The organism is uncultured Clostridium sp. (assembly GCF_963515715.1).
In the GTDB taxonomy this organism is placed as follows: Bacteria; Bacillota; Clostridia; order Clostridiales; family Clostridiaceae; genus Clostridium_AW.
Genome location: NZ_CAUPZS010000003.1, coordinates 115,343 through 173,013, shown reverse-complemented (window position 1 = coordinate 173,013; position 57,671 = coordinate 115,343). Strand labels below are relative to the sequence as shown.

51 protein-coding genes, 1 tRNA gene, 2 riboswitches and 1 other annotated feature (2 of these 55 running past the window's edge) are annotated in these 57,671 nt (G+C 30.2%); of the genes, 43 read left to right on the top strand and 9 right to left on the bottom strand.

The genetic code is table 11. The features are described from left to right. The 6 genes from RYO54_RS04385 to thiW all read left to right on the top strand — a co-directional run. A protein-coding gene (locus RYO54_RS04385; protein ID WP_315116129.1) for a hypothetical protein crosses the window boundary here: on the top strand, positions 1-230 show its 3' end. Its footprint begins 988 nt before the window's first position; only the last 230 of its 1,218 coding nucleotides appear in the window; its start codon lies beyond the left edge, outside the window; it ends in the stop codon at positions 228-230. Positions 231-261: 31 nt separating this feature from the next. Further along, positions 262-4,104 (top strand): DUF4430 domain-containing protein, encoded by a 3,843-nt coding sequence (locus tag RYO54_RS04380; protein WP_315116128.1) that lies wholly within the window; start codon positions 262-264, stop codon positions 4,102-4,104. A gap of 148 nt (positions 4,105-4,252) precedes the next feature. Continuing rightward, the gene (locus RYO54_RS04375; RefSeq protein ID WP_315116126.1) at positions 4,253-8,611 is read left to right on the top strand and encodes a hypothetical protein; all 4,359 of its coding nucleotides are present in this window, start codon (positions 4,253-4,255) and stop codon (positions 8,609-8,611) included. Positions 8,612-8,789: 178 nt separating this feature from the next. Further along, a complete protein-coding gene (locus RYO54_RS04370; RefSeq protein ID WP_315116124.1) occupies positions 8,790-9,098 on the top strand; it encodes a hypothetical protein in 309 nt (102 codons plus the stop codon). Between the two features lie 172 nt (positions 9,099-9,270). After that, positions 9,271-10,995, top strand: a complete 1,725-nt coding sequence (locus RYO54_RS04365) for a phospho-sugar mutase (RefSeq protein ID WP_315116122.1) — start codon at positions 9,271-9,273, stop codon at positions 10,993-10,995. A gap of 45 nt (positions 10,996-11,040) precedes the next feature. Then, positions 11,041-11,146: riboswitch (TPP riboswitch) on the top strand. 516 nt (positions 11,147-11,662) lie between these two features. Then, positions 11,663-12,226 carry an energy coupling factor transporter S component ThiW gene (thiW, locus tag RYO54_RS04360; protein WP_315116120.1) on the top strand — a complete coding sequence of 188 codons (564 nt, stop codon included), beginning with the start codon at positions 11,663-11,665 and terminating at the stop codon, positions 12,224-12,226. A 157-nt stretch (positions 12,227-12,383) separates the two neighbouring features. Here the strand turns inward: thiW and RYO54_RS04355 are convergent, their stop codons facing one another. Beyond that, a complete protein-coding gene (locus RYO54_RS04355) occupies positions 12,384-13,079 on the bottom strand; it encodes a stage II sporulation protein P (RefSeq protein ID WP_315116118.1) in 696 nt (231 codons plus the stop codon). Between the two features lie 290 nt (positions 13,080-13,369). Between RYO54_RS04355 and RYO54_RS04350 the strand changes: the two genes are divergently transcribed. The 3 genes from RYO54_RS04350 to RYO54_RS04340 all read left to right on the top strand — a co-directional run bounded on the left by RYO54_RS04350 (position 13,370) and on the right by RYO54_RS04340 (position 16,428). Beyond that, positions 13,370-14,218 carry a patatin family protein gene (locus RYO54_RS04350; protein ID WP_315116117.1) on the top strand — a complete coding sequence of 283 codons (849 nt, stop codon included), beginning with the start codon at positions 13,370-13,372 and terminating at the stop codon, positions 14,216-14,218. A gap of 75 nt (positions 14,219-14,293) precedes the next feature. Then, positions 14,294-14,543: a binding site (T-box leader), on the top strand. A 78-nt stretch (positions 14,544-14,621) separates the two neighbouring features. Beyond that, positions 14,622-15,644 (top strand): aspartate--ammonia ligase, encoded by a 1,023-nt coding sequence (asnA, locus tag RYO54_RS04345; protein WP_315116115.1) that lies wholly within the window; start codon positions 14,622-14,624, stop codon positions 15,642-15,644. 187 nt (positions 15,645-15,831) lie between these two features. Next, complete coding sequence (locus RYO54_RS04340) at positions 15,832-16,428, top strand: DUF3793 family protein (protein ID WP_315116114.1); 597 nt, start codon at positions 15,832-15,834, stop codon at positions 16,426-16,428. Between the two features lie 23 nt (positions 16,429-16,451). Here RYO54_RS04340 and RYO54_RS04335 read toward each other — a convergent pair whose 3' ends face one another. Genes RYO54_RS04335 through RYO54_RS04325 form a run of 3 tightly spaced genes read right to left on the bottom strand, consistent with a single transcriptional unit; the run spans position 16,452 to position 19,319 of the window. Beyond that, positions 16,452-17,276, bottom strand: coding sequence for an ABC transporter ATP-binding protein (locus RYO54_RS04335; RefSeq protein WP_315116112.1), 825 nt, complete (start codon positions 17,274-17,276; stop codon positions 16,452-16,454). Continuing rightward, positions 17,276-18,328 carry an iron chelate uptake ABC transporter family permease subunit gene (locus RYO54_RS04330; protein ID WP_315116110.1) on the bottom strand — a complete coding sequence of 351 codons (1,053 nt, stop codon included), beginning with the start codon at positions 18,326-18,328 and terminating at the stop codon, positions 17,276-17,278. The genes RYO54_RS04335 and RYO54_RS04330 overlap by 1 nt, the downstream gene beginning before the upstream one ends. A 49-nt stretch (positions 18,329-18,377) precedes the next feature. After that, positions 18,378-19,319: an ABC transporter substrate-binding protein gene (locus RYO54_RS04325; RefSeq protein WP_315116109.1), complete on the bottom strand. Its 942-nt coding sequence runs from the start codon at positions 19,317-19,319 to the stop codon at positions 18,378-18,380. 91 nt (positions 19,320-19,410) lie between these two features. Further along, positions 19,411-19,586: riboswitch (cobalamin riboswitch) on the bottom strand. 140 nt (positions 19,587-19,726) lie between these two features. On the opposite strand from RYO54_RS04325, the gene RYO54_RS04320 reads away from it, so the two are divergent. From RYO54_RS04320 to RYO54_RS04235, 18 genes are all read left to right on the top strand, one after another. Beyond that, on the top strand, positions 19,727-20,557 hold the full coding sequence (locus RYO54_RS04320) for a kinase (RefSeq protein WP_315116108.1): 831 nt from the start codon (positions 19,727-19,729) through the stop codon (positions 20,555-20,557). A gap of 13 nt (positions 20,558-20,570) precedes the next feature. Next, positions 20,571-21,293 carry a gamma-glutamyl-gamma-aminobutyrate hydrolase family protein gene (locus RYO54_RS04315; protein WP_315116107.1) on the top strand — a complete coding sequence of 241 codons (723 nt, stop codon included), beginning with the start codon at positions 20,571-20,573 and terminating at the stop codon, positions 21,291-21,293. 232 nt (positions 21,294-21,525) lie between these two features. Then, a complete protein-coding gene (gene brnQ, locus RYO54_RS04310; protein ID WP_315116106.1) occupies positions 21,526-22,809 on the top strand; it encodes a branched-chain amino acid transport system II carrier protein in 1,284 nt (427 codons plus the stop codon). A gap of 201 nt (positions 22,810-23,010) precedes the next feature. Further along, a tRNA-Glu gene (locus tag RYO54_RS04305) sits at positions 23,011-23,085 on the top strand. A 111-nt stretch (positions 23,086-23,196) separates the two neighbouring features. Then, entirely contained in the window at positions 23,197-24,573 is a 1,377-nt protein-coding gene (locus RYO54_RS04300) for a PhoH family protein (protein WP_315116104.1), read from the top strand. Between the two features lie 221 nt (positions 24,574-24,794). Continuing rightward, positions 24,795-25,799, top strand: a complete 1,005-nt coding sequence (locus tag RYO54_RS04295; RefSeq protein WP_315116103.1) for a phosphodiester glycosidase family protein — start codon at positions 24,795-24,797, stop codon at positions 25,797-25,799. A gap of 14 nt (positions 25,800-25,813) precedes the next feature. Beyond that, on the top strand, positions 25,814-26,842 hold the full coding sequence (locus tag RYO54_RS04290; protein ID WP_315116101.1) for a hypothetical protein: 1,029 nt from the start codon (positions 25,814-25,816) through the stop codon (positions 26,840-26,842). Between the two features lie 116 nt (positions 26,843-26,958). Then, positions 26,959-27,588 carry a site-2 protease family protein gene (locus RYO54_RS04285; protein WP_315116204.1) on the top strand — a complete coding sequence of 210 codons (630 nt, stop codon included), beginning with the start codon at positions 26,959-26,961 and terminating at the stop codon, positions 27,586-27,588. Positions 27,589-27,608: 20 nt separating this feature from the next. Next, positions 27,609-28,715, top strand: a complete 1,107-nt coding sequence (locus RYO54_RS04280) for a histidine kinase (protein WP_315116100.1) — start codon at positions 27,609-27,611, stop codon at positions 28,713-28,715. Between the two features lie 23 nt (positions 28,716-28,738). Next, on the top strand, positions 28,739-29,368 hold the full coding sequence (locus tag RYO54_RS04275; protein WP_315116099.1) for a response regulator transcription factor: 630 nt from the start codon (positions 28,739-28,741) through the stop codon (positions 29,366-29,368). Positions 29,369-29,473: 105 nt separating this feature from the next. Further along, positions 29,474-30,409: an ABC transporter ATP-binding protein gene (locus RYO54_RS04270; RefSeq protein ID WP_315116097.1), complete on the top strand. Its 936-nt coding sequence runs from the start codon at positions 29,474-29,476 to the stop codon at positions 30,407-30,409. An 11-nt stretch (positions 30,410-30,420) separates the two neighbouring features. Continuing rightward, positions 30,421-31,536 (top strand): SagG family ABC transporter permease subunit, encoded by a 1,116-nt coding sequence (locus RYO54_RS04265; RefSeq protein ID WP_315116094.1) that lies wholly within the window; start codon positions 30,421-30,423, stop codon positions 31,534-31,536. A gap of 15 nt (positions 31,537-31,551) precedes the next feature. After that, on the top strand, positions 31,552-32,688 hold the full coding sequence (locus RYO54_RS04260; protein ID WP_315116203.1) for an ABC transporter permease: 1,137 nt from the start codon (positions 31,552-31,554) through the stop codon (positions 32,686-32,688). 69 nt (positions 32,689-32,757) lie between these two features. Further along, positions 32,758-33,393 carry a tRNA (guanosine(46)-N7)-methyltransferase TrmB gene (gene trmB, locus RYO54_RS04255; RefSeq protein WP_315116093.1) on the top strand — a complete coding sequence of 212 codons (636 nt, stop codon included), beginning with the start codon at positions 32,758-32,760 and terminating at the stop codon, positions 33,391-33,393. A 56-nt stretch (positions 33,394-33,449) separates the two neighbouring features. After that, entirely contained in the window at positions 33,450-33,698 is a 249-nt protein-coding gene (locus tag RYO54_RS04250; RefSeq protein ID WP_315116092.1) for a DUF3892 domain-containing protein, read from the top strand. Positions 33,699-33,803: 105 nt separating this feature from the next. Beyond that, complete coding sequence (gene hutG / locus RYO54_RS04245; protein WP_315116090.1) at positions 33,804-34,820, top strand: formimidoylglutamase; 1,017 nt, start codon at positions 33,804-33,806, stop codon at positions 34,818-34,820. A 14-nt stretch (positions 34,821-34,834) separates the two neighbouring features. Further along, a complete protein-coding gene (ymfI, locus tag RYO54_RS04240; RefSeq protein WP_315116088.1) occupies positions 34,835-35,566 on the top strand; it encodes an elongation factor P 5-aminopentanone reductase in 732 nt (243 codons plus the stop codon). Between the two features lie 63 nt (positions 35,567-35,629). Further along, complete coding sequence (locus RYO54_RS04235) at positions 35,630-36,289, top strand: SIMPL domain-containing protein (RefSeq protein ID WP_315116087.1); 660 nt, start codon at positions 35,630-35,632, stop codon at positions 36,287-36,289. Positions 36,290-36,387: 98 nt separating this feature from the next. Here the strand turns inward: RYO54_RS04235 and RYO54_RS04230 are convergent, their stop codons facing one another. Genes RYO54_RS04230 through RYO54_RS04215 form a run of 4 tightly spaced genes read right to left on the bottom strand, consistent with a single transcriptional unit; the run spans position 36,388 to position 38,979 of the window. Continuing rightward, positions 36,388-37,050 (bottom strand): ABC-2 transporter permease, encoded by a 663-nt coding sequence (locus tag RYO54_RS04230; protein WP_315116085.1) that lies wholly within the window; start codon positions 37,048-37,050, stop codon positions 36,388-36,390. A 23-nt stretch (positions 37,051-37,073) separates the two neighbouring features. After that, positions 37,074-37,721 carry an ABC-2 transporter permease gene (locus RYO54_RS04225; protein ID WP_315116083.1) on the bottom strand — a complete coding sequence of 216 codons (648 nt, stop codon included), beginning with the start codon at positions 37,719-37,721 and terminating at the stop codon, positions 37,074-37,076. A 14-nt stretch (positions 37,722-37,735) separates the two neighbouring features. Next, positions 37,736-38,593 (bottom strand): ABC transporter ATP-binding protein, encoded by an 858-nt coding sequence (locus RYO54_RS04220; RefSeq protein WP_315116081.1) that lies wholly within the window; start codon positions 38,591-38,593, stop codon positions 37,736-37,738. Positions 38,594-38,610: 17 nt separating this feature from the next. Then, a complete protein-coding gene (locus RYO54_RS04215; protein WP_315116080.1) occupies positions 38,611-38,979 on the bottom strand; it encodes a GntR family transcriptional regulator in 369 nt (122 codons plus the stop codon). Positions 38,980-39,148: 169 nt separating this feature from the next. On the opposite strand from RYO54_RS04215, the gene RYO54_RS04210 reads away from it, so the two are divergent. The 4 genes from RYO54_RS04210 (at position 39,149) to RYO54_RS04195 (ending at position 44,662) form a co-directional block, all read left to right on the top strand. Beyond that, positions 39,149-39,568 (top strand): MaoC family dehydratase, encoded by a 420-nt coding sequence (locus RYO54_RS04210; protein ID WP_315116078.1) that lies wholly within the window; start codon positions 39,149-39,151, stop codon positions 39,566-39,568. A 127-nt stretch (positions 39,569-39,695) separates the two neighbouring features. Beyond that, positions 39,696-41,399 (top strand): sigma 54-interacting transcriptional regulator, encoded by a 1,704-nt coding sequence (locus RYO54_RS04205; RefSeq protein WP_315116076.1) that lies wholly within the window; start codon positions 39,696-39,698, stop codon positions 41,397-41,399. Positions 41,400-41,675: 276 nt separating this feature from the next. Continuing rightward, positions 41,676-43,223 carry an acyl CoA:acetate/3-ketoacid CoA transferase gene (locus tag RYO54_RS04200; protein WP_315116074.1) on the top strand — a complete coding sequence of 516 codons (1,548 nt, stop codon included), beginning with the start codon at positions 41,676-41,678 and terminating at the stop codon, positions 43,221-43,223. Positions 43,224-43,264: 41 nt separating this feature from the next. Further along, a complete protein-coding gene (locus tag RYO54_RS04195; RefSeq protein WP_315116072.1) occupies positions 43,265-44,662 on the top strand; it encodes a GntP family permease in 1,398 nt (465 codons plus the stop codon). A gap of 171 nt (positions 44,663-44,833) precedes the next feature. On the opposite strand, the gene RYO54_RS04190 is transcribed toward RYO54_RS04195, so the two are convergent. Then, complete coding sequence (locus RYO54_RS04190) at positions 44,834-46,399, bottom strand: MutS-related protein (protein WP_315116069.1); 1,566 nt, start codon at positions 46,397-46,399, stop codon at positions 44,834-44,836. 162 nt (positions 46,400-46,561) lie between these two features. Here RYO54_RS04190 and RYO54_RS04185 point away from each other — a divergent pair, with 162 nt between their 5' ends. The 12 genes from RYO54_RS04185 to ortB all read left to right on the top strand — a co-directional run. Then, positions 46,562-47,026, top strand: coding sequence for a cytochrome b5 domain-containing protein (locus tag RYO54_RS04185; protein ID WP_315116068.1), 465 nt, complete (start codon positions 46,562-46,564; stop codon positions 47,024-47,026). A gap of 16 nt (positions 47,027-47,042) precedes the next feature. Continuing rightward, positions 47,043-47,903, top strand: coding sequence for a hydrogenase small subunit (locus RYO54_RS04180; RefSeq protein ID WP_399549024.1), 861 nt, complete (start codon positions 47,043-47,045; stop codon positions 47,901-47,903). Positions 47,904-47,918: 15 nt separating this feature from the next. Beyond that, positions 47,919-49,325: a nickel-dependent hydrogenase large subunit gene (locus RYO54_RS04175; RefSeq protein WP_315116065.1), complete on the top strand. Its 1,407-nt coding sequence runs from the start codon at positions 47,919-47,921 to the stop codon at positions 49,323-49,325. A 2-nt stretch (positions 49,326-49,327) separates the two neighbouring features. Continuing rightward, positions 49,328-49,786 carry a hydrogenase maturation protease gene (locus RYO54_RS04170; protein WP_315116062.1) on the top strand — a complete coding sequence of 153 codons (459 nt, stop codon included), beginning with the start codon at positions 49,328-49,330 and terminating at the stop codon, positions 49,784-49,786. A 31-nt stretch (positions 49,787-49,817) separates the two neighbouring features. Then, positions 49,818-50,075 carry a hypothetical protein gene (locus RYO54_RS04165; protein WP_315116060.1) on the top strand — a complete coding sequence of 86 codons (258 nt, stop codon included), beginning with the start codon at positions 49,818-49,820 and terminating at the stop codon, positions 50,073-50,075. Further along, entirely contained in the window at positions 50,068-52,422 is a 2,355-nt protein-coding gene (gene hypF / locus RYO54_RS04160) for a carbamoyltransferase HypF (protein WP_315116058.1), read from the top strand. The genes RYO54_RS04165 and hypF overlap by 8 nt, the downstream gene beginning before the upstream one ends. Before the next feature lies 1 nt (position 52,423). Then, positions 52,424-52,648, top strand: a complete 225-nt coding sequence (locus RYO54_RS04155; protein ID WP_315116057.1) for a HypC/HybG/HupF family hydrogenase formation chaperone — start codon at positions 52,424-52,426, stop codon at positions 52,646-52,648. Next, complete coding sequence (hypD, locus tag RYO54_RS04150) at positions 52,641-53,756, top strand: hydrogenase formation protein HypD (RefSeq protein ID WP_315116055.1); 1,116 nt, start codon at positions 52,641-52,643, stop codon at positions 53,754-53,756. Before RYO54_RS04155 ends, hypD begins: the two co-directional genes overlap by 8 nt. A gap of 2 nt (positions 53,757-53,758) precedes the next feature. Beyond that, entirely contained in the window at positions 53,759-54,754 is a 996-nt protein-coding gene (gene hypE / locus RYO54_RS04145) for a hydrogenase expression/formation protein HypE (protein ID WP_315116053.1), read from the top strand. 444 nt (positions 54,755-55,198) lie between these two features. After that, entirely contained in the window at positions 55,199-56,593 is a 1,395-nt protein-coding gene (locus tag RYO54_RS04140; protein ID WP_315116051.1) for a sigma 54-interacting transcriptional regulator, read from the top strand. Positions 56,594-56,888: 295 nt separating this feature from the next. Continuing rightward, the gene (gene ortA, locus RYO54_RS04135; protein WP_315116050.1) at positions 56,889-57,179 is read left to right on the top strand and encodes a 2-amino-4-oxopentanoate thiolase subunit OrtA; all 291 of its coding nucleotides are present in this window, start codon (positions 56,889-56,891) and stop codon (positions 57,177-57,179) included. 40 nt (positions 57,180-57,219) lie between these two features. Continuing rightward, positions 57,220-57,671: the start of a 2-amino-4-oxopentanoate thiolase subunit OrtB gene (ortB, locus tag RYO54_RS04130; RefSeq protein ID WP_315116049.1), read on the top strand. Its footprint extends 961 nt past the window's final position; 452 of the gene's 1,413 nt are visible here — the first part of the coding sequence; the start codon lies at positions 57,220-57,222; its stop codon lies beyond the right edge, outside the window.

Sequence of the window (57,671 nt, the reverse complement as noted above, 5' to 3'; positions counted from 1 at the left end):
TAAGTCAAGTAATAATGGGACTATGCGCTAATGGTATAGATCCAACTGATAGTAGATTCATGAAAAACGATAAAACTATGATAGATGCTTTAATGACATTTAAAACAGCGGATGGAGGTTTTTCACATATAAAAAATGGCAAAAATAACTCAAAAGCTACAGAGCAAGCATTATTAGCACTACAAGCTTATAAAAATTTAAAAGAAAGAAATGATGTTTTAATATATTAAAAACTAACAAATTTATGAGGAGGAAATTTTTATGAATAACAAAAGGAAAAGAATAATATCTTTTATCATGGCATTTGCTATGATTTTGTCCACATTTAATTTTAATTTGTTTATGCCTAATAAAGTTTATGCTGAGGAGATAAATAATGTACAGACAACTGCAACAGTAAAGGATGCTATCGAAGCGGTAATCGCATGCATGAACAAAGATTACTATGATAATAAAGGCGGTTCACTTGAAGGAGAAGCCTATGCTGCTATGTTTAAAGCGGGGGCAGACATAGAAAAAAGAGGTTGGGGAGTAAATAAAGATACATCTAGCTATGGATTAGCAGCTTTTGGTTCTAAAGTAACTCAAGCATTAGCACTTATGGATTTTAATGAAGATCCAACAACTTATAAAGAAATAAATTTAATTAGCGATATAGCACAGGAGATAAGCAAGGTAAGTTCACCTAAAAATATTGGTATAAATGAAATTAGATCTTTAGTACTTTTAGATAGGTATAATGAAAAGTTTAGTGATAAAAAAGTAGATTATAATATAGAAAATGCAATTAAAAACGTAATAGGAGTTCAAAAAGAAGATGGTTCAATAAATGGTGCACCACAGCATACTGCAGCGGCATTAATTGTTTTAAATAAGCACAAAGATATTGAGGGAGCTAATGAGTGCATAACTAAAGCTTTGGACTATTTATATGTAAAGTATACACAGAATGGAGCTTTGGTAAATTCAAAATTCTTTACTGGTCCTAATGCTGAAGCTGTAATGTGGTTTGCACAAATAGGAGAAGATTTAATATCAGACAAATGGATTAAAGATGACAAAGGAATAATAGAAACATTATTTAATTCATGGGATGGTAAGAAATTTGTAAGCTCTACTGGAGGAAGTGACTATACTCCAATACCAAAAGTACTTTCTGCATTAGTTGCCCTCAAAGAAGCAGGATATGAGGATTATCAAATAAAGGGTGTAAAATTTGATAATATTAACAAAGAAGAACCTGAAAAAACTTGTAAAGCAAATATAACTATAGTTTATCCAAATGGAGATAAAAAGTATGATGTAAAATTTAAACCTAGTGAAGTTACTATAAGTAATAAGAAACAATCAGGACTTACAGTTTTAGGAGCATTACAATCAGCAACTAATGAGTATGAAGCTAAGGGTAGTATGGTTACATCTATCTTTGGAATAAAAAATGAAGGCATGAATGGATGGATGTATTCATTAAATGGAGAAGTACCAGAAACTTATGCAAATGAAACAGAAGTTAAAGATGGAGATAAAATTGTTTGGTATTACAGCAAAGATGCCATGAGTGGAAATGGACCTTCTTATAAAGAAATAATTAATATTGTTAATGATTCAGACACTGAGGAGCCAGAAAAGGATGGCAGCAGTATAGCTTCAATAATAAACGGGATAGTAAATTACTATAATGAAGATCATTTTATAACTAACCAAGGACAATTACAAGGTTTTGAATACTCTGCTATGTACAATGCAGGGGCAGATTTAGGTAAAAAACAGTGGTATTTAAATGAAAAATATGAGAGTTTCGACAAAGACTTAGCCTATGTAGGAAGTAAGGCAAATCAAAGCTTAATCCTTATTGATTTAAATAAGGATGCTAATGATTATAATGGAAGAAGATTAATAGATGAAATAGTAGAAGAAATAAATAGTACTAATAGTTATTTTGCACAAAGAGAAATAACTGCTGTTATAGCATTAGATAAATATAATGAAAAATTCAAAGATAAAAAGGTTGATTATAATATAGAACATGCTATTAGTAAAATCATAGAAGCACAATGCGAAGATGGAGGATTTAAAGAGAGAGGAAATTCCTCTGTTCCCATAAATACAGGATATGCATTAATGGCCTTAAGCAAGCACAAAGATGTAAAAGGTGTAGAAGAAGCTATATCAAAGGCTTTAACATATTTACAAGGGATACAAAAAGATGATGGTGGGCTATATGATACAGCTTTTATAACAGGATATCATTCAGAAGTCCTTCGTGGAATAATTGCAGTGGGAGAAAATCCTACATCAAAAGAGTGGACAAAACCTTCAGGTAAAAATCCAGTAGATGCCTTATTCACACTATGGAAAGATAACAATTCTTTTGACGGTAAAAAAGGTGAAAGTGTGAACAATAGAGGCTGGGTAGAAGCTACATGGAAAGCATTATATGCATTGATAGACTTAAGGGATGCTGGATATGATAAATATGTAGTAGATGGAATAAAGGTTAAAGGCATAGATGATGGAGATAATGAGCAGGAAGAAAAAACTTTTAAGGTTAATGTAGCTATTGCTATACCAGAAGGTAGCAAGTATGAATGTTATTTCAAACCACAAGAAGTTACAATAAGTGATAAAAAGCATGATAAAGGATTTACAGCTCTTGGTGTGTTACAAGCTTCCACCGAACTTTATCAAATGACAGGAGACATGGTTACTTCTATATATGGAATCGAAAATGCAGGATTAAATGGGTGGATGTATACTGTAAATGGAGTTGTACCAGAGGTAATGGCAGGCAAAGTTTCAGTTAAGGCTGGTGACAAAATTATATGGTATTACTCCATGAGCTCCATGGAAGGTAAAGCACCAACTTGGGAAGAGTTAACAGGAGAAGATCCAGAAGAAAAGCCAGAAGATTATACAAAAGAAGTAGAAAAAGCAATAAAATCATCATCAAATATTTTATCAAAAGAGAATATTAGTGATTGGAACGCAATTGCTTTAAAAGTAGCAGGAGTAGATATACCAGATACTTACTTAAAGTCTATAGAAGAAAAGATAAAAAATAGAGATGAAAGCTTATTTAAAGAAGGCAAATTTAAGGAAACTACAGATTGTGAAAGAACAATTATAGGAATAGTGGCAGCAGGTGGAGATCCAAGAAACATAGGAAATTACAATTTAATTGAAGATTTATGTAGCAGAGATTTATTAAATGAAAATAACATATATGCATTAGCATATGGCCTTATTGCATTAGATTCAGGTAAATTTACTTTACCTAAGAATTGTAAATTTACAAAAGAAGATATAGCAAATGAAATAGTTGATATGCAGTCAAATGGAGGCTGGGGATTCGGATCTGTAGATGCAGATACCACAGCCATGTGTTTAATAGCTCTTTCAAACTATAAAAATGATAAAAATGCGAAAAAAGCAATAGATGATGCAGTAAAAGTTTTAAATGATATAAGAAATGATAAAGGAGAATATACTTCAGAATGGAATAAAAATGGTTCAAGCGAAAGTATTTCTCAAGCAATAGTAGCTCTTACTTCATTAGGAATTGATCCAACTGGCAAAGAATTTACTAAGGGTGAAAAAAATCTAATGGATTGCTTATTAGCATATAAAACTAAGGACGGAGGATTTGCTCATACAAAAGATAAATTAGACACTGCAAATCTAAGATCAACAGAACAAGGGTTACAAGCTTTAGCAGCATACAAAAACTTTAAATCTGGAAAAATAGGTTCTATATATAATATTAAAGAATTTAAAGATGATGTAAAAGTAGAAGAAATAGAAATTGAAAATTTAACAGAAGTAAAAGAATTTAAATTAGGTACTGATGCAAAAGTAACTGTACAAGCTATAAATAATACTAAAGAAGCTAAAAATACAGCTTTAATAGTAGGTTTATTTGATAAAGATGGAAAGCTTGTAAACTATGCAGCAGCAGAACAGAGTATAAATGGAGGGAAAACTGTTAAGTTAAAAGTTAATTTAAAACTACCAAAGGAAAGTGGATATACAGTAAAAGCTTTTGTATGGAATGGATTAGAAGATATGACACCACTTTCAAATATAATAGAAATACCAGTGAAGTAATCAAGTGATTATTGGCTTCAGATGAAGAGGTGAATTTTATCTGAAGCCAATAATTAATTATATGAGGTGGTAGCTACACTACATAGGGGAGAAACAACTATAACTGTCCCTAAATTTAGATGAAATATTAATATAGGAGAAAAACTTTATGAAGAAAAAAAACAAAAAAATAATATCCTTTATAATGACTTTTTTAATGTGCTTTTCAATATTGGATTTTTCAATATTAGGATTAAAAGCATCTGCAGAGGGAAATGGGGAAAATGAAACTAACTCCAATATAAGTATAAGAGTAGAAGGAATAAGAGATAATTTATTTGATAAAGAAGTAAGTATAAAAGATGAGGTGTATGTAAAAGATTTACTTTCAAATGCGGTAGGGGAAAACAATATAGAAGGACTAGATTCTAATAATGTAACTAAAATTTTGGGAGAAGAGAGAACAGGAAATATAGGATGGATGTATTATCTTGTTGATAACAATGGCGATATATTACAAGGTAATGTAATAAGTGAGCAACTAATTAAAGATATTAAAGGCAATTATTACAAAGAAATGGTTTGGCATATGGCAAAATGGGTTGGAGGAATTTCATGTATACCTAAAATCCATATGGAAAACACAGGAAATTCATACAAATTAAAAATCACTGAAGAAAATGTTATGATGGGAATTGATCCAAGACCTGCAAAAGAAGTCAATGTAAAAGTCGAAGGTGTAGGGGAATACAAGACAGATGAGAATGGGGAAGTATCTTTCAAAGTAACTGAAGGAGAACATAAAGTTTATATTTATAAAAATGATAAGGATTTAAAGGGTGAAGAATATCCAGCTATAGTAAGACAATGTTTTTCTATAGTAGGTGAGACCTCAGAATCTGAAACTAAACTTGAAAATATAATAAAAGATATAAGAAAATATTATGAGAATAATCAACAAGATAATTATTTAAATATACTTTCATTTAATCATATAAATTCTGGAGAAAAGAAGAATTTTAAATTAGAAGAATCAAATAATGTAGCTGCTATAGCAGATAACATAATGGGAATAATAGCAATTGGCAAAAATCCTTATAGCTATGAAGGAGTAAATTATGTAGAAAAGCTTATAAAAGCTCAAAGTGAAAGCGGAAAATTTATTCTAGGAGATAGTGACGAAGAATCAGTTACTGCACAGTCAGAAGCTATTATTGCATTGGATATGGCTTCGGCTAAATATGATGTAGACAAAGCTTCAGCATCACTAATTGGTTTAGCTAAGGATGGAAAGTATGAAGATATAGATAGTACTATAAAGGCTTTAATAGCACTGTCAAAACATAAAGATGTAAATGGAGTTAATGAATTAATAGAAGCTTGTCTTAATGATTTAAAAGATCAGCAATTAGAAGGTGGAGGCTTTGATTATTATGGAATGGGAAATAGTCCTTACTCTACAGCACCTGTTATACAAGCTTTGATTACAGTAGGAGAGAACCCACTAGAAGATAAATGGACTAAAGGTGGAAGAAACTTATTAGATGCACTATTAGCTTGTAAAGTATCTGACAATGGATTTGAATTTATTGAAGGTATGGGAGGAGGATTTTCAGACCCTACAGCAACAAATTTAGCTTTTGCAGCTATTGCAGATATTTATAAAGGACAATCTATGTACCAAAATTTCAAATTCAAATTGGAAGAAAAATCAGATTTAAATAAAATAATAAAGGAAGAGCTAGAGGATATTAAAGAGTACTATAATAACACTTCAAATTATGATTTTAATACTATAGTTGGTCTAAAAGCTTTAGGCATAGAAGATAGTGTGCTCCAAAGTAAAGCAAAATTAAATAATAAAGAATCTATATTATTTGCCGCTGGAGATGTTATTTCGATAATTGGAATGGGAAAAAATCCAAGAAACTATAATGGCAAAAATTATGTAGACATTCTTGTGGATTACATAAAAAATCCTAAGGAAAAATATATACAAACTAAGGCATATTTATATAGCTTAATAGCTTTAGATATGGCTTCTGGTGATAAAGAGGATATTAAAATAGTTTTAGAAAAAGTAAAAAGTGAGTGCAAAAGTGGGAAATTTAACGATATTGTAGATACAGCCTTGGTAATCACAGCACTTTCAAATCATAAAAATGAAGAGGGCATAGCTGATATAATAAATTCAGCTATAACATACTTAAAAGATGAGCAGCTAGAAAATGGAGCTTTTACTATTGGTAAAGATATATGTCCAGAAGGTGATAGTCAAGATACTGCATTTGTTATAGAAGCATTAATTACCGCTGGAGAAGACCCGTTATCAAAGGAATGGACTAAAGATGATAAAACACTATTAGATGCATTATTATCTTTTAAAATGGGTAAGGGATATATATATTCAAGTATGTTTGGTGCCTATGAACAAGATATGTATACATCCTTTGTGTTAAGAGTATTTATAGCACTAAGGGATAAAGAAACTGTATTTAATAAATTTAAAGTTTCTTATGATGCAGACAAAGATAAGACAGAAGATATAAAAAATACTTTAAAAGATTTGAAAACTTATTATAGTGGTAAAGAAAATTATGAATTTAGGGAAACATTAGCATTGAATCATTCTAGTAATAATATTTCAGAGGATATAAAAAATCTACAGGGAAAATATAAAGTAAGAGAAAATGCTGACAGTGCAGCTAGTGTTGCTGCTAATATTATGGGAATAATAGCTAGTGGTAAAGACCCTAAAAAATATAATGGAGTAAATTATGTAGAAAAGCTTACAAACTCTCAGGTGAAAAATGGAGAGGATAAGGGGAAATTTATAATTGAAGAAGAAGATGGAATGTATCCAACAACACAGGCATATGCAATTATTGCATTAGATATGGCTGATTCAGACTACAATAAAGAAGCAGCTATAAAGACATTGTGTAATATGAGCATAAATGGAGTATATAGTGATATAGATACTACAGCTATGGTAATTACTGCATTAGCGACTCATAAAGATATAAAGGAAGCGGAAAACATAGTAAAGTCTTCTATAAAATATTTAAAGGAAAAACAAAATAATGAAGGGGGATATGATACTTATGGGCAAGTTAATAATCCATGTACTATATCCACTGTAATACAAGCACTTGTTGCAAATAACATAGATCCACTAAGTGATGAATGGGCAAAAGAAAACAGTACTATGGTAGACGCTCTTTTAAAGAATAAAGTTAATGGTAACTTTGGAAATGATTTTGCAAATAATCAAGCATTTATGGCTTTAGCTGATTTGTATAAGGGAGAATCTATGTTTAAAAGTATTAGACTTTTAGATGCTTCTGGTGTTAAAAAAGTTATAAATGAATTAAAAGACTATTACAGTAACAAGGATAATACATATAACTATATTCAAGCTCTAACATTAAGTAAAGTTGGATTTTCCAAGGATTTAATAATGCCTAAGTTACAATTAAGAGAAAAAGAGCCTGATTTTTTAAATTATGATAATAAAACTACAAATCATGCTAAAAATATAATAGCTATAGTATCAGCAGGATTAGATCCAAGAAATTATGAAGGTGAAAATTATGTAGATATTTTGGTCAAGTCTCAAAATGATGAGGGACAATTTAAATTACCTGAAGATGATAAATCATCTATTATATCTCAGGCTTATTCTATAATAGCTTTAGATATGTGTAAAGAAAATTATGATATAGATGGAGCTATAAAAATATTAAAAGATGTAGCTGATAATATTAAAAATCCCAATTTATCAATTATATCATCAATAACCATTGCATTATCTAATCATAGGGATATAGAAGGGGTTAATAATTCAATAAATAATTGTGTACAAAAACTTAAGGAATTACAAATTGAAGATGGGGGATTTAGTTTAAGTATAAAATACCAAGATGAGAAATGTTCAGAATATACCTCAGAGGGGATACAAGCTTTAATATCAGCAGGAGAAGATGTATTGTCACCAGCATGGAGTAAAAATGGAAAAACACCATTAGATGCGTTAATGACATATAAAAAAGGAGACCATTTTATTTATGATGAAGTAAAAGCTAGTTATAATGATTTTACAGATCAAGCAAATGGAATGGCTTTTGCAGCTCTAGTAAGTATATATAACGGAGAATCTGTGTTTAAAGCATTAAATCCACAAAAACCAGATGGTGAAAAACCAAGTGAGGATAAGGAGTTTCAAATTAAAAATTTAACAGAAGTAAAAGAATTTAAACCAGGTAATGATGCAAAAATAACTGTACAAGCAATAAATAATACTGAAAAAGCTAAAAATGCAGCTTTAATAGTAGGTCTGTTTGATGAAAATGGAAAACTTGTAAACTACGTTGGAGCGGAACAAAGTATAGAAAACGGTAAGAGTGTAGAGATAAGTGGAATAATTAAACTTCCAAAAGAAGGGGAGTATACAGTAAAAGCTTTTGTTTGGGATGACTTAGAAGAAATGAACTCTCTTTCTAATGTAATAGAAAAACCAGTTAAGTAAATAATAAAAATAGGGATTTTTGTCTTTCAAAAATCCCTATTATAAATGTAAAAAGGAGTAGAGATAGATTATTATCTTAAAAAGCTCTTCGTATTTTGCATATATTGTGGTAAAATTTATAATAAGATTTGCTTAACAATTTTAAATTACTACAAAGTATTAAGGAAGGAAACAAAATATGAAAAATAAACAAAATAAAAAAGATACACAAAATATAAAAGAGACAGAAAATATAAAAAATAAACAGTCAATTTTGAATATTTTATTTGGCCTTATAACATTTATAACTATAATAGCAAAAAGCTATCCTGCGGAATCTAGTGTAAGATTGATTTTAACTGTAGTAAGTATAATAATTGCAATACCTTTTTTATTTATATTAGTAAAAAACAAGATGTATACTAATAGACTTAACATGTTTATAGGAATATTAGTAGTGTTTCAAATAATAAACATTTTTTATTATACTTATGTACTACAAAGTTAAAAGTAAAATTGGAGTTATTGAAATAAAAAGCAGCCTACCTTTTAGACGGTATGGTTGCTTTTATTTTTAAAATGATAAAATATAAAAGTTTACAAATAGTACTAATATATTTATGTAAAATTTGATACAATAAATATATTATATAGTAGCCTAGAAGGGAGATAATGATATTATGCATTATATGAAAGTTTATGAAGAGTGGTTAAATAACAAATATTTTGATGAAGAAACTAGAGCAGAATTAGAGAGTATAAAGAATGATCCTAAGGAGATAGAAGATAGATTTTATAGAAATTTAGAGTTTGGAACAGCAGGTTTAAGAGGAAAAATTGCTGCTGGTACAAATAGAATGAATAAGTACATAATAGCTAAAGTAACGCAAGGGCTTGCTGATTTTATAGTGGAAAATGGAAAAGAAGCTATGGATAGGGGAGTAGCTATAGCTTATGACTGTAGACACTATTCAGATGTATTTGCTAAAACAGCAGCATTAGTATTAGCTGGTAATGGAATAAAAGCTTATCTTTTCGAAGGATTAAGACCTACTCCAGAGCTTTCTTATACTGTAAGAAGATTAAATACCATATCAGGTATAGTTGTGACAGCAAGTCATAACCCAAAGGATTATAATGGATATAAGGTTTATTGGGAAGATGGAGCTCAAATATTATCTAGCATTGCAGATCCTATCACAGAAAAAATAAATAATATAGATGATTTCAATAAAATAAAAATGGCAAGTGAAGAAGAGGCAAAAGAAAAAGGGCTTTTAGTGATGTTAGGAAAAGAAATTGATGATGAATACATAGAAAAAGTAAAGAATTTAAGCCTAAGAGATGAAATAGATAAAGATATAAATATAGTTTATACACCTTTAAATGGGACAGGAAATGTACCTGTAAGAAGGGTTTTAAAAGAAAGAGGGTTTAATAATATATTTGTAGTTCCTGAACAGGAAAATCCAGATCCAGATTTCACCACCGTAGGGTACCCAAACCCTGAAGATGTAAAGGCATTTAAATACGCTGAAGAATTAGGAAAAAAAGTAGGAGCAGAACTTTTAATAGCAACAGACCCAGACTGTGACAGATTGGCTATAATGGTAAAGGATAAAAACGGAGAGTATGTAGCTTTTAATGGAAATCAAACTGGAGTCATATTGATAAAGTACATAGTTGAGGGGATGAAGGATAAAGGAAAACTACCTGAAAATGCCTTTATAGTAAAATCCGTTGTTACTGGAGATTTAGGAAAGGCTATAGCACTAAAATATGGAGTGGAAACCTTTGAGGCATTAACAGGATTTAAGAATATATGCGGAAAGGCCAATGAGTTAGAAAAAGAAGGTAATCATAAATTTATATTTGGATATGAAGAAAGCATAGGTTATGTAGCAGGAGACTTTGTAAAGGATAAAGATGGAGTAATATCTTCAATGCTACTTTGTGAAGCTACCGCATATTATAAGACTTTAGGAGAAACTTTAATAGATGTATTAAATGAAGTTTATGAAGAACATGGTTATTACAGAGAAAAACTAATATCTCTAGTTTTAGAAGGGGTAGAAGGACAGAAAAGAATATCTAGAATGATGAAGGTTTATAGAGAAGAATTCCCAAAAGTTTTAGGGGATGTTAAACTAGTGAAATACATTGATTTAGAAAGAGGTATAGAATACGATTTGAAAAATGAAGAAGAAAGCAAGAGTGAGATACCTGAATCCAATGTATTAAAATTCATATTGGAAGATGGTTCTTGGTATGCTGTAAGACCTTCAGGTACTGAACCAAAGATAAAAATTTATATGTATTCTATAGGCAAGACTCTAGAGGAAAGTGAGAATAAGTTGAAGTCTATGGAAGAAGTTATAATGAGGAAATTACATTCAGTTGAATAGACAAGAATAAAAGTTTGGTTGTATTTAGTAAAACTATATGATAGAATTTAAAAAAAGGGGAGCTTGTATTGCAGGCTGAGAGGAAGTTAAGCTTCGACCCATAACCTGATTCGGATAATGCCGACGTAGGTAAACACTTAGTTTATACTATTTGTTTATGAATTTTTATGAGTATAAATAGGATATACCTTATTTGGTGTATCCTATTTTTTATTACTGATTTGAGGAATTAATATTCTCCATAGGCGAAGGGGGAGCGCCCTGGCCCATATGTTAAAAAGACAACTAAATAGCGAGGGAGCTTGTGTTTCAAGATGAGAGGAAGCTTTTAAGCTTCGACCGACTAGTATGGCTTATGCTATATAGGGAATTGCTATTTTGTTGTGTTAAAAAATATACTTCTGTAATGGTATTTATTTCCCACATTGCATATTCTGTAAGCTAAAAGCCATACAAGCATTAATATGCATAAAATCAAGTGATTCTTAGCTTCAGATGGAGTTTGCTTAAAAGGAATACTTACTCCAACTGAAGCTTAGAAGAACTTATCCAGGGACGTAGCATCCGTTATGCACAGCATAAGAACTCTAAATCGCTTTCACAGAGTGCGATGGGAGTATTACGGATGGTAGTCATCGGATAAATATTATTAGAGAGGTAGTTTGTTATGGAAAAAAGATCTAAGTTATTAAAAAAACTTATGCTAGCAATGATGGTTGCAATGGGAGTTGTAATTTCACCAATTCTTCGAATTGAAGGAATGTGTCCTATGGCTCACTTTATTAACATTGTATGTTCTGTTCTTCTTGGACCATGGTATTCCCTGCTTTGTGCTACATTGATTGGTGTTATAAGAATGTTTTTTATGGGAATTCCACCTTTGGCTCTGACGGGAGCAGTTTTCGGCGCCACTTTATCGGGAATTTTCTACAGAGTCTCTAAGGGTAAATTAATCTGTGCTGTTGTAGGTGAGGTTATAGGGACTGGTATCATTGGAGCTATCCTTTCCTATCCTATAATGACATTTATCTGGGGTAGAACATGGCTTACATGGATATTCTATGTCCCCTCATTCATCAGCGCAACACTTATTGGTGGCACAATTGCATTTGCTTTTCTCATAGCATTACGTAAGACAGGTATGCTTGCAAAAATCCAGAGAAGCTTGGGAGGAAAAGTTTATGATAAACCAGAAGCTGACAACAAACAGCCTATTGCAAATAAGGCATAGGGTTAAGTTGAAAAAGCTGTAGCTGAATTAAAGTCAAAGATTCTTTATATGAAGTGTAATAGTTAAAGTTAAATAATTAAAGTAGCATGAGAACTAGAAAGTTCAAAAGGTGGGTAAGGAGACTTTAAGTTGTAAATATCTCCTTACTTTATTTCATTTAAGAAGATTTAATATTAAGGTTTTTGAAGGCTGAAACAAGTGCATTAATACAAGCATCCACCTCTTCAACAGTTGAAGTGTTATAACCAATGTCAATAACAAGGGCGGTTTTAGATAGGTCCTGATTAAAATAATTAACTCCATTATTGTATAAATATATATTTGCCTTTACTTCTTCTGTTCTATTTATTTCCTCTACAATTAAATCAGCAAATTTTCTATTGGTTTCATAATAGGGGTTATTTTTAGAAAGAACAATGGTAATATCATTTTCAGCTGTTTTTGGAGAGTCGGTGATATCCCTATGTATATCTAATAATATAGACTTATCGTAATTTTCAACATTGTTTTTTATGGACTCACGAGAATTAGAGTATGACTTTGTATAGGATTCTGCGGCTTTTAATTCTATAAAGCTACTATTTAAGCCTTCTTTTATAAGATTATCATTAATAATTGCTCCAATATCAGTAACTTTTTTTCCGAAAGCATATTCTTCATCTGCATGGCTATTATATATAACTATAGGGGAAAGGTTTGATGCCGTAGTAGTTTTATTAACTTCCATTGATAAATCAGTAGAGTCATTTATCATACTTTTTCTTTTTCGTACTTCTGAATATGAAAAACCTATTACTACAACTAATGTAAAAAGTGATATTGCAATAATTATGTTTCGCTGAAATTTTTTCATTGTTATCAACTCCCTTTTATAATTCATATCCATATTGTAAATATATAGATAATTTTTAATTTAATTCATATACTTCTATAATTTATGGTTATATTTATATTATGAGCATGTTAGAGTAGTTTTATAACCATTGAAAAAAGATAAATATGGAATTATGAATAAATTATTAAAGACATGTAAATTTATAAAAGAAATATTTAAATTTATAAAAAAATGGGGGTATAATAATATTGTAATTTTCAAGAGGGGAGAGTAAAAAGTAGAGATAAGGATAAAGAGGAGAGAGTAATATGGGAAAAATAGGATTAGTACTAGAAGGCGGAGGAATGAGAGGATTATACACAGCAGGAGTGCTAGATTTTTTTATGGAAAAGAATCTGTATTTTCCATATGTTATAGGTGTGTCTATGGGGGCTTGTAATGCTACATCTTACATATCAAGGCAAATAGGAAGAAACAAAGATGTGACTATTGGATATATAAAGGATCCTAGATATATAGGATATAGAAACTTTTTAAAGTGTAAAAGTATATTTGGACTAGATTTTATGTATAATGAAATACCCAATAAGTTAAATCCATTTGATTTTCCTACTTTTTTTAAGGCTGAAGAAAATTTTGTAGTTGTAGCTACAGATTGTAACACAGGAAAACCAATATATTTCCATAAGGATGATAATGAAGATATTTTAACCGTAGTAAAGGCTTCAGCTAGCCTTCCTTTTATATCGCCTATAGTAAAGTATAAAGATAGATTACTGTTAGATGGTGGAATTGCAGATTCTATTCCTGTGAAGAAGGCTATGGAAGATGGATTCAAAAAAAATATAATAATACTTACTAGACCTAGAGGATATAGAAAGGAACCTTTTAAACATAAGAGATTATTAAAAAGGGTTTATTCAGGTTATGATAATTTAACCGAAGCTATATTAAACAGATATAAGCATTACAATGAAACTCTAGATTATATAGAAAACTTAGAAAAAGAGGGAAAAGTCTTTATAATAAGACCAGAAACAGGATTAAAAGTAGGAAGAATAGAAAGAAATAAATCAAAGTTAGAAAGCTTATATAAAATAGGTTATGAAGATATAGAGAAAAAATATGAAACATTATTAAATTGGACAAATAAATAAGTAAAGTTTGGGAAAGCTATTGACAATATAGATTATAACGTATATAATCGAATTTAATTAATTAACTTGTCCCAAATAAAGACTGTGAAGAGAAGAGTAAGTATAAAAGGTAGTCATAGCGAATGGGGGATGGTGAAAGCCCTATACGAAAATTATACTGAAGAACATCTCTGAGTCTCTAACCCAAATCTTTAAGGAGAGTAGGCTTAGACGGAACCCAACCGTTAATGAGGGAGAGTATTGATAGATACTCTTTAGTGTGAGAAGAGCTTTTTGTAAAGCTAATCAGGGTGGTACCGCGGAAGATATACCTTTCGTCCCTTTGTGGGATGAAGGGTTTTTTGTTTTTAAAAATAGTGCACTATCAAAACATTATATAGAATATAGGAGGTAGCAAAAGACTATGGGTAAATATGATGAGAGACTTATAATTCCAGAGGATTATAAAACTGATTTAAGTTTAAAAGAGACTGCAATAGCGCTAAAATGTGTTAAAGATACTTTTGAAAGAGCATTGGCTCATAAATTAAATTTAATAAGAGTATCAGCACCTTTATTTGTTAGGTGTGATAAAGGATTAAATGATAACCTAAGTGGTGTGGAAAGACCTGTATCTTTTACTATAAAAGATGATAATGAAGCTTCAGCTGAGATTGTACACTCCTTAGCTAAGTGGAAAAGAATGGCTCTGTATAGATATGGATTTGATGCAGATGAAGGACTTTATACAGATATGAATGCAATAAGAAGAGATGAAGATTTAGATAATATACATTCCATATATGTAGACCAATGGGATTGGGAAAAGGTATTAACAAAAGAGGATAGAAATATAGAGTATTTAAAAGATGCAGTAAGAAAAATATATGAAGCTTTTAAAGAAACTGAAAAAAAAGTAACTGAAAGTTATCCTTTTTTACAAGAAAATCTTCCAGAAGAAATAACTTTTATAACTTCTCAAGAGATTGAGGATTTATTTCCAGGACTAACTCCAAAGGAAAGAGAAGATGCTATAACTAAAGAAAAAGGGGCAGTATTTCTAATGCAAATTGGAAAAACTTTAACCTCTGGTGAGAAACATGATGGCAGAGCTCCAGACTATGATGATTGGGAATTAAATGGGGATATACTTTTCTGGAATCCAGTGTTAGGAAGAGCTTTAGAGCTATCTTCCATGGGAATAAGAGTAGATGAAGAGGCATTATTAAGACAATTAAAGTTAGCTAATTGTGAAGAAAGAAAGAGCTTAGAATTCCATAAATTATTATTGGAAAAGAAGTTACCTTATACAATTGGTGGAGGAATAGGGCAGTCAAGAATGTGTATGTTCTTTTTACAGAAGGCACATATTGGAGAAGTTCAATCATCCATATGGCCTGAAGATATGATTAGATTTTGTGAAGAAAAGGGAATAAATATTTTATAACAAAAAAGGTTAAGGGTCTTAGAAGATTCTTAACCGTTTTATTTTCTAAGACATATTAAAAAAGTTAAAATAAGTGTATCAATAATATTTTTAATGCAAATAATATAATAAAAGATATTTTAAAAGTTGAATTTATATAGTATAATTGATATTGATATTCGTTATCAATAAGGAAAGGGTGGTTACTATGAGTCAACTTGAAATTATATCAACATTAAAAATGATAAATGAATTAGAAGAAAAAGACTATATGTTTTATATGACAGCATATAATATAGCGCCTGTTATCAATGGAAATAAACCCTCTTGTATATTAACTTTTTCTCGAAATAATAAAAATTTATATGATGCGTGGAAAAAACATAATGAAGAATTTTTAGAGACCTATAAAATTGATGCATTTACTATTAAAGATACAGGAGATGTGTATACGGTTATTTTCTATAGAAAAGATAGATTAGAAGAACACATATTTAATTATAGAAACATCCTTTTTCTAAATAAATTTGGATATGATAAAGAGATGTCCTTGGAAGAATGCTTAGAATTGATGAAGAGAAGATATGAGGACTTTTGCCCTCATGAAATGGGAATATTTTTGGGCATACCTTTAGAAGACGTAGAAGCCTTTATGGATTATCCAGAAAAAGATTTTATAACCTTTGGGTATTGGAAGGTATATTATAACCTGGAAGAGGCTTTAGAGACCTTTAGATCTTATGATGAAGCTAAGATTAAAGTGTTAAGAGATGTTAGAGAAAAAATACAACCTTGGAGCAATTAATCCTACCAAGGTTGTATTTTTATTTAAAGAACATTTATCAATAGTTCTTCTCTCATGTAATTTTTACTTATAGGAATGATATGTGGTTTCCCTGTAACAGGATTTTTTATTATACAAGTTTTTATATTATATGCATTCTGTATATTATTCTCCGTTAATACCTCTTCTGGTGTTCCATGAGAGGATATATTACCTTCTTTCAATAAAATTAAATAATCACTATACTGTGCAGCCAAATTTAAATCGTGGAGTACAGCTATAATAGTAACCTCTCTATTTAAATATTTAACCGTATCTAGGATGTCGATTTGGTGTTGAATATCTAGATTAGAAATAGGCTCATCTAATAGTATTATATCGCTTTTTTGAGATAAGGCTCTAGCTATAATCACTCTTTGGCGTTCTCCACCGCTCAGTTGATTTATGAATTTATCTTTAAGGTGCCAGGTATTCGTCATCTCCATGGCCTCTTTAACTATAGATAAATCCTTTTCCCCTTCATTTTCAAATCTCTTTAAATAAGGAGCCCTGCCCATAAGGACAATATCTAAAACAGAGAAATCAAAGTCTATATTGGTATTTTGAGGTACTGAGGATAGCTTTTTAGCTAAATTTTTGGTTTTATAATCATTTATTTCCTTACCGTCGATGTAAATACAGCTTTGATTTACAGGTAATGCTCTACCTATATTTTTTAGAAGAGTGGTTTTCCCAGAACCATTAGGCCCTATAATGCTGTAAAATTTATTTTTTTCAAATTTTATATTTATATCATTCAGTATTTGCTTGTCATCATAGGAATAATTTAAATTATTTATATCAACTGAATGTGAGCTATCTCCAGCCATTACATCACCTTCTTTTTATTCTTTATTAAAAGATATATAAAATAGGGAGCACCAAAAATTGAAGTTATTGCACCTACAGGAATTTCTGCAGGTTGGGCCAAAGTTCTTGCTAAGGTATCTGAAATTATCATAAATATTCCTCCACCTAAGGCCGTAAAAGGAAGTAATATTCTATGGTCAGGACCAACTATAATTCTTATCATATGAGGAATTATTAATCCTACAAATCCAATTATTCCACTCACAGATACACAAGCAGCTATGATTACTGATGAAATTACAAGTAATAGTTTCTTTACCTTATCTACCTCTACACCTAGAGAAGAGGCTGTGTCATCTCCTGTTAGCATTACATTTAAATCCTTTGAAAATACAAATATTAGAAATCCCCCAATAAAAATAAAAGGTAATAGGGAAATAACAGCTTTCCAATTTGCTGAATTTAAACTCCCCATTGTCCAAAATATTATCTGCTCAACCTGTTCTCTATTAAAAATCATGATAAGAGAGATTATTGAAGATAATAGAAAGCTCACGGAAACTCCAGCTAAGAGCAGTGTGTTAGTTGGAAGTTTAGTACCAGTTCTCGCTATGCTATACACTAATAATGTGGTAAGTATAGCTCCAGTAAAAGCAAGTATAGTAACTCCACTTAGGCCTAAAAATGCAACGTTTAAACCTAGTACAATTGCAATGGAAGCTCCAAGGGCAGAGCCGGAGGAGATTCCTAATACATATGGATCCGCCATGGGATTTTTAAAAATGGCTTGAAAAACACATCCAACTAATGATAAACCAACTCCTATTAATGCAGCTAATATAATTCTTGGTAATCTTAAGTTTAAAATAATTAATTTATGAGTGGAAGATATACCTTCTAAGTTTATATATTTTCCGAGGAGAGGTATCTTTGAAGAAAGAATTTTCATGCTTTGATAAAAATTTATATTTGCCACTCCTAAGGTACTGGATATTACTGTAATAACTAGCAATATAACTACTAATATAATTAATAAAAATTTATAGTGTTTTCTTTTGTTAATATAAGACATGAAAATTCTCCTTTTCTTAATCCTAAATATTATTAAATATAATTAATCATTATTTAAAAGCCTCAGGGTGAATTATTTTAGCTAAAGCTTCTAAGCCGTCAGCTAGTCGTGGTCCTTGTCTATCTAACATATTATTATCAATCTCAAATAAATTACCTTTTTTAATCGCTTCTAAATCCTTATATCCGTTTGCAACTTTAATTCCCTCTTTAGTATCAAAATATTTTGATACTATAACCATATCAGGATTTTTATCCAATACTTTTTCAACTGAATATCTCCAACCTTCTGCATCATCTGCTATGTTTTTACCTCCTGCCATAACTATCGCATTTCGTACGAAGGTCTCTTTAGTAGCAGTAAAATCTCCAGATTGGCCGTAACTTATTACATAATATATTGAAGGTGTTTCTTTTCCCTTAACTTTTGATGTAACATATTCTACTTTTTCTTTCATGTTATCTACAACTTCTTTTGCCTTATCATTAGCATTCAATACTTGACCCATTTTTTCTAAAGTATTATAAGCTCCATCAAAACTATCTTCTCCATATAGTCCAACAACTTTAACACCTAAATCTTCTAATTTTTTTAGTACCTCCTTTGGAAAATGAGTAGAGGCTATTACAACGTCAGGCTTTAAATCAACTATTTTTTCAATGCTAGGTTTTTGTAAGCTGCCGATGGATTCAACAGACTTTACCTCTGCTGGATAGTCACAAAAATCTGTTCTTCCAACTAATTTATCTCCTTTACCTAAAGCGTAAACAGCTTCAGTAATATTTGGTCCTAAAGATATTATTCTCTCTGGTTCTTTGTCTATAGTAACTTCTCTTTCATAGGAATCTTTTATTTTTAAAGGATATGTTGTAGTTACTGGCTGTTTAGTAATGTTTTCACTTTCATTTTTTGCATTTTTTCCACAGGCTGTTAGTGAAACTATAATAATTAGTGATAAAATTCCTATAATAATTTTTTTAAGTTTAGTCATTTTACTTCCTCCTTAAATTTTTAGAAAACAAAAAACCCTTATCATAAGATAACGGCTTAAAAGTTTAAACCATTAGCTTATCCACGTAAGCTAAGCGTTTAGACATATAGGCAGATTTCCTGGCTTAGATTCATCGTCTATTTAGCTCCTTCCCCAAAATATTGAGTGGATAATGCTAATGACTCATCATCACAGTGGCGGGACCGCAGAAGATTTAACTTCTTTCCCTATTAAACCCTTAAGGGTACCTATAAGTTAATTCTTAATTAAACTTTATTGAATTTTCTTCTAAATTTGAGTTTAACACTTATTTATATAGCTGTCAATATAGCTAAAATCCTATTTACAGAGGGTAAATCCATTGTTAAAATAAAAGTTAAAATAATAAATTTTGAGGAGTATATATGATGGATGTTGTAGTACGTTATCCTGCAAGTTTTGGTGAAATTCTTCAAGGTAAAATTAGTGATAAAGATATTTTGTGCTCCTGTCCTATTAATATGTATACAGAAGTAAGAATTTTTAAGAGCAAAGATCCAAAATTAAAATATAATTATTCTAAATCTTGTACATTTATGGAGAGTTTATTAAGGGAGTGGGGAGAAGAAAAATACATCGACATTTTAGATATAGAAATTAAATCTAATATTCCTACAGGTAAAGGATTTGCTAGTAGTACAGCGGATTTATGTGGAGTGTATCATGGACTTTTGAAACTTTTTAATAAGGAGTATAACCCTAAGGAGATAGAAAAACATTGTATAAACATTGAACCTACAGATAGCATAATCTTTAATGAAATGACTATTTTTGACTACAAAAAAGGTCTATATAAAAAGGGAATAGGTGAGTACATAGAATTTAATATTTTAGTTTTTGAAGGAAATAAAGTAGTGGATACAGTACAATTTAACAGTAAACCACTGCCGCCATTGAGCAATATAGAGGATTTAATAGAAGTATTTGAAGAAGGAGTAAAATATAAAGATATAAAAAAAATAGCATATTGTTCAACAGAGAGCATAAAGAGAAATAATGAAAGATTAAAATATGATATTTTAGATAGTGTATTAAAAATAAAGGATGAAATTAAAGGCTATGGAATAATTGGGGCTCATAGCGGAGATGCATTAGGCATAATATATGAAGGAGAAGTAGATTTTAAAACCTTAGAAAAATATAAAGATCAGCTTAAAGACTATAAAATTTATGAAGTGAAAACATTAAAAAGTATATAAGGGGGATTCAATCATGGGGGCAAAAATTATTGGAGTTGTTGGGAATTTACAAATTCATAAGGAGGAAGGATTTCCAAGTTACCATAGAATATTTGCAAACAAGGATTATTTAGATGTGGTAGAAGAGTGTGGAGGGGTACCTATAATACTTCCATTCACAGAGGAGTATTATAAGGTAAAAGAACAGGTGAAATTAGTAGATAAAGTCATAATAACCGGAGGAGTTGATATTAACCCATTTTATTATGGTGAGGAATCTATAATAAATTGCGGAACCATTGTTCCAGAAAGAGATGACTATGATTTTATGGTTATAAAAGCCTGTGAGGAATTGAACAAACCTATCTTTGGTATATGTAGGGGAATGCAAGCTATAAATGTTGCCTGTGGCGGTACATTATACCAACATATACCAGAGGTTGAGGAGTTTTATTTGCAACACTCTCAAAAATCAGCTTACGATGTAGCTGTTCATAAAATAAAAATTAGAGATAATACTAAGCTTTACTCTATATTAGGAGGGGAAGATAAGGTAAATAGTTTTCATCATCAATCTATTAAAGATTTAGCACCGAGTTTTACTATAAGTGCTTTCTCTAATGATGGAGTAGTTGAAGCTATTGAAAATATTGATGGAAGAACTATAATTGGGGTTCAATGGCATCCTGAAAAAATGTACTTAAATAATGAAGGGATGAAGGAGTTATTTCATAGATTTATAAATATTTATGAATAAAATATATTTATAAAATAAAAATAAGGAAACTGAAGAAAGAATGCGAAATACAATGGCTTTTTTTAGTATATTACCATGGTTACATAAGATTCCACTTGTGTATTATGGATTTTTTCTATAAAATAATTATCAAACTATGTAATAATTTATGTGAAAATAGTTGGCTATATATTGAAAGTATTCGTCACTTTGAGGATGAATACTTTTTTTAATAGGCATGAGGGGGCAAAGGATGAGTAAAGATTTAAAAAACATATTGATAACGGGCATGGCTTTATTTTCTACATTTTTCGGAGCAGGAAACTTAATTTTCCCTCCTACATTAGGCTATATGGCAGGAGATAAATGGGGATATATTGGATTAGGATTTTTAATTACATGCATTGGGTTACCTTTGTTTGGAATAATATCTGTAGCTTTATCAGGAGGAAAGACAGAGGATTTAACAAGAAAAATATCACCAACCTTTGGTAAAATACTATGTTCTATAATAATGTTGTCAATAGGACCTTTATTTGCAGTGCCGAGAACTGGAGCTACAACTTTTGAATTAGGGGTTCTTCCTTTATTTCCAAAAGTCAACTCAATAGTAGTATCCATTATATTTTTTGGTATCACATATATTTTGGCAGTAAATGAGTCTTCCGTTGTAGATAGAATAGGATCTATTTTAACTCCATTTTTATTGATTACCTTAGGAATTATAATAGTTAAAGGAATTTTATTCCCTATTGGAACACCTGTAAATACAAACATAGAAGGAGCTTTTTCTAAGGGATTTACAGAGGGATATCAAACTATGGATGCGTTAGGTTCCATAATATTAGCACAGATGTTTATAGGAGATTTATTTTTAAAAGGATATAAAGACAGAAAAACTCAAATAAATATAATAATGAAGGCTGGGATAGTATCAGCAGTATGCCTTGGAGTTGTGTATTTAGGATTATTATATATAGGAGCAACTTCTAGTGGAGTAGTAGATCAGGATTTTACTAGAACAACTATACTTGTATTCATAAGCCAAAGATTGTTAGGTGATAGCAGTAAAATAATATTTGGAGGGGCAATTGCAGTAGCATGTCTTACAACTTCTGTAGGTTTAACAGCAACTACTGGAAACTACTTTAACAAATTATTAGAAAATAGGATAAGCTATAAAGCAATAGTACTTTTAACTTGCATAGTAAGTACTATTATGTCTAGCTATGGAGTGGAATCTATAGTAAAATTAGCAATACCAATACTTCAAATTATTTATCCTGTAGTAATAGTACTTATAGCTTTATCTATGTTTTCAAAATATATTAAGAATAAAGGAGTTTATTCTGGAGCCGTATATGGAGCCATGATAATTAGTATTGTAAACTCTTTAAACTCTGCAGGAATAACATCTATTTTCAGTGGTATTATAAAAATGTTACCTTTTTATGCTGGAGGATTTTCATGGATATTACCTGCAGTGGTTGGAGGAATAATTGGAGGAGTTTTCTTTCCTAGTAGTGAGAGTAAATAGATAATTAAAAGGTGATAATTGAGAGTTTATAATTTGAAATTTTGAAAATTGAGAGTTTGGAAGGGATTTTGATGTACAAAATCCCTATTTAAATTATAGAAACTTCAACATGATAAATATTATTTTTTAATATTTATTGTATGAAATATTGACAATCTGCTATAAAAGTTATATACTTATCGAGTTGAATAAAATATATATGGCCTCTTGGTCAAGTGGTTAAGACGCCACCCTCTCACGGTGGAACCAGGGGTTCAATTCCCCTAGAGGCTGCCATATAAAAATAGACTGTAGTTTTTACACAGTCTATTTTTTTGTTTTATATCATAGTATATATTAACCGGATTATTAAATATGCAATGATATAAATTAGAGGAGGAGTGCCCATTGAAGAGGACTTATGTGCTAGATACTAATGTTTTACTGTATTCTCCTGGTGCTATATTCTCCTTTGGGGAACACGATGTAGTAATACCAGAAGTGGTATTAGAAGAATTAGATAATTTTAAGAAAGATAAAAATGATTTAGGAGCTAATGCACGGTACGCGTCAAGACTAATAGATAAATTAAGAAAAGAAGGAAAGTTAAATAAGGGAGTTCCTCTTCCAGGAGGGGGAAAATTGAGAGTAGAGATGAATCATCAACATACTGAGATTCCAATATCCTGGGATAAAGCTAAACCTGATAATAGAATAATTCAATTATGTAAGGGTCTAAAAGAACTAGGCGAGGATGTATGCTTAATCACTAAGGACATATTTGAAAGAATTAAAGCTGATATCGTAGATATAGATGTTGAGGATTTTCATGAGAAAGTAGTACCTGAGTATGAAAGTCAATATACAGGAAGAATAGACTTGTATGCTTCCTCAGAGAAAGTAGATCAATTTTATCAAAGTAAATTTATAGAGATAAAGGATTTAGTATATTACGCATCCATAACTGATGAATACGTGACCCCTAACCTTTATTCAAATCAATTTATAATAATACATTCTCTTGATAATCCAAGGAAAACTGCTTTAGGAAGATTTGACGGCAAAAAAGTAGTACCTTTGTATTATAAGGAAATGAGTCCATTAGGCATAAATCCTAGAAATGTAGGGCAAAAATTTATGCTAGAAGCTTTATACACTGATGCGAGTACAGCACCTTTAGTTATAATAAAAGGTCCTGCTGGAACTGCAAAAACCCTTTTTTCCTTAGCGGTTGGATTAAATAAAATATTAGAAGAAGACACAAATCAATATAGAAGAATTTTAGTATGTAGGCCTAATGTAACTATGGATGAAGATATAGGATATTTGCCAGGAAAAGAGGAAGAGAAAATTTCTCCTTTTATGAGACCAGTTTTTGATAATTTAGAAATACTTGTAGATTCAGATGAGAAAGAAAGATATAGAAATGAAAAGGAATTAGCGGATAAAATAAGAGAACTTTTTGATAGAAGGATAATTACAACGGAAGCTGTTGCATATTTAAGGGGAAGATCTATTATAAAAAATTGGGTGATAATAGACGAAGCTCAAAACCTAAGTCCAAAACAAGTTAAGGCAATAGTAACCCGTGTAGGAGAAGGTACAAAGTTGATGCTCATAGGAGATCCAGATCAAATAGATCATCCATTTCTAGATTCTAGATCTAATGGACTCTGCTATGCTTCAGAGAAAATGAAGGGTAGTGAGCTTTGTTATCAGATAACTTTGAAATATGATGAATGTGAGAGATCACCATTGGCTTATGAAGCCTCTAAGATGTTATAGTTCCCTTTTAGCTGGTAATTTTTTAGAATATAGATGCTGAAAAGAGATCCCCTTAAGGGGATTTCTTCATGTGTTTTTTTCTATTGTTTATAAAAAATTAATAATTTCATTCCAAATAAATACGTATAAATACAATGATTACTATTTAAAAAAGTACATATTTATTGTACAATGATTATTATATGCTAAATGAAAGGAAAAATGAAAGGAAAGGTTGAAATATGAAGGGAAAGAAAAAAATAAAGAAAAAAAAGAAATTTTCTTTTAAAATATTTCTGTTTTTTCTGATATTTGAGTTTGTATTCACGGGTATTACAGCCCCAATGATATTATTTTATGGACCTTTTAAAAATGTGAGAAAGACAATAGTTGGAGCAGCTATGAGCACCTTAAGCCATCAATATATAGCCACTACTTTTTTATCAGATAAAAAAATAAAACAAATCTTAAGTGAAGATGTTGTAGAGGTTATTGACCAGGGAAAGGGATTAGGAGAAATAAACTTTAAAAATAAGCACGATACCAATATAGAAAGATACGATATAGATGGGAAAAAATTTAAGGGTTATATGTTAGTAGTACATGATCCTACTAGAGTAAAGGTTGGCTATAGTAGTAAATTATCAAAGGAATTAGGAGAACTAACAAGCCAAATAGGTAAAAATAATAATGCTATTGCAGCCATAAATGCCGGAGGTTTTGTTGATCAAAATTCAGATGGAAATTGGACAGGCACAGGAGGACAACCAGTTGGAATAATTATGAACGATGGGAAGATAATTAATAATGTCAGCAACTCAAATGCAAAAGATGATGTAATGGCTATTACTGAAGAAGGCGTATTGTTAGTTGGTAAATATAGTTTAAATGAGCTAAAGGATTTAAATGCAAAAGAAGCTATAACCTTTGGTCCTGCGCTAGTAGTAAATGGACAGCCTACTATAAAATCTGGTGATGGTGGATGGGGAATTGCACCTAGAACTGCCATCGGACAAAGGGAAGATGGAGCTATGCTTTTACTAGTCATAGATGGAAGACAGGTTAGAAGTGTAGGAGCTACCTTAAGAGATGTACAAGATATAATGCTAGAATACGGTGCTCTCAATGCAACTAATTTAGATGGAGGGTCTTCTGCCACAATGTATTATGATGAAGAAGTCATTAATAATCCTTGTAACCCATTAGGTGAAAGAGCTGTACCTTCTGTCATATATGTAACATCTTAGAAGGAGAGGGAAAGATGAAGTCTACAAAGAGGATAATTACTTGGATAATATTTTCATTAATAGTTCAAATAATTGGTTTTGTTTATATTGATAAAATATATCTATCAACAAATACATCAGTTAGATTTAAAAAGGTAGAAAAAAAAGAAAATGATACTAAAAAGGATGTAGAAGTGCCTATACCAGCGGGAGCAGAACATGTTGCCCTATCCTTTGATGGTAAGTATGTAGCATATAATATAGATGGACAATTAAAAGTTATAAATACAAAAGATGGGAAAGAAAAAAAAGTATCCTTTGATGAAGGAGTAGATATATCCTTCTATAAATGGCTTCCGGATAGAAATAGAATATTAATAGGTGAGAAACATAATTCTAATAACAGTAGTGGATTAAAATTATCCTACTATGATGTTGATAGAGAAGAAAGTGGAAAAATAAAGGATTTAACCTGGGCAGATGAAAATTCAGAGGTTGAAGATATACAATATTCTGTTTTTACCAATGTAATATATATAAAGGTTTCTAGAAGTGGAGGAAGAAGTAGTTTTTATTGGATAGATATAAATAAACAACTAAGAAATTTATATTTAAAATCTGATTTCGTTGGGGAAATTGCTATTCTGCACAATGAAGATAAGCTTATTTACGAAGATAAAACTTATAACAGAGTTTATGCCACTGGTATGGAAAATTCTATAAAAATAAAAGATGTAGACAATCCAAAATTACTGGGCGTTGACGATGATGATAATGTTTATATAGGAGCATTAGAAGATAATAAAATATCGAAAATATATTATGGAAAAGTAGAAACACCTACAAGTGAGTGGAAAGTTATGCCTTTAGTACAGCCTGCAAATAGTGAAGATATATTTATTTTAGATGGTGGAAAGATTGTTATAAATGATAATCTAAAAGGCATGGTTAAAGAAATAGCTACAGGGAAGGAATACTCTTATTCTGGTATATTCCTTCAAGTATATGACAATGGTGTTGCATCGATAAAAGATGGTAAACTAATTAAGACATTATTCAAATAAAAACTAAAAACTACTAAGATGGACTTAAGCGTCTAGATCTTAGTAGTTTTGTTTTATAACTTTATGATATAATAATTTTACATTGATATTAAGAGAGGATGATTTTATTAGTGAATATGTTGATATATAAGATACTAACGATTCCAGCCATATTAATTGCATTTACATTTCATGAGTATGCCCACGCTTTTGTGGCTGACAGATTAGGGGATAAAACTCCTAAATTTCAAGGGAGATTAACCTTAAATCCATTAGCCCATATAGATCCACTAGGATTTATTATGGTTATTCTTGCTGGTTTTGGATGGGCAAAACCTGTACAAGTAAATCCAAGGGCATTTAAGAATTATTATAAGGACGATTTAAAGGTTTCAATCGCAGGCCCTTTAGCTAACGTACTAGTTGCTGTGGTAGTTGCTGTTATCCTGTCTATTATGAATAAGTTTTTACCACAATCTTTCTATAATAACTCTGTTATTAATTTATTAATTACTATTTTATATATAACAATACAATTAAATTGTATTTTGGCATTTTTTAATATCATGCCATTACCAGGCTTAGATGGATCTCATGTTTTAAGAGATCTTTTCCCAGCAAAAGCTTATAAAATTTATGAAGCAATGTATCCTTATCAAACTGTAATACTATTACTATTTATAATGATACCATGGATTTCTGGAGTTTTAGTTCACGCTCCTGCTAATGCACTTTATGGTTTTTTAATGAAAATATTTAACATTTAGTTTATAAAAGAAGGATTCATATGGATAAGTGGATAATATTAAATAAGCTTATTATTTTAATTTATTCTTCCCTAAAATACATTACCTTATATGAAGATAGAGATGAATTAACAATATTATTTTTGTTGTTGTACATCGCTATAAGTATGCTTTTGTACATTAGCGAAAACAAAAATACAAAAATAGTTCTTGGAAATGTAATCAGTATATTTTTAATTGTATCCGGGGTATATATAACCCCATTGTTTCTATTTTTATTGCCAATAAACCTTTTTGAACTTATGTATAGAATTTCCGTTGCAAATATATATTTAAATATATCTATCATCGCTACTACTATGATTGTTAGAAAAGATATTAGGATAGAGTATTTATTTATATCTGCGGCTACCTATTTATTTTTTTCCTTACTTATAAAAAGTAAGGAGAGGATAGATGAATTAATGAAGGAAAATGATAATTTAAAACTGTCTTATGATAATATGAGCAGCAAAATTATTAAAAATGCAGAATATGAAAGCCAAATAATATATACTTCCAAGCTGGAAGAAAGAAATAAAATTGCCCAGGAAATACATGACAAAATTGGTCATACACTTTCAGGTAGTATACTTCAACTTCAGGCTTCAAAAATGCTTATGGAAAAAGATAAAGAAAAGAGCATTACCCTTATGGACAACACAATTGCTGTACTAAGTGATGGAATGGAAAGTATAAGAGGTACTCTAAGAAATATAAAACCTCCTTTTGAGCAAGTTGGTATTAATAAAATTAAGCTGTTATTAGAAGAATTTACATCTAAGAGCAATATAAAACATACATTTATGTTTCATGGTGAAATTCAAAATGTAACTTATCAACAATGGAAGGTTATAGAGGAAAATATAAAAGAATGCTTAACAAATACAATAAAGTATTCAAAAGGTAATAAAGTAACTGTGAATTTACAGATTTTCAATAAGATAATTAGAATGGAGATTAAGGATAACGGAGTAGGCAGCTTTAATTTTAGAAAAGGAATGGGTTTAAAAGGTATTGAAGAGAGATGTGGAAACATAGGAGGAAGAGTTATAGTAGATGGCTCAAAGGGTTTTTCTGTAGTAATTATACTTCCTATTGAGGAATAAATTTTGTTTATAGGGGGATTTATATGGCTATTAGGGTTTTAATTGCAGATGATGATTCTTTAATAAGAGAAAGTTTGAAGATAATACTTACCATGTATGATGATATTCAGGTTATTGGAGCGGTGGAAAATGGCTTAGAAGCCTTAGATACATGTATAAAAGAAGAGGTGGATGTAGCACTTTTAGATGTAAGAATGCCAGTTTTAAATGGAGTAGACGGAGTAAAAGAAATAGTTAAAAACACAAATACTAAGTGTTTAATATTGACTACTTTTGATGAAGATGAATATATAGTAAATGGTATAAAGAACGGAGCTAAGGGGTATATACTTAAAAATAATTCTCCAGATAAAATAATAGATGCAATAAGAACTGTTTACAATGGTAATACAGTTTTTCAAGATGTGATAATGAATAAGGTTAAAGAATTAATAGAGGACAAAAAAGAAATAAAACTTGATGAAGAAAATTTTACAGCAAGAGAAATAGAGGTTATAAAGGCTGTGGCAGAAGGTTTATCTAATAAAGAAGTTGCTCAAAAACTATATATATCAGAGGGTACGGTTAAAAATTATATTACGTCTATATTAGATAAAACCGGGTTAGAACACAGAACACAGATAGCTGTTAGTTATTTAAAAGGTAATATATAGTAATATGACTTTTGTCATAAGAAAAAGTGACTTTCCATACTAAAGGAGAAGTCATTTTTTTTATATAATTATATAAGGGGAATAAGGATATGGGGTGATGAATTAATGAATATAATCACTATAGAAAATTTAACTAGAAAGTTTAGAAATTTTACTGCAGTAGATAATGTGAATTTAAAAATAGAAGAGGGAGAGATATATGGACTATTAGGACCTAATGGTGCCGGGAAAAGTACTATAATAAATATAATATGTGGGCTATTAAAACCAAATAGTGGAAAGATAAAAATATTTAATAAAGATATTAATGATGAGAAAAAATTCATAAAGAGTAATATAGGAATAGTTCCCCAAGATATAGCAATATATGAAGATTTAACAGTGTTTGAAAATGTAAAATTTTTTGGAAGCCTTTATGGACTAAGAGGTAGCTATTTGAAAGAAAGCTCTTTAGCTGCTTTGGAATTTGTAGGATTAGGAGATAAAATAAAGAGTTTTCCAAGTGAACTTTCAGGAGGAATGAAAAGGAGATTAAATATAGCCTGTGCGTTAGCTCATAAACCTAAGCTTATAATAATGGATGAGCCAACAGTAGGCATAGATCCTCAATCAAGAAATCATATTCTTCAATCTGTAAAAAAATTGAACAGTCTTGGCTCTACTATAATATATACAAGCCATTACATGGAAGAGATAGAAGAGATATGTAGTAAAATAGCCATAATAGACCACGGTAAGCTAATTGCAGAGGGAAGTAAGGATGAACTAAAATCTCTTGTATGGGATAAACAAAGAATAATAATAACCATTGATTCTCTAAATAGTGTAGATGAAAAGGAAATTAGAAAAATTTCAGGGGTTAATGGAGTAACAATAAAAGATAATAAGGTAGAGATAAGTAGCAATAAAGATATAAATAATATGGAGCAAATAATATTATATTTTACAAAAAATAACTTATCCATACAAAATGTAGAGTCTAATAAGCCTAACTTAGAAACTGTATTTTTAACCCTTACAGGAAGAAAATTAAGGGATTAGGAGAGGGGAGTATGAATTTATTTACGATAGCCCTAAAAGAAATGAAACATAGTTTAAAAGATAAACATTCCATGATTATGATGGTGATATATCCTATAGTTATTATATTGATACTAGGGTATGCTTTATCCGGTTCTTTCAATAATTCAATTACTTTTAAGTACAATAAAATTCTTTATAGCATAGAAGGTAAAAATAATAACTTTAATGAATTTTTAAAAACCATAAAAGATTTAGGCATTGAAAGTGAGCAAATACAGTCTAAAGAAGAAGCATTAAAAAAAGTAGAGAATGGTTCTTATACATGTTATATAGATGTCAATGAAGATAAAGGAGAAATAACTTTTTATAAAAATAAAGTATACAATTTTAAGGGAGACTTAATAGAGACAATACTTCAAAGTTATGTGGAGAGGTATAATGCTATAAGAGAAATATACTTAGAAAACCCTAAAAGCTTAGAGGAAGTATTAAAGGATAATGATTTTAACTATGTACAAGAAAGTAGTATGGAAAATTGGAAAAAGCCTAGGGCTTTAGATTACTACGCAGTTACCATGTTAACTATGATAATAATGTATGGTTCTTTAAAGGGTTCATTTTCTATAGGAGGAGAGTATATTAGAAATACTTTTAATAGAATAATGTGCGCTCCAGTTAGTAAATATGAAATTTTAACTGGTAAGTTATTAGGTAGTATAATAGCCACATTTTCACAAGGGTTAATTGTTATATTGTTTACAAAATATGTGTTTAAAACCTATTGGGGAGAAAACATGACTTTTATTTATATTTTAATATTTTCTCAAGTTATTATGTCTATTTCATTAGGAGTTGGAGTTGCATTTATGACAAATAAAGAGACTTTATCTAGTTCCTTATTAAATATGATAGCTCCTATAATGACATTCTTAGGGGGAGGATATATTCCACTTGAGAGCTATAATAACAAAGCACTTAATATTATATGTAAACTTTCTCCATTGAAGTGGACAAATGATGGGATTTTTAATTATATATATTCTAATAATTATTCAACTGCTTATACTGCAATAATAATAAATTTATGCGTAGCCATATTATTTCTAACTATTTCATCATTAATATATAAAAAGAAGGTGATTTAATTGGATAATATTATAGTGTTATTTACTAATACCTTAAAAAATGTTTTTAGGAAAAAAAGTAGTATAATAATTTATTTTATAATACCCATGCTAAGTTTTGCAGCTTCTTTTTATATTTATAATAGTAGTGCTTCTACTAACTCTATGGTGAATGTAGGTTTGATAAATAAAGACAATCAAGTATTATCTAATGATATGATAGAGTATCTCAAATCTACTAAAAGATTTAAATTTATTACTGGTAGTGAAGATGAATTAAAGGATATGATAGGGGATAGAAAAATAGAATGTATTATGATTATCCCAGAAGATTTTACTAAGAATATATATGAAGAAAACCCTAAAGGTATACACATGTATTCCATAAAAGGAGAACAGGCTACTGCTCTTATAAAGAATTATAATAATATATATATTAAGAATTTGATGGATATAAGCAAAGCTTCAGGAGGGGACAGGAATAAATTTAATAAGCTTTATGATGGATATAAAGATGGAAAGCTTAAAATCAAAGAGGAGATATTAGAGGACAGTTCGCTGAATATAGGTATAACCTATTCTGGTATTGGACTTTTAATAATGTTTATGATGTTTAGCACAGGAAATGTATCTAGATTAATGATAAAAGAGAGAAGAAATAGAACTTATTATAGAATATGCGCATCACCAATTAGCTCTAAAACCTATGTGCTATCCAATGTATTAGCAAATTTATTTATAGTATTTTTTCAAGTAATTATAATATTATTGTTTATTACAAAAGTTATAAAAGTAAATACTTATGTTCCAAATGGTTTAATGATGTTAATTCTGGTAAGTTTTGGACTTTCGGCCATAGGCATAGGTATGGTTGTCATGGCATTTGCCAAGTCTTCCGCCCAAGGGAGTAATTTAACTACACTAATAACTATTCCTACTTCTATGCTAGGTGGATGCTTTTGGGAAACCTCTTTTATGCCTAAGACCTTACAGAGGGTAAGCAACTTCATTCCTCAAAAATGGGCAATTGAAGCTATAGATAAACTACAACATGGAATGGATTTTAAAGAGGTATTTATAAATATTATAATACTTTGGGCTTTTTCCTTAGCTTTATTTCTTATAGCCATATATAAAATGAATGTAGACGATAAAGTTGAAAATTTTGTTTAATTAATATATTTAGTCATGCTATAATAGATGCTGTTAAGTATTATATAGAGTAGAATATGGAGGAATATTATGAGACTTAGGAAAAAATGGTGGGCAAGACCAGAGATGGAATCTTCCGACTTGATAATAACTAATCCAAGGGAGTATAAGGGCAAATGGAGAGAAGAATTTAAAAATGAAAATCCTATACATTTAGAGTTAGGATGCGGAAAAGGAGGATTTATCTCAAGGTTAGGAGATAAATTTAAAGATACAAATTATGTTGCCGTAGACTTAAAAGATGAAATACTGGTATATGCTAAAAGACAGGTTGAAGAATTGGAATTAACCAATGTAAGAATTATACCTTTAAATATAATGTTTATAAGTGAAGTGTTTGAAGAAAATGAAGTAGAAAAAATTTATATAAACTTCTGCAATCCATGGCCTAAAGATAGACATAATAAAAGAAGGCTTACCCATACCAATTTTTTAAATGAGTATAAAAAATTCTTAAAACCTGGCAGTGAAGTTTGGTTTAAAACCGATGATAGAGATCTATTTGATGCTTCACAAGAATATTTTAAAGAGGCAGGATTTAATTTAGAGTATGTAACTTATGATTTGCACAATTCAGGCTTTAAAGAAAATATAATGACAGAATATGAAGCGAAATTTTCCTCAAAAGGAATGAAGATAATGTTTTTGATAGGAAAAGTTAAGTAGTATTTTATTCACCTCCAAGGAAATAATATTATTATAATTTATTTGGAGGTGTTTTTATGTATTTCGATCTTACATTTTCTAATACTATAGTAGGAGTGGTTAGAGGATATAATGGAGATATAACAGCATATAAACTAGATAATGGAGAAACCGTATCTAAAGAACAAGCACTTTATTTATCTAAACAAACGGCAATAAAAGGAGTATCTCCAGAGGTTTCAAAGCTAGGGAAGGAATTTTTAGATAGCTTACCAGATAAAGATAAGGATAGCTATCTTCAAAACTTACCAGTGGTAGAAGATTAATAGAAGACTGAAAAAAGACGGGCTGCTGATATAATTATCAGTAGCCTATAATTTCTTATTATTATATAATCTATATATATATAGCTGAAAATGGGGGAGGATAAAATGTTTGGTAAAAACTATAGAGTGGTAAATGAAGAAATATGGCAGGGAAGAATAGATAGTGAAACTAATTTTGATGCTTTTAGATGGCATCAGTGGGTAGAGTGTGTTGATTTAGATAGAGAGGATTTAACTCCTTTTACATGGAAATTAGGTTTTGCTCTCATAGGTTTTTGTTGTGATGAAGGAGTAAAAAGAAATAAGGGAAGAGCTGGGGCTGCGAAGGGACCAGATAGCATTAGGGAAGAGTTAGCTAATTTACCTTGTTGTTTCAATGAAGAGGTGAAGATCTTTGACATGGGAAATGTATATTGCGAAGATATAACATTAGAAGAAAGTCAAAGTCTACTTTCAAAATGTGTAGATAAAATTTTGGATTTAAATTTATTTCCAATAGTAATGGGAGGAGGACACGAAACCGCCTTTGGAAACTATAGTGGAGTATTAAATAATATTAGAAAAGTTGAGGATAAACCTAAAATCGGTATAATAAATTTTGATGCTCACTTTGACATAAGACCTTACCCAAATGGGGGCAGTTCAGGTACGATGTTTAGACAAATAGCAGATATATGTAATGGGGAAAATCTACCTTATTCATATTTTTGTATTGGAGTTCAAAAGCACAGTAACACTGTAGAGCTTTTTAAAACAGCAGAAAGGCTAGGAGTTCAATATATTTTAGCTAAGGATGTTTTATATAGCGACAATTGGAGTATCCTAGAAAAATTGGGTGAATTTATTAAGCATCAGGATTATATTTATGTAACTATATGTAGTGATGTCTTTTCTTCCGCTTTTGCACCAGGAGTAAGTGCTATTCAGCCTTTAGGGTTAGATCCAGAAAAAGCTTTAATATTTTTAAAATATATTTTAAGATATAATAAGGTAGTGAGTTTCGATATAGCAGAGGTTTCTCCAAGGTTTGATTCAGATAATGTTACTGCAAACTTGGCTGCATCCATAATTTTTACTCTAATTAATACATTAAGCAGAATGAACGATTGTGACATTTACTAAAAGGATGTGTAGAAATGAATAAGGTAGCACTAGTCACAGGTGGATCTAGAGGAATAGGCAAAGGGATAGTCATAGAACTTGCAAAAGCAGGATATTCTGTAATAATTAATTATAGAAAAGATGAAAATTCCGCAAAAGAAACTTTAAATGTAGTTAAGAGCCTAGGCGGATACGGGGAAATTTACAAATGTGATGTAAGTTCCTATAAAGATTCTAAAAAAATGATTGAAGATATGATAAGCAAATTTGGGAAAATAGATATATTGATTAATAATGCAGGAATCTCTAAGGTTGGACTTTTTATAGATTCTAAGGAAGAGGATTGGGATGAAATTATAAATACAAATTTAAAAGGAGTATTTAATTGTTGTCGTAATTCTGTCCCATATATGTTAGAAAAAAAAGAAGGAATTATAATAAACATATCTTCCATGTGGGGAAATGTTGGTGCTTCCTGTGAGGTTATTTATTCAGCATCAAAGGGAGGGGTAAACTCTTTTACTAAGGCACTAGCTAAGGAATTGGGACCTTCTAATATTAGAGTTAATGCCATTTCTCCTGGGGTAATCAACACTGAAATGAATTGCTGGTTATCTGGAGAAGAAAGAAAAAGCCTTGAGGAAGAAATTCCACTATGTAAATTTGGAGAGTGTGAGGATATAGGAAAAGCAGTAGTATTCTTATGTAGCAATTCTTCAAAATATATAACTGGTCAAATAATAACGATAGATGGTGGCATGATATAAACATAAACATATTGAACCTTCTTACATATAATGTAATAATTATATGTTTTGGAGGTTTTTCTTATGGATTATAATAATAATTATTACTCACCGAGGCAGCATAATTTTGAAAAGGGAAGAATGAGATTAAATGGATTAGGGGTTTTAAAAGTTGAGCCAGACATAGCTATTGTAACTATGGGAGTAATAACGGAAGATAAGAATTTAGAAAAAGCTCAAAAGGAGAACGCAATAAGGACTAATAGGGTTATAGAAGGGTTAAAGAGTATAGGGATAAATGAAGAGGACATAAGTACATCCAGTTACAATATAGAACCTCAATATGATTTTGTTGAAGGGAGACAGAAGTTTAGAGGATATAAAGTGTCAAATATTTTAAATGTTAAAGTAAGAGACATTAATAAAGTAGGGGAAGTGGTGGACAAAGCAGTGCAAAGTGGAGCTAACAGTGTTAGCAATATAAAATTTACTGCGGAAAACATAGATTCATACTACAATAAAGCATTGAAGCTAGCCATAACAGATGTGGTGTTAAAGGCTGTAGAAGTAAGCAATACATTAAATGTTCAGCTAAACAGAACACCTGTGAGCATAGTTGAAAAAAGTTTAAGAGAAGTTGGAGAATCCACCATAGACCTAAAGGCTTATTCAGCATCAACTCCAATAGTTCCAGGAGAAATAAATGTAGTAGCCAGGATAGAGGCGGTTTTTTGTTATTATTAAAGGCAATTTTTTAAAAAACATGATATTTAATATTGTTGCCATTGTGGCACATTAAAATACCAATAAATAAAGGCGTGTTAAACTTCACGCCTTTCCTTTTATAAATCTCTATTTTTATATACATTTAAAGATAATAATAATGATATGAACAATGTAGTCAAGGAAAATAGCAAAAATATAGCGAGGAATTTGGCTGGATTAGAGGCCATAATATTTATTATATTTTTCATTATAGGATTATTTTTCTCGATCAATTTTTGTAAAAATCCAGGCAACATTAACCCTCCTAAATATATGACAAAAGGAAAAATCCTAACAACCGCATGTCCAAATTTGAAATATAGTGGGAAGTATACTGAATAAGTTAATAATATGATTGATATACAAATTAACATTATTGCATAATCCGTAAATTCTATTGGTTGAGCAATGAAAAAAACATTAAGTAAGAAAAAAGGAATTAAAAATATAGATATATTCATAATCATTAGTAATAGTGAAGACAAATATTTTGAAATAACTATATTATCTCTGTTTATAGGGAGACTTGCTATTATTAAAGAAGATTGATTTTTTTCTTCATATCCTATTATATATTGAACTGAAAGGTAAACGGTTATGATAATGCCAAGAGTATAAATCGGTAATATTTTATTTGCTCCAGCAAAAATACTTACAATAATCATCAAAATAGAGTAGGGAATAGTTATAAAAGTAATCTTTCTTTGAAGAAGTATATCTTTAATTATTAAATTTAACATAAAATCACCCTTTTATAATATATTTAATCTAGTTCTTTATTAACATAGATTTTCATGCAAAAATACATAGATAGAAGATAAATTACTAATGCCATAATTAAAAGTATATATGTGTTATTAGAAAGAGTTTGTAAAAGATTAGAAAATATATTTATAGTTTCTTTATCGGAAATATTGGATAAAACATTTGCTATTGTAAAGAAGCTAAAGTAAGTTATAAAGGTTACTACTTTACTTTTAATATAGCCAAATTTTGAATATACAGGAAACATAAAGGAAGCTAACAATAATGATGTTATAAAAAGATTAACTATATCCTTTAAGGTGAAAAAATGTATAGTCAAAGGTAAATTCAAAAATTTTGACGCAAACATAAATAATGTCATTATGCTTAAGGCAATTATATTGTAAATTATTACTGAAATATATTTGGAAATTATCAGTTCTTTTCTTGTAATAGGAAGACTATTCAATACAACATGACTTTTATTTCTTTCGTCGTAAGCGTAAGATCCTGTAATGAAAAAGAAAACTATGGTTACTGTTACTAAGCCTAACATTATTCCATTAGGCATGCTTCTAAAAGAATAGGAACATATAAGCAAGTATATCAATATACCAATTAAGCTTCCTTTCTGCACTAATATATCTTTAGCAATTAAATTAAACATTTTAACACCTCTTTTTATTTATTGGCAGTATAAACCATGATGTCTTCTAATGAAGCCCTATCAATAACTACATTTTCGTTGGCAAATAATTTGTGTGTTTTACTTACGTTATCAGTTAAGGCCTCAAATCCAAAGGAAGTTTTTCTAACTTTTATAAATTCTTTTTCTAATTCCCTATCTATAAATTCTTTTGGGCCTTTAACTATAGCATAACTTTCCATTATTTCATCCTTAGGTTTTGAAAAAACTATTTCTCCTTTGTTTATAAAGGTTATATAATCTGCTATTTTCTCAAGATCTGTAGTTATATGAGTTGAGAAAAACACGCTTTTATTCTCATCTTGTATTAAGGCGTATAGTATGTCTAAAATTTCTTGTCTAAAAACAGGATCAAGTCCTGAAGTAGGCTCATCCATAATTATTAAATCCGCATTATGGGATAGGGCTATAGCTAAAGAAAATTTCATTTTCATACCTTTTGAAAGAGCTTTAATTTTCTTTTTAGGATCTAAATCAAAATCCTTAATGTATTTATTATAAGTATTATCATCCCAATATTTATAAAATGGAGATATTATTCTTTTTATCTCATTTATAGTTAAGTGTTCATAATAATAGTTTTCATCGTAAACAAAGCCCATTTTTTCCTTAATTTCTTTTTCATATTTTAAGTTGTCTTTACCAAATATTTTGATTTCCCCAGCATTTTTCTTTATAAGATTCATTATGAGCTTTATAGTTGTACTTTTTCCAGCACCATTTGGTCCTATAAATCCCATAATATATCCTCTTTCTAGATTAAAACTTATATCTTTTAATGCAAAATTTTTATATTCTTTTCTTAAATTATTAATTTCAAGTATATTGTTCATAATAAAATACCTCCTAATTAATCATATAAAATTTTTAAGATCTCTATAATTTCCTTTAGGCTTAGGCCTATTAGTTTACTCTCATCCACAACTTCTGAGAGTTTTTCTTCTATGATCCTCATTCGTTTTTCTTTAAGCAGCTCTTTATTTTGACCTGCAACAAAGGAACCTTTTCCAGGGACAGTTTGTATAAAGCCTTCTTTTTCTAGTTCTTCATAAGCTCTTTTAGTAGTTATAACACTTATTCTCAATCCTTGAGCTAAATTTCTTATGGAGGGAAGGTTATCACCTTCTCTTAACTCACCTGTCAGTATTAAGGATTTTATTTGATTTGTTATTTGCTCATATATTGGCTCCCCGGAAGAATTGGATATTATTATATTCATAGTTACACTCCTTTACTACGAACTGTTTATAACGTATATACTGTATATGTTGTATATATACAGTATATACAAGGCTAAGTTAATTGTCAATAAAAAAATTATAATCATTGGCACATTAATTGCTACTAAATATTATTAAAAGAAAAAATAGTAATTAGGAGGTATTGTTATGATTGGAAAAACAATAGGGGAAATTAATATTGGGGATAAGGCTTCCTTCAGTAAAACCTTAACTGATACTGATGTTTATTTATTTGCAGGAATATCAGGGGACTTAAATCCAGCCCATGTAAATCAAGTGGAAGCTGAAAAGACTATGTTTAAAGGAAGGATATGCCATGGGATGTTGGTATCAAGTTTAATTTCAACAGTTTTGGGCATGTATTTGCCAGGACCAGGCACAATTTATATGAGTCAAGAATTGAGATTTTTAGCTCCTGTCAAAATAGGGGACACTTGTACAGCTATAGCTGAGGTTGTAGACAAGAATGAAGAGAAAAATAGAGTAATATTAAAGACTACAGTTATCAATCAGCATGGAAAAGTTGTTATTGATGGACAAGCAAAAGCTTTAGCGCCAATAAGATAACTAATAAGTAAAAGGCATGTAAAAAATACATGCCTTTTGTAATTTTATAGTGAAATACTGTCACATATTAGTTACAATATCTCTCAAAGATATAAAGATATTATTATGTGAAAAGGGGAGAAATTTTATGATTGATAATCTATTAGAAAATTTACTCGATAATATGGATGTAGGAATGATTGTAGTTAATAATTTAGGAGAAATCTCTATGTTTAATGAAAAAAGTAAAACTATTTTTAACCTAGATGGGAGCAAGAATAAATATTTAAAAGAAATAATACCTTCTTTAAATATAGATGATATGTATGGAATAGATGAATATGTAACAAAAAAATACAATGATAAAATAATAATTAATAATAAAATATTAAATATCCATACCATGCCTGTAAAAAAAGCAAACATTAAAAGTGGATATATGTTATTGATATATGACATAACAGAATCGGAAGAATTAAATAACGATATTAATAAGGAAAGAAGTATGATTAGAATCCTTAATTATACTTTAGAGATGGCATATGACGGCATAATTGTTATAGATAAAAATGGAATTATAACCATGATAAATGAATCATATACAGAATTTTTAGAAATTGAACAGGATTGGGCTATTGGGAGACATGTAACAGAGGTTATAGAAAATACTCGTATGCATATAGTAGCTAAAACCAGAATTCAAGAAACAGCTCAACTTCAAAAGATAAAAGGGAGATATATGATTGCAACAAGAATTCCCGTAATCGAAAATGGCGAATTAGTGGCTGTTATTGGGAAGATTTTATTTAAGAATGTTAAAGAACTTGATTTACTATACAATAAAATAAGAAATATTGAAGATGAATACAAGAAATACAAAGGAGAATTCGAGCATAGTAATAGTGCTTCATATTGTTTTGATAATCTCATAGGAAATAGTAAATCTTTTATGCAGGCAAAAAAATTAGCTAAGAAGTCAGCACAAACAGATTCCAATGTACTTTTAAGAGGTGAGAGTGGTACTGGAAAGGAACTTTTTGCTCATGCTATACATAGGGCTAGCGAAAGAGCCTATGCTAATTTTGTAAAAGTAAATTGTGCAGCCATTCCGATTGATCTATTAGAAGCAGAACTTTTTGGATATGAAGGAGGGTCTTTTACTGGAGCTAGAAAAGAAGGTAAAATGGGAAAATTTGAATTAGCTAATAAAGGAACCATATTTCTTGATGAAATAGGGGATATGCCACTCCACATGCAAGCAAAATTATTAAGAGTATTACAGGAGAAGGAAGTAGAGAGGGTTGGGTCTACAAGAACTAAGAAAATAGACGTGAGAATAATTGCGGCAACAAATAGAAATTTAGAGGGAATGATAAAAGAAGGTAACTTTAGAGAAGATTTATATTATAGATTGAATGTGGTCACAATAAATATACCTCCACTAAGAGAAAGACCTGAAGACATTGAAATATTATCAAATTATTTAACAGAAAAGGTTTCTACAAAATTGAATAAAAAAATTAAAGGACTGTCTAAGGATGCTGTACATTGTCTTATGAACTATAAATGGGATGGTGGAGTAAGACAATTAGAAAATACAATAGAAAGAGCAATAAATCTTGTTGAGTATGGAAATTTAATTGAAGTAAAACACCTTCCTAAAGAGATAAGGGAAAAGAAATATGAGTTTGAAAATATTAGCTTAAATGATATTGTAAATGAAGCTGAAAAAGATGCAATATTAAAGGCTTTAATTGCTTGTAATTGGAATAAATCTATGGTGGCTAAAAAACTAAATATAAGTAGAACTTCTTTATACGAAAAAATTGAAAAACACGGAATTTTCATATAATTAAATAAAATTGTACGTATATCCTTACAATAAAGTTGTCGAAAAAAAGTGTAGTGTAAGTAAATCACTACACTTTTTTTAAATAAAAGGTAGAGAGTGTAAGGAAAATCTTACAATAATTGCAGATAAATTCTGAATTTTATATATATTTAAGTGAGAAAATTGATATTTGCTTAACAAACCCTATAATTTCTAATGAAAATTTTATTTTTAATTAATGGCACGGTTATTGCTGATACATAGTTATAGGAAATTTTATAGGGGAGGGCATAAATTATGATTTCAAAAGTTATAACTGTAAGACAAGCTATAGACATGATTAAAGACGGAGATACTGTAGCCATTGGCGGCTTTGTCGGTTCGTTACATCCAGAGGAGCTAAGTTGTGCTATAGAAAAAAAGTTTATGGAGGAAGGATATCCAAGAGATTTAACCTTAGTTTATGCAGCTGGACAAGGTGATTCAAAAGACAGAGGAATCAACCATTTTGGTCATGAAGGATTGGTTAAAAAAGTAATAGGAGGACACTGGGGACTTGTTCCTAAACTTCAAAAGTTAGCAAATGAAAACAAAATAGAGGCTTATAACTTACCACAAGGAGTTATTGCTCATTTATTCAGAGACATAGCAGCAAGAAAAATAGGGACAATCACCCATGTTGGATTAAAAACTTTTGTAGACCCGAGAATAGAGGGCGGAAAATTAAACGAAGTAACCAAAGAAGATATAGTGAAACTAGTAAATATTGAAGGGCAGGAAAGATTATTATATAAGGCGTTCCCCATTAATGTAGCCTTATTAAAAGGAACTTATGCAGATGAAAAAGGAAATATTAGTATGGAAAAAGAGGCAGTTGTATTAGAATGTGTATCCATAGCACAAGCAGTTAAAAATTCAGGTGGTATAGTAATTGTTCAGGTTGAGAAGGTTGTAAAAAATGGCACATTAGATCCAAAGTTGGTTAAGATTCCAGGTATATGCGTGGATGCTGTAGTTATAGGAAAGGAAGAAAATAATTTTATGACCTTTTCAGAAAAATATAATGCCTCTTACTCAGGAGAAATAAAATTACCATTAGATAATATTCCACCACTACCATTAGATGAAAGAAAGGTAATATCAAGGCGTGCTGCCATGGAGCTTAGTAAAAACTCAATAGTTAATTTAGGCATAGGAATACCAGAGGGAGTATCCATTGTGGCAAATGAGGAAGGCATAGGAGAAACTTTAACTCTAACTGTAGAAGCGGGACCTATAGGAGGAGTGCCAGCAGGAGGATTGAGTTTCGGAGCATCAACAAATGTAGAGGCTATATTAGATCAAGCTAATCAATTTGATTTCTACGATGGAGGAGGAGTGGATTCAGCCTTCTTAGGATTGGCGCAATGTGATAAATATGGAAATATAAATGTAAGTAAATTTGGACCTAAGATACCGGGTTGTGGAGGATTCATAAACATTTCTCAAAATTCAAAGAAGATGGTATTCTGTGGTACCTTTACAGCAGGTGGATTAAAGGTGAAAATCGATGATAAAAAGTTAACAATTGAAAAGGAAGGCAAAGCAAAAAAATTCGTTAACCATGTAGAGCAAATCACTTTTAGTGGGGAATATGCACGAGAAACTAGACAGTCTGTACTGTATATAACTGAAAGAGCAGTATTTAGACTAGAAGAAGATGGATTAACATTAATTGAAATTGCTCCAGGTATGGATTTAGAAAAGGATATATTGAGTCAAATGGATTTTAAACCCATCATATCAAAAGATTTAAAACTGATGGATGAAAGAATATTTTTAGATCAGCCTATGGGCTTAAAATAAAAAACATAAACCTTAAATTAATAAAAGAAAGGTGAGATATTATGTTTGGAGTTATAGGGATTATTTTATCATTAATATTACTCATGTATCTGGCTTATAGAGGAATAACAGTACTAATTCTTGCACCAGTATTGGCGTTATTTGCAGCTTTAATGAGCAGCATTGGTGGACAAGGTGTTCCTTTAATGGCTACTTTTACAGAAGTATTTATGAAATCACTGGCGGGATATGTTAAATCATACTTCCCAATATTCTTACTAGGAGCTATCTTTGGTAAGGTAATGGATGATTCAGGAGCAGCTAAAGCTATTTCTCACACTATAGCTAAAAAATTAGGAAAAGACAAGGCTATTATTGCAGTAGTTCTTTCCTGTGCCATATTGACATATGGTGGAGTTTCATTATTTGTTGTTGCTTTTGCAGTTTACCCAATAGCTGTTGCATTATTTAGGGAAGCTAATATTCCAAAGAGGTTGATTCCGGGTTCAATTGCATTAGGTGCTTTTACATTTACAATGACAGCATTACCAGGAACACCTCAAATACAAAATGCAATACCAATGCCTTTTTTCGGAACAAATGGATATGCAGCCCCTATACTAGGTATTGCAGCAGGTATAGTTATGGGAGGAGGAGGATTGGCTTGGTTAACTTATAGAGCTAAAAAGGCCGCAGCTGCAGGTGAAGGTTATGGAAATCATGAAAAAGATAAAATTATCGAATTTGATGAAAGTCAATTACCATCATTTATAGTTGCAATGACTCCTATATTATTAGTCCTTATTATTAACTTTGTTTTGTCAAGATCAGTTTTTGTTGCAGGAAAGTATAATGGAGAATATCTAACTCAGGCTCCATATAATACAAGTTTATCAAGCGTATCAGGTACATGGAGTTTAATTATTGCATTAGTAATATCAATAATTGTAGCTATAGTTCTTAATTACAAAAGATTTAAGGAAGTTAAAAAATGTGTTAATGATGGGGCTATAGGATCACTTTTAGCAATACTTAATACTGCATCAGAAGTTGGTTATGGAAATGTAATTCAAACTTTGGCAGCATTTGAAATTGTTAAAATGGCTATCCTTGGAATATCAAGCAATCCAATTATTTCTGAAGCTCTTTCCGTTAATATATTGGCAGGTATAACAGGATCAGCATCAGGGGGAATGAGTATTGCATTAGGAACCTTAGGAAAAACCTACTATGATATTGCATTGCAGCAGGGAATAAATCCCCAAGTTCTCCACAGAATAGCAACTCTTGCTTGTGGTGGTCTTGACACATTGCCTCATAATGGAGCAGTTATTACATTGCTGGGAATATGCGGCTTAACACACAAAGAATCCTATCTAGATATAGGAATGGTTTCAGTTATAATCCCTATAGCTGGTACTATTATAGCAATCATATTAGCCATAATGGGGGTGGTATAAGAAAATTAAATTTAATCAGTATAATTAAAATTAAAAAAATATATTAACTCGCTCGCTCAATGTAGTTAAATATATTTTGACTAACTCATTAAAAATTTTCTAAACACATAGAAAGTAACTAGGTTACTCCAGCAACCTAGTTACTTTTTATTCTATAAAGTTGATAAATAGCTAGATAAATCCCTTAATGGTTTCGGCTCTTTTATGTGCTTTTTCTGTTATTTCTTTTGGATAGCCAATATACTCTAAAAGTCTTATTGCATTTCTAGTCTTAGAAACTCCAACTTTAAGTTTATAATCAAAGCTTAAACCATTTTTGTTATCGATATCTTCACTAAAATAATAGAATTCATAACTATCCTTTAAAATATCAACTAATTCCCTATCATGGGTAGCCACAATAGGAATGGTTTTTCCGTTGTTTAAATAGGATAATATTTCTGCTGACATGGCAATTCTCTCTATGGGGTTGGTACCTCTAAATATTTCATCTATAGGACAAAATAAAGGCAATTCTTTATTAAGAGCATTAACTATTCTAAGTATTCCTTCAGCTTCAGCCATATAATAACTTTTACCTTTAGATAAATCATCATTAGGACTAATTGATGATACTATATTAAAAAATGAAGCCTTATAATCCTTGGCTAATGCAAAATAAAAGGTTTGTGATAATAGTATGTTTATGCCTAGCATTCTTAAAAAAGTTGACTTGCCCGACATATTTGTACCAGTAAGTACTATGCCTTTGTCCTTAATGGAGATAGAATTTGCCACTGGATTATCTAAAAGTGGGTGAATTCCCTCTTTAATATTTAATGAAACCTCGTCAGTAAAGCTTGGTTTCACATAGTGTTGTTTTAAATTGTGTTGATAACCAGCTATAGATAGCATGGCTTCTAGTTCACCTGCAGTAAAAAATATATTCATTAAATATTCCTTTTTTTCCTTTAAAACTCCAGATACTTTATAATAAGCACATTCTTCTATGAGAAATACTGGGGAAACAGCTTCAAAAAATCCTCCAAAAGAATCAATAATGCCTATTAAAAATAAGCTTATATCAATATTTTTAACATGTTTAAGATCATTTTTAATTTTATCTGTATACTCTTTCAAATTAGGGTCTTTTATGCTGGATATTTTATTAGCGGATCTTATAATGTCTTTTAAATATACTATACCACGAGATTTAATAGTATATCTTTCCCTAGAATTTATAAACATATTTAAACCACTAGTGGCAAATATCATTATGGCATATTTTTCACCAAAAAATATAATTAGAAGAACGGATATTATAGGAAGTATTTTGCCCAATAGGGTATATAAATAATATTTAAACTTATTTACTACAAGCTCACTTTCTATCATATCTAAAAAAGCATTCTTTGTATCATTGCCCAATTCAAAGAATATACATAAGAGCTTTTCTCTTAAGTTTGCATCACTTTTAAATAATTCAATGAGCTTATCCCTATCTTTTAATTTTTCTTCATCTTTTAGCGGATTTCTTAGCATATAATATAGAACGGATTCTCCTAATGTACTATAAGTTCTATCTAACTTTTTATAAACACTATCCATATCCATATCAGTCCAAGTTTCATCGTCCAGTGTATATTCTTCTTTTTCATTCATATCAAAAAATTTTTTTGAATTTTTAAGATTTCTGTTTTTGTCAATATCTTCTTCATATTGTCTTCTTATAATACTTAAAGCCATCTTTTTGTTCAATAATATACCTTCTTTCAAAGTGAAAATTTTAACCGTTAATTTTACATACTCTTTTATAATAACTTAAATATTATAAGATTTGAAGTTTTCCTATAAATATATTATAAATTCTTTATAAAAATCATATTATTAAAAAGTGCTATTTTTTAGGAGGATAATCCTGTGAATTTAAAATATTGTGAAGAACTAATAAATAGAATGAAATGTAATGTATATAACCTTCAGAGTTTAAGGAATATGAGCATTAATAGATACCATAGAATGTATTATGAAAATTTAATTAAGTATGAGAAGTACCAAATTAACGGTTTGGAAAACTTTTTAAGAAATATGAGAGATTTAAAAACCATAAATGAGATTTATAGAAGTGAGGCTTCACAGAATTTTACTTTACAAGAGTTGGAAAAGTATGATGGCAAAGGTGGAAATAAAGCCTATGTATCAGTTGATGGAATAGTTTATGATGTGACTTATAATGCAGCATGGGCAGGAGGAACTCATTTTGGTTTAAGAGCAGGAAGGGATTTAAGTAAAGAAATTAGTTCCTGTCATAATAAAGAAGAGGTTTTAAAAGAATTAGAAAAGATTGGAATATTGAAAACTGAAGGGAGTAGTGGCATTGCCTAATAATATGTGTCCAGTAATGAAATCTAAATCTTCCACTGCAAAAGAATTGGTAGAGGCAGCAGTTTCTCAAATAGAGATGGAAAATAAGAAAAAGATGAACTTAGTGTGGATTGAAGCATCAGGTTGTTCTGGAAATATAATTTCTTTGCTAGATGGATGTGCTCCTAATGTAGGCTATTTTTTAACAGACATGGTGAATTTCAAATACAATAATAGCCTTATGAAATCCCAGGGAGAAGAGGTTTATGAAGAATTATTAGCTACCCTTAATACAGAATTTATTCTTATAGTGGATGGAGCTATATCCACTAAGGATAATGGGATTTATAACATTGTGGGAAATTATAAAGGTCAAATTATAACGGGTATGGAGGAAGTGAAAAGAACTGCAATTAAAGCAAAATATATACTTGCTGTTGGTACCTGTGCTTGCTATGGTGGTATTTCAGCAGCAAGACCTAATCCCACGGGATGTATAAGTGCTTTTGAATATATAAAAAATGAAATTAATCGTGAAGCAATTAGGGTACCAGGGTGTCCAGCTCATCCAGATTGGATTATGGGAACTATAGCTCATTTAATATTATTTGGAGATATGGAACTAGATGAGGATAGAAGACCTATTGTTTTTTATGGAGTAACCATACATGACAATTGCCCTAGAAGATCCTATTTTGAAAAGAAAATATTTGCAAAGTCAGTGGGAGAAAAAACTTGTATGTTTAAACTAGGTTGCAGGGGACCTGTTACTAGAACGGATTGTCCTACAAGGAAGTGGAATGATTATGTTAATTGGCCTATTGGAGATAATACTCCCTGCATAGGATGTGCCTCGAGAGGTTTTCCAGATGGTATGGAACCATTTATAAATATTTAATTTGGAGGGGATTAGGTGGCAGATAAGGTAGTTATCAACCCTGTTACTAGAATAAGTGGATATTTACAAATAACAGCTTATATAGAGAGTAATAAAATTATAAATGTAGAAAGTCAAGGAATGCTTTTTAGGGGATTTGAAAAGATGTTAAAAGGAAGGCCACCCCTAGACGCTATTTATTTCACTGAAAGAATTTGTGGTATATGTTCTACAGCTCATTCTGTAAGCTCAACAAAAGCTTTAGAAAACGCTTATAACATACAAGCGGATAGAAATGAAGAAATGATTAAAGATGTACTCCATGGAAGCGAATTTTTGCAAAATCATTTAAGACATTTTTATCAATATGTTCTTCCAGACTACGTTACTGGATTTAATATAAATCCAATATATTCAATTACCCATGAAGATTATAGAATACCAAAAAAACAAAGTGAAAAGCTTATAGAACATTACTTTGAATCTCTAACCTATAGTAGAAAAGCTCATGAAATATCAGCGGTTTTAGGGGGAAAAGCACCGCATAATCACGGGGTTTTTCCAGGAGGAGTTACCGTTAATATAACAGCTCAAAAAATTGTTCAGATGAAAGCTTTGGTTACAGAAATTAAAGACTTTATTGAAAATAAGATGATAGAGGACGTTTTTATAATATCAAATTATTATAATGATTACTTTAATATAGGAACAGGTCCTAAAAATCTAATGACCTATGGAGTATTCGACAGCTATGGGGAAGAAATCCATTATGTATCTCCGGGAGTTATTATAGATGGTAAGGAGGAAATTTTAGATATTAAAAATATAAATGAAAATATATATAAAGCTTGGTATAAATCAGAGAATAATACATTAAACATAGAAGATAATAATTGGCAGTCAGATCCTTTTAAAGAAGGGGCATATAGTTTTATAAAAGCTCCTAGATATAAAGGATATGCAATGCAAGTAGGACCCTTGGCTAGAATGTATATAAGTGGAGATTATAGAAAAGGAATTTCAACTATGAATAGAATTGTAGCAAGAGTATTAGAAGCTAAAAAAATTGCAAATATTATGCTACAGCTTTTAGATGAAATATTACCTAAAGATAGTACCAATAAGGCATATACTTTACCTAAAAATGCTGTAGGATATGGGTTTGTAGATACAACAAGAGGAACTCTTGGACATTATGTAAATATTGAAGAAAATGAGATAAAAAATTATACAATAATAACGCCTAGTGCCTGGAATTTATCACCAAAGGATTCCAATGGAACTCTAGGTGCTTTAGAGGAAGCATTGATTGGTACATATGTTGATAATCCTAAAAATCCTACTGAAATAGGAAGAGTGATTAGGTCTTTTGATCCCTGTGTTTCCTGTGCAACTCATGTTTTAAGCAATGACTTTTCACCAATGGATATAAGGGTAGTGTAGTTATGAGGAAAAAAGTTATAGCCATAGGAAATAGGATAATGAAGGATGATGCTATTGGAGTATTAATTGGAGAAGAATTAAAGGAAGATTTAGAAAAATTGGGTTTTGAGGTTGTACTAGGTGAGACAGATGTGAACTATTCTTTAAGCTTTATAGAGAATGGAGATTTTATATTTATTTTAGACTGTACTTTTTATGGCATAGAGGTGGGAAAAATCTCTATTATCAATATTAAAGATAAGGAAAATTTCTTCGAAAAGGGTTATTCTCAACATCAATTAAGTTTAATAAAACTTTTAAATAGCTATAGTGTAAAAAATTTAACAGGGTACATTATAGGAATAGAAGGAGCTGATATTGATTATGGAGTAGAATTAAGTCAAAAGCTTTTAGAAAAATTTAAAGATATAAAAAAGGAAGTATATAATATTATACTTACCTACTATAATAATCAAAAATAATAAAAAAAATTTATAATAGGGGGATTTATAAATGCATGATTCATTTTTAATGCAAAACATTTCTCGTGAAATTAAAGAAATATGTGAAGCGAATAATTTGAAAAGAGTAATATTTATGGAGCTGGCTGTTTCTAAAGGTAGTCATATAACAGAAGAAAATCTTTTAGAGCACCTTAAGGATTTAAATGATGATGTAATAAATGAAGATACTGAGATAAAAGTAAAATACGAATCTATGGAAGAACTTACAGCTGTTATCAAAAAAATTGCGGGAAATAAAATTGGATGAGTCTATGAAAGGCGGCAAAAAGAGCTATTTAGTAAAAATATATGGTATTGTTCAAGGTTTGGGATTTAGACCATACATTTATAAAAAAGCAAAGGAATTTAAGATTAAAGGATGGGTTAACAATTTTGACTCTTGTGTAGTTATTAGTGCTGAAGGTGAAAAGGAAAATATAGGGCAATTTCTTATAGATGTGGTAAAAAAACCTCCACAGCTTGCAAGAATTGAAAAGGTAGAGGTATTTAAACAAGATATATGTGGATATGAAGATTTTATTATAAAGAAAAGTAAATTTTCAAATGAAAAATTAAAATTTATTCTTCCTGATATAGCCACCTGTAATAAATGTGTTGAAGATATATTTAATAAAGATTCTAAGAGATATAGATATGCCTTTACCAATTGTACTTTGTGTGGACCAAGATACTCCATAATAAAATCTCTTCCCTATGATAGATGCAATACTACTATGGATAATTTTAATATGTGTAATCTTTGTGAAAAGGAATATAAAAATTCCGAAAATAGGAGATTTCATGCTCAGCCCACATGTTGTATAGACTGTGGGCCTAAACTGGCTTTAGTGGATAATAAGGGAGAAAAAATTCAATGTTTAGATGAATTAAAAGCATGTGTAGAGCTATTAAAAAGGGGAAAATTAATAGCTATTAAAGGGGTGGGAGGTTTTCACATAGTATGTGATGCCTCTAATAGAGAAGCTGTTTTAGAACTTAGAAAAAGAAAGAGACGAAAGGATAAACCCCTAGGAATAATGATGAAAGACATTGACGAAGTTAAAAAATATTGCAAGGTAAATAAAAAGGAAGAGGAAATTCTTATTAGCAATAAAAGACCTATAGTGCTTTTATGGAAAAAGAATAATAATGACATAAAGAATATAAAAGACATAAAAGATATATGCGAAGAGATTGCACCAAGAATAAATAAATTAGGTATAATGCTTCCCTACACCCCCATACACTACTTGCTATTTAAAGAAGAGAGTCCTCCTCTTATTATGACCAGTGCTAATATTAGCGGAAATCCAATAGAATATACAAATGAAGGAGCATTAAAAAATATTTGTGGATTAGTGGATTATTTTTTATTAAATAATAGAGATATAAACACTCCTATTGATGATTCAGTGGTAAAAGTGCTAGAAGATAGGGTGATTGTGAGCAGGCCAGGCAGGGGATATTCTCCTTATTGCCTTCAGAGGAAAATAAAAAATAAAATATTAGCTTGTGGATCAGATATGAAAAATACTTTTTCCTTTGCATTTGATGGAATTGTATATATGAGTCAATACCTTGGAGATTTAAAAGAAATAAATGCTTATAGAGAATATGTAAAAGCTATAAACAATATGAAAAATATTTTTAATTTTAATCCAGAGATCATAGCTTTTGATATGCATCCCAATTACATGTCTACTGTTTATGCCATGAACTTAAATAATGAAAATAAAATTGGGGTTCAGCACCATCATGCACATATGGCAAGTTGTATGTTGGAACATCATATATTCGATGATGTTATAGGAATAATATATGATGGTACAGGTTATGGTATAGATAAAAACACTTGGGGAGGAGAATTCTTAATTGGAAGTAGAAAAAGTTTTAATAGAGTAGGACATTTTAAATATGTAAAAATCCAAGGAGGAGATTCTGCTCAAAAGAATATATGGAAAATAGGGGTAAGCTATTTAAAAGAAGTTAGGAATGAAGAAATCAGAAGGTTTGGGCTAAAGAGAATTTGTGGTTTTTTAGAGGAGGATATAAGTGAGAAAGATATAAGTGAGGAATATATAAATAACATATTAAATGCCTTGGAATATGATTTAAACTGCTATAAAACATCAAGCTTAGGTAGACTATACGATGGAGTATGCTCAATTCTAGGTTTGAGACAAAACATAAATTATGATGGACAAGGAGCTATAGAATTGGAGAATATTGTAGAATACAACACTTTAGAAAGTTATGGATATTTAATAGAAAAAGAAGAAGGGTATATAGTAGATCATACTTCTATAATTATTGATATATTAAAAGATATTAAAAATGGAATATCAATTTCAAAAATAAGCGGAAAATTTCATAATACCATTGTAAATATTACAGTTGAAATGGCTTGTAGATTAAGAAAGGATTACGGCATAAATAAAGTAGTGTTAAGTGGGGGCGTGTTTGAAAATATGTATCTTTTAGAAAACATATATGAATTATTAAAGGAGAAAGATTTTTCAGTATTTTTTAATGAAAGCATACCAACTAATGATAGCGGAATTTCTTTAGGGCAAATTGCTGTGGCAGATGCAATATTAAGTGAAAAGGGGATATGATATGTGCCTTGCAGTATGTGGAAAAATAAAAAATGTAGAACCTCCATTTGCATCCATTGATATTAAAGGCATAGAAGCCTGTGTCAATATTGATCTTATTGATAATCCAGCAAAGGGAGATTATGTGCTGGTTCATGCAGGGTTCGCTATACAAAAGATAGATGAGGAGTACTTTAATTATTTAGAAAATATATTAGATGAGATGTTGAGGGAAGAGTATGGTTGATAAAAATAAATTAGAGAAGATAGTAGAAAATATAAACAAATATGCAGAACTTATGGATGAGGATAGCATAAATATTATGGAGGTATGCGGCACTCACACAAATTCAATAGCTAGATATGGAATAAGAAGTATTATTTCTAGTAAGATAAATTTAATATCAGGGCCAGGATGCCCAGTGTGTGTTACCGATGAAAATTATATAGACGGGGCTACATATTTGGCTTCAAAGGATATAACTATATTAACCTTTGGAGATTTGATGAAGGTTAGTGGAAACAATGGTAGTTTGACTTACAAGAAATCTCAAGGAAGGGATATAAGAATTATTTATTCTCTTAATGAAGTTATTAACATAGCTAAAGAAGTGTATCCAAAAGATGTAGTATTTTTAGCAGTTGGATTTGAAACCACTGCTCCTCTAATTGCCTCTCTTATAAAGCAGGCATCTATAGAAAAAATTGAGAACCTCTATTTTTTAACCTCTATAAAAATAATGCCACCTATACTTATGAAAATTTTAAATGCTAAGGATAAGAAGCTTCACGGAATAATTTGTCCAGGCAATGTTGCTACAATAACAGGAGAGAAAGATTTTAAATTTATTTATGAAAAATATAAAATTCCTGCTGTTATATGTGGCTTCCAAGGTGAAGAAATATTAGGAGGAATATATTTTTTGCTCAAAAGTATTTACGAAAAAAGTAAAAAAGTTCCTTACCATGGCTTTGAAAATTTATATAAAAAATGGGTAAGTTATGATGGAAATAAAAGAGCTAAGAGCTTAATGAATAAGGTTTTTATAATAGAAGGTGTAGCATGGAGAGGAATTGGAAGGATTGAAAATTCAGCTCTAGTCATAAATGGTAAGTATGACCACTTAGATGCAATTAATAAATTTAATTTAAAAGATCATTTTAAAAATAAGGATACCATATTTAAAAATAAATCTGGTTGTAGATGCAGTGATGTTTTGCTTGGCAATATATATCCTTTCCAATGTGCTTTTTTCGGAGAAAGGTGTAACCCTGAAACGCCATGTGGGCCATGTATGATATCAACGGAGGGGGCTTGTGCTGCGTATTATAAATATAAGATGGTGGTGATGTAAATATGAAGGAGGATGCTATTGAGCTTATTCATGGAGAAGGGGGAAAGTATACTGAAAAATTAATAAAGGAGATATTTTATGCAAGTTTTAAAAATGATATCTTATTAAAAAATGCCGATTCTGCATTGATAAACCTTTCTTCAAAAGAAATTGCAATGACAACAGATTCCTTTGTGGTAAATCCTATATTCTTTAGGGGAGGGGATATAGGCAAATTAGCTGTTTGTGGAACTGTAAATGACCTAATAGCTTGTGGAGCAGAGCCTTTATATTTAAGTGCTGCATTCATTATAGAAGAAGGTTTTTTTCTAAAAGATTTAGTGACCATTGTAAATTCTATGAAGAAAGTCTGTGAATTTGCTAAGGTCAGTATAGTTACAGGAGATACTAAGGTAGTACCTAAAGGTAAAGGAGATAAAATATTTATAAATACCACAGGAATTGGAGTTGTGGATGGGTACAAGTCCAAAAACATAGAATGTAATGATAAAATAATAATAACAGGAACTATTGCGGAACATGGCACTGCAATAGCTTTGGATAGATATAATTTAAAAGTGAAGGGAGATATAGCCAGTGATTGTGCCCATTTAAATTATCTTCTAAGGTACATAAAGAACTACTGTAATCATATAAAATTTATGAGAGACCCAACTAGAGGCGGTGTGGCTCAAGTATTAAATGAAATATCTAAAGAAAGCGGTTTAGGAATACATTTATTACAAAATAAAATCCCTATAAGACAAGAAGTGGAAGCCATAAATGATATGTTAGGTATTAATCCACTTTATTTGGCTTGCGAAGGAAGAATGATAATTGTAGCAGATGAATATGCATGTAACCACATAGTAGAAGACCTAAAAAATAGATGTAATTGTGAAGCTAGCATCATAGGTGAATTTACCAATGAAAGTAAGTTTGTATATATTGAAAATGACTTTGGCGGCAAAAGTATACTAGGAGAGTTAGACACTCAAATACTTCCAAGGATATGTTGAGGATTTGAAATCCAAATATCTAACTATTTAATTAAATTGGTTTCACATTTATAAGTTTCTACGAAAATAATTGGGCATTCCAAAAGGGGAGATAAGTACATAATGACGTCGCTTCAAAAAAGGCGCTTCTCCCATTATATACTTATCTCCCTTATGTTTTACAAATATATTTTCAGAATTAAATTATGACATATTAGTTCTTCATTTATAAATTTCTACAAAAGTAATTTAGTTTCACAAATAGATTTAATAGATTAATAGATGATAGATGTGGTAGAAATCTCTTTAATGGGATTACTTCAATATCTAAACATCTAAAAAACTAGACATCTAAGCATCTAACTAACATTTATACTTTAATCTTTGATATGTATATCTTATAATTACATATATACGTTATATAATATTACTATATATGTAATTATAAGGTAAAAGGGGGATAATATGATTGATAATTCGTCCTATGCAGAGAGGATACTTAAGTGCTTATTAGATAATTTAGATGAGGGAATTCACATTGTAAATTCTAGTGGAAGAACTATATATTACAATAAAAGCATGGGAAAAGTGGAGGGGATAGATCCTAGTGAAGTATTTGGTAAAAAAGTTAATGAGTATTTAGAAACTGTAGAAGAAAGTTCCTCTACTCTTATAAAGGCTTTAAAAACTGGGGAGAGAATTCAAGATTTAATACAACATTACAGCAATGAAAACAATAAGAAGGTTATAACTATAAATACTACGGTTCCCGTAGTTGTAGAAGGAGAAAATGTAGCAGCTATTGAAATTGCTAAAGATATGACTCAACTTAAGGAACTAACGGAGTGTATACATAAATTACAAAAAAACAATGAAGAAGTAAAAAAGCATTATACTTTTGATGATATATATGGTGAAGGCAAACTCATGAAAAAAGTTATAGAAAAAGCTAAAAGAGCAAGCATATCTAATTCTCCCATTCTAATTTATGCAGAGACTGGCTGTGGAAAAGAAGTTTTTGCTCAGAGTATTCATTATGGTGGATTAAGAAAAGATAAGCCTTTTATACCAATAAATTGCGCTGCTATTCCAGCTGCTTTACTTGAAGGAATGTTGTTTGGTACAGAAAAAGGAAGCTTTACTGGAGCAGAAGATAAAAAAGGATTATTTGAAGAGGCCAATAGAGGTACTATTCTATTAGATGAGGTTAATTCCATGGAGCCCTATTTACAGTCTAAACTTTTAAGGGTGCTTCAAGACGGATGCATAAGGCCTATAGGTAGTAATAAGACCATAGAAGTAGACGTGAGAGTAATAGCTACACTAAATGAAGAACCTGAAAAGCTTATAGAAAGTGGAAAGCTTAGAAAGGATTTTTATTATAGGTTAAGTGTAATAAGTATAAATATACCACCATTAAGAGAAAGAAAGGAAGATATTCCTATACTTATAAAAAATTTTATTGAACATTATAATAAAGTTTTACATAAAAATATAGAAAAAATAGATGAGCAAGTTTTTGAAAAACTTTTACAGTATAATTGGCCTGGCAATATAAGAGAATTAAGAAATGTAATTGAAGCAGCTATGAATATGACCAATTATGAATTAACTCTAAATCGTAAGCATTTTGAATCTAGGATATTTAATAATTTTTATAATAAAGTTCATACAGATATTGATAATTTAAATATTGATGAAGATTTTAATTTAGAACAGTATATTAAAGATATAGAGAGTAAGATAATAGAAAAAGCATTAAGAGAAAGTAATTATAATATTAGTAAAGCTTCTAAGAAGTTAAACATTTCAAGGCAAAATCTACAATATAAATTAAAAAAATATAATGTAAAGAAGTAAAAAATACTAAAAAAATACTTAGAAGATATAATAAATCTAGATAAGTGCAAAAATATTTTACGGAGCAGCAAAATATCTTGCAGGTGTTTTTCTTTAGGAAGTTGCTGGAAGTAATTTGAAAACTTTGCAATAAAATTTAGAAAAACTGCAAAAATTTTTGCATTAGGAAAACCATGTATTCATGTAAAGTCGCATGAATACATGGTTTTCTTTGTTGGCATATAAGTTGCTATACAGATAAGCAAAGGTTTAGAAATTATTTAAATAAAAATAAATTTATGGTAGGTGAAGATTTATGATAAAAAAAGGAACATGGGTTGAAATTGAGGAGATTGTTTTGACACCAGAGGATAGATCTCAAAGCATACCAGAAGAAACAAGAATCATATCTCTAAAGTGTTGGACAAGAGGAAATTGTTTAAGTGATTGTGAAGTAGGCAGCGAAGTTCAGGTTGAAACCATTGTAGGAAGAATTGTTAAAGGAGAAGTTGTAGAAGTAGAACCAGGATATTATCATTCCTTTGGAAGGTATGTAAAGGAAGTAGAGTATATAGGAAAGCAAGCAAGAAAGCTTATAGAAGATTAGTATTAAAGTTTGTTTTTAGTTAAAAAGGGGGTAATAGGCTATGAATAAATATGATGAGCTTATGGCTAGAAAAAATGAGATAATGCTAAAATCCGTGGGTATAGACTATGACAAATATGAGAATGGAAAACTTTCATTTGACTATGAAAAACTTATGGATGATGTGGGATACTCTTTAGAGGATATAGAAAAAATTCAAAAAGAAGCTGGAGTAGGAAATACTCCACTATTAGAACTTAGAAATATTACAAAGCTTGCAAGAAAAGTATCTAAAACTGGTAAAGCAGCTAGAATATTTGTAAAGGATGAAAGTTGTAATCCATCAGGAAGTTTCAAAGATAGGAGGGCTAGTGTTTCTGTATATGACGCTATGAAAAGAGGTTACAAGGGAGTAGCAGCGGCCACTTCAGGTAACTATGGAGCAGCGGTAGCATCTCAAGCTAATATAAGAGGACTTAGATGTATAATAGCTAACGAATGTTATGATTCAAG

Coding starts and splice junctions, on each gene's coding strand:
- RYO54_RS04380 (WP_315116128.1), top strand. CDS start 262: ATGAATAACAAAAGGAAAAGAATAATATCTTTTATCATGGCATTTGCT.
- RYO54_RS04325 (WP_315116109.1), bottom strand. CDS start 19,319: ATGACTAAACTTAAAAAAATTATTATAGGAATTTTATCACTAATTATT.
- RYO54_RS04315 (WP_315116107.1), top strand. CDS start 20,571: ATGGGGGCAAAAATTATTGGAGTTGTTGGGAATTTACAAATTCATAAG.
- hutG (WP_315116090.1), top strand. CDS start 33,804: ATGTTTGGTAAAAACTATAGAGTGGTAAATGAAGAAATATGGCAGGGA.
- RYO54_RS04320 (WP_315116108.1), top strand. CDS start 19,727: ATGGATGTTGTAGTACGTTATCCTGCAAGTTTTGGTGAAATTCTTCAA.
- thiW (WP_315116120.1), top strand. CDS start 11,663: ATGGAAAAAAGATCTAAGTTATTAAAAAAACTTATGCTAGCAATGATG.
- RYO54_RS04170 (WP_315116062.1), top strand. CDS start 49,328: ATGAGGAAAAAAGTTATAGCCATAGGAAATAGGATAATGAAGGATGAT.
- asnA (WP_315116115.1), top strand. CDS start 14,622: ATGGGTAAATATGATGAGAGACTTATAATTCCAGAGGATTATAAAACT.
- RYO54_RS04285 (WP_315116204.1), top strand. CDS start 26,959: ATGTTGATATATAAGATACTAACGATTCCAGCCATATTAATTGCATTT.
- RYO54_RS04155 (WP_315116057.1), top strand. CDS start 52,424: ATGTGCCTTGCAGTATGTGGAAAAATAAAAAATGTAGAACCTCCATTT.
- RYO54_RS04290 (WP_315116101.1), top strand. CDS start 25,814: ATGAAGTCTACAAAGAGGATAATTACTTGGATAATATTTTCATTAATA.
- RYO54_RS04220 (WP_315116081.1), bottom strand. CDS start 38,593: ATGAACAATATACTTGAAATTAATAATTTAAGAAAAGAATATAAAAAT.
- RYO54_RS04275 (WP_315116099.1), top strand. CDS start 28,739: ATGGCTATTAGGGTTTTAATTGCAGATGATGATTCTTTAATAAGAGAA.
- RYO54_RS04210 (WP_315116078.1), top strand. CDS start 39,149: ATGATTGGAAAAACAATAGGGGAAATTAATATTGGGGATAAGGCTTCC.
- hypE (WP_315116053.1), top strand. CDS start 53,759: ATGAAGGAGGATGCTATTGAGCTTATTCATGGAGAAGGGGGAAAGTAT.
- RYO54_RS04230 (WP_315116085.1), bottom strand. CDS start 37,050: ATGTTAAATTTAATAATTAAAGATATACTTCTTCAAAGAAAGATTACT.
- RYO54_RS04330 (WP_315116110.1), bottom strand. CDS start 18,328: ATGTCTTATATTAACAAAAGAAAACACTATAAATTTTTATTAATTATA.
- ortA (WP_315116050.1), top strand. CDS start 56,889: ATGATAAAAAAAGGAACATGGGTTGAAATTGAGGAGATTGTTTTGACA.
- RYO54_RS04235 (WP_315116087.1), top strand. CDS start 35,630: ATGGATTATAATAATAATTATTACTCACCGAGGCAGCATAATTTTGAA.
- RYO54_RS04195 (WP_315116072.1), top strand. CDS start 43,265: ATGTTTGGAGTTATAGGGATTATTTTATCATTAATATTACTCATGTAT.
- RYO54_RS04180 (WP_399549024.1), top strand. CDS start 47,043: ATGAAATCTAAATCTTCCACTGCAAAAGAATTGGTAGAGGCAGCAGTT.
- trmB (WP_315116093.1), top strand. CDS start 32,758: ATGAGACTTAGGAAAAAATGGTGGGCAAGACCAGAGATGGAATCTTCC.
- RYO54_RS04340 (WP_315116114.1), top strand. CDS start 15,832: ATGAGTCAACTTGAAATTATATCAACATTAAAAATGATAAATGAATTA.
- RYO54_RS04225 (WP_315116083.1), bottom strand. CDS start 37,721: ATGTTTAATTTAATTGCTAAAGATATATTAGTGCAGAAAGGAAGCTTA.
- RYO54_RS04295 (WP_315116103.1), top strand. CDS start 24,795: ATGAAGGGAAAGAAAAAAATAAAGAAAAAAAAGAAATTTTCTTTTAAA.
- RYO54_RS04250 (WP_315116092.1), top strand. CDS start 33,450: ATGTATTTCGATCTTACATTTTCTAATACTATAGTAGGAGTGGTTAGA.
- RYO54_RS04350 (WP_315116117.1), top strand. CDS start 13,370: ATGGGAAAAATAGGATTAGTACTAGAAGGCGGAGGAATGAGAGGATTA.
- RYO54_RS04335 (WP_315116112.1), bottom strand. CDS start 17,276: ATGGCTGGAGATAGCTCACATTCAGTTGATATAAATAATTTAAATTAT.
- RYO54_RS04205 (WP_315116076.1), top strand. CDS start 39,696: ATGATTGATAATCTATTAGAAAATTTACTCGATAATATGGATGTAGGA.
- RYO54_RS04215 (WP_315116080.1), bottom strand. CDS start 38,979: ATGAATATAATAATATCCAATTCTTCCGGGGAGCCAATATATGAGCAA.
- ymfI (WP_315116088.1), top strand. CDS start 34,835: ATGAATAAGGTAGCACTAGTCACAGGTGGATCTAGAGGAATAGGCAAA.
- RYO54_RS04140 (WP_315116051.1), top strand. CDS start 55,199: ATGATTGATAATTCGTCCTATGCAGAGAGGATACTTAAGTGCTTATTA.
- RYO54_RS04165 (WP_315116060.1), top strand. CDS start 49,818: ATGCATGATTCATTTTTAATGCAAAACATTTCTCGTGAAATTAAAGAA.
- hypD (WP_315116055.1), top strand. CDS start 52,641: ATGGTTGATAAAAATAAATTAGAGAAGATAGTAGAAAATATAAACAAA.
- RYO54_RS04365 (WP_315116122.1), top strand. CDS start 9,271: ATGCATTATATGAAAGTTTATGAAGAGTGGTTAAATAACAAATATTTT.
- RYO54_RS04265 (WP_315116094.1), top strand. CDS start 30,421: ATGAATTTATTTACGATAGCCCTAAAAGAAATGAAACATAGTTTAAAA.
- RYO54_RS04355 (WP_315116118.1), bottom strand. CDS start 13,079: ATGAAAAAATTTCAGCGAAACATAATTATTGCAATATCACTTTTTACA.
- brnQ (WP_315116106.1), top strand. CDS start 21,526: ATGAGTAAAGATTTAAAAAACATATTGATAACGGGCATGGCTTTATTT.
- RYO54_RS04270 (WP_315116097.1), top strand. CDS start 29,474: ATGAATATAATCACTATAGAAAATTTAACTAGAAAGTTTAGAAATTTT.
- RYO54_RS04200 (WP_315116074.1), top strand. CDS start 41,676: ATGATTTCAAAAGTTATAACTGTAAGACAAGCTATAGACATGATTAAA.
- RYO54_RS04375 (WP_315116126.1), top strand. CDS start 4,253: ATGAAGAAAAAAAACAAAAAAATAATATCCTTTATAATGACTTTTTTA.
- RYO54_RS04280 (WP_315116100.1), top strand. CDS start 27,609: ATGGATAAGTGGATAATATTAAATAAGCTTATTATTTTAATTTATTCT.
- RYO54_RS04370 (WP_315116124.1), top strand. CDS start 8,790: ATGAAAAATAAACAAAATAAAAAAGATACACAAAATATAAAAGAGACA.